Annotated in this window: 56 protein-coding genes and 1 pseudogene (2 of these 57 running past the window's edge); 29 read left to right on the forward strand and 28 right to left on the reverse strand. The window is 65.1% G+C overall.

What is annotated here, in order from left to right:
* The 3 genes in view from AC1RPL_RS19330 to pdeM are tightly spaced (at most 42 nt apart) and all read left to right on the forward strand, a layout consistent with a single transcriptional unit that may run on beyond the window.
* Positions 1-553, forward strand: partial view of a M20/M25/M40 family metallo-hydrolase gene (locus tag AC1RPL_RS19330; protein ID WP_493071682.1) — the 3' end only. The gene continues 845 nt to the left of window position 1, outside the view; 553 of the gene's 1,398 nt are visible here — the last part of the coding sequence; its start codon lies off the left edge, out of view; the stop codon is at positions 551-553.
* A gap of 42 nt (positions 554-595) precedes the next feature.
* Entirely contained in the window at positions 596-1,027 is a 432-nt protein-coding gene (locus AC1RPL_RS19335) for a hypothetical protein (RefSeq protein WP_493071683.1), read from the forward strand.
* 31 nt (positions 1,028-1,058) lie between these two features.
* The gene (gene pdeM / locus AC1RPL_RS19340) at positions 1,059-1,721 is read left to right on the forward strand and encodes a ligase-associated DNA damage response endonuclease PdeM (RefSeq protein WP_493071685.1); all 663 of its coding nucleotides are present in this window, start codon (positions 1,059-1,061) and stop codon (positions 1,719-1,721) included.
* Here the strand turns inward: pdeM and AC1RPL_RS19345 are convergent.
* From AC1RPL_RS19345 to AC1RPL_RS19370, 6 genes are all read right to left on the reverse strand, one after another.
* A complete protein-coding gene (locus tag AC1RPL_RS19345; protein ID WP_493071687.1) occupies positions 1,718-2,425 on the reverse strand; it encodes a GIN domain-containing protein in 708 nt (235 codons plus the stop codon). The genes pdeM and AC1RPL_RS19345 overlap by 4 nt on opposite strands.
* A gap of 52 nt (positions 2,426-2,477) precedes the next feature.
* Positions 2,478-3,209: a head GIN domain-containing protein gene (locus AC1RPL_RS19350; protein ID WP_493071689.1), complete on the reverse strand. Its 732-nt coding sequence runs from the start codon at positions 3,207-3,209 to the stop codon at positions 2,478-2,480.
* 133 nt (positions 3,210-3,342) lie between these two features.
* Positions 3,343-3,876 (reverse strand): CarD family transcriptional regulator, encoded by a 534-nt coding sequence (locus AC1RPL_RS19355; RefSeq protein WP_348974039.1) that lies wholly within the window; start codon positions 3,874-3,876, stop codon positions 3,343-3,345.
* 246 nt (positions 3,877-4,122) lie between these two features.
* Entirely contained in the window at positions 4,123-4,461 is a 339-nt protein-coding gene (fdxA, locus tag AC1RPL_RS19360) for a ferredoxin FdxA (protein WP_493071691.1), read from the reverse strand.
* A gap of 60 nt (positions 4,462-4,521) precedes the next feature.
* On the reverse strand, positions 4,522-4,824 hold the full coding sequence (locus AC1RPL_RS19365) for a S4 domain-containing protein (RefSeq protein ID WP_493071693.1): 303 nt from the start codon (positions 4,822-4,824) through the stop codon (positions 4,522-4,524).
* The gene (locus tag AC1RPL_RS19370) at positions 4,817-7,294 is read right to left on the reverse strand and encodes a helicase-related protein (RefSeq protein WP_493071694.1); all 2,478 of its coding nucleotides are present in this window, start codon (positions 7,292-7,294) and stop codon (positions 4,817-4,819) included. Before AC1RPL_RS19370 ends, AC1RPL_RS19365 begins: the two co-directional genes overlap by 8 nt.
* A gap of 253 nt (positions 7,295-7,547) precedes the next feature.
* Between AC1RPL_RS19370 and AC1RPL_RS19375 the strand changes: the two genes are divergently transcribed.
* The 4 genes from AC1RPL_RS19375 to AC1RPL_RS19390 all read left to right on the forward strand — a co-directional run bounded on the left by AC1RPL_RS19375 (position 7,548) and on the right by AC1RPL_RS19390 (position 12,818).
* Entirely contained in the window at positions 7,548-9,029 is a 1,482-nt protein-coding gene (locus AC1RPL_RS19375; RefSeq protein WP_493071696.1) for a M23 family metallopeptidase, read from the forward strand.
* Positions 9,030-9,350: 321 nt separating this feature from the next.
* The gene (locus AC1RPL_RS19380) at positions 9,351-10,265 is read left to right on the forward strand and encodes a sulfite exporter TauE/SafE family protein (protein ID WP_493071698.1); all 915 of its coding nucleotides are present in this window, start codon (positions 9,351-9,353) and stop codon (positions 10,263-10,265) included.
* Positions 10,266-10,357: 92 nt separating this feature from the next.
* Entirely contained in the window at positions 10,358-11,080 is a 723-nt protein-coding gene (locus AC1RPL_RS19385; protein WP_493071820.1) for a TIGR02186 family protein, read from the forward strand.
* A 67-nt stretch (positions 11,081-11,147) separates the two neighbouring features.
* Entirely contained in the window at positions 11,148-12,818 is a 1,671-nt protein-coding gene (locus AC1RPL_RS19390; RefSeq protein ID WP_493071699.1) for an ATP-binding protein, read from the forward strand.
* A gap of 60 nt (positions 12,819-12,878) precedes the next feature.
* Here AC1RPL_RS19390 and AC1RPL_RS19395 read toward each other — a convergent pair whose 3' ends face one another.
* Both AC1RPL_RS19395 and AC1RPL_RS19400 read right to left on the reverse strand, forming a co-directional pair.
* On the reverse strand, positions 12,879-13,868 hold the full coding sequence (locus AC1RPL_RS19395; RefSeq protein ID WP_493071701.1) for a hypothetical protein: 990 nt from the start codon (positions 13,866-13,868) through the stop codon (positions 12,879-12,881).
* Positions 13,865-14,881: a glycosyltransferase family 2 protein gene (locus AC1RPL_RS19400; RefSeq protein WP_493071702.1), complete on the reverse strand. Its 1,017-nt coding sequence runs from the start codon at positions 14,879-14,881 to the stop codon at positions 13,865-13,867. The genes AC1RPL_RS19395 and AC1RPL_RS19400 overlap by 4 nt, the downstream gene beginning before the upstream one ends.
* Before the next feature lie 62 nt (positions 14,882-14,943).
* On the opposite strand from AC1RPL_RS19400, the gene AC1RPL_RS19405 reads away from it, so the two are divergent.
* Positions 14,944-15,438 (forward strand): hypothetical protein, encoded by a 495-nt coding sequence (locus tag AC1RPL_RS19405; RefSeq protein ID WP_493071703.1) that lies wholly within the window; start codon positions 14,944-14,946, stop codon positions 15,436-15,438.
* On the opposite strand, the gene AC1RPL_RS19410 is transcribed toward AC1RPL_RS19405, so the two are convergent.
* Positions 15,439-15,867 (reverse strand): hypothetical protein, encoded by a 429-nt coding sequence (locus AC1RPL_RS19410; RefSeq protein WP_493071705.1) that lies wholly within the window; start codon positions 15,865-15,867, stop codon positions 15,439-15,441.
* Between the two features lie 388 nt (positions 15,868-16,255).
* On the opposite strand from AC1RPL_RS19410, the gene AC1RPL_RS19415 reads away from it, so the two are divergent.
* Genes AC1RPL_RS19415 through AC1RPL_RS19425 form a run of 3 tightly spaced genes read left to right on the forward strand, consistent with a single transcriptional unit; the run spans position 16,256 to position 17,092 of the window.
* The gene (locus AC1RPL_RS19415) at positions 16,256-16,534 is read left to right on the forward strand and encodes a DUF3892 domain-containing protein (protein WP_493071706.1); all 279 of its coding nucleotides are present in this window, start codon (positions 16,256-16,258) and stop codon (positions 16,532-16,534) included.
* 57 nt (positions 16,535-16,591) lie between these two features.
* A complete protein-coding gene (locus AC1RPL_RS19420) occupies positions 16,592-16,873 on the forward strand; it encodes a hypothetical protein (RefSeq protein ID WP_493071708.1) in 282 nt (93 codons plus the stop codon).
* Between the two features lie 12 nt (positions 16,874-16,885).
* Entirely contained in the window at positions 16,886-17,092 is a 207-nt protein-coding gene (locus AC1RPL_RS19425; protein ID WP_493071710.1) for a hypothetical protein, read from the forward strand.
* A gap of 44 nt (positions 17,093-17,136) precedes the next feature.
* Here AC1RPL_RS19425 and AC1RPL_RS19430 read toward each other — a convergent pair whose 3' ends face one another.
* Positions 17,137-17,337, reverse strand: a complete 201-nt coding sequence (locus AC1RPL_RS19430) for a hypothetical protein (protein WP_493071711.1) — start codon at positions 17,335-17,337, stop codon at positions 17,137-17,139.
* Positions 17,337-18,296: an IS1595 family transposase gene (locus AC1RPL_RS19435; protein ID WP_493071822.1), complete on the reverse strand. Its 960-nt coding sequence runs from the start codon at positions 18,294-18,296 to the stop codon at positions 17,337-17,339. Before AC1RPL_RS19435 ends, AC1RPL_RS19430 begins: the two co-directional genes overlap by 1 nt.
* A gap of 106 nt (positions 18,297-18,402) precedes the next feature.
* Between AC1RPL_RS19435 and AC1RPL_RS19440 the strand changes: the two genes are divergently transcribed.
* Positions 18,403-18,633, forward strand: coding sequence for a DUF6471 domain-containing protein (locus tag AC1RPL_RS19440; protein WP_493071712.1), 231 nt, complete (start codon positions 18,403-18,405; stop codon positions 18,631-18,633).
* 6 nt (positions 18,634-18,639) lie between these two features.
* Here AC1RPL_RS19440 and AC1RPL_RS19445 read toward each other — a convergent pair whose 3' ends face one another.
* Together AC1RPL_RS19445 and AC1RPL_RS19450 are read right to left on the reverse strand one after the other, a co-directional pair.
* Positions 18,640-19,071 carry a hypothetical protein gene (locus AC1RPL_RS19445; RefSeq protein ID WP_493071714.1) on the reverse strand — a complete coding sequence of 144 codons (432 nt, stop codon included), beginning with the start codon at positions 19,069-19,071 and terminating at the stop codon, positions 18,640-18,642.
* The gene (locus tag AC1RPL_RS19450) at positions 19,071-19,409 is read right to left on the reverse strand and encodes a hypothetical protein (RefSeq protein WP_493071715.1); all 339 of its coding nucleotides are present in this window, start codon (positions 19,407-19,409) and stop codon (positions 19,071-19,073) included. Before AC1RPL_RS19450 ends, AC1RPL_RS19445 begins: the two co-directional genes overlap by 1 nt.
* An 80-nt stretch (positions 19,410-19,489) precedes the next feature.
* Between AC1RPL_RS19450 and AC1RPL_RS19455 the strand changes: the two genes are divergently transcribed.
* Positions 19,490-19,747, forward strand: coding sequence for a helix-turn-helix domain-containing protein (locus AC1RPL_RS19455; RefSeq protein WP_493071717.1), 258 nt, complete (start codon positions 19,490-19,492; stop codon positions 19,745-19,747).
* 482 nt (positions 19,748-20,229) lie between these two features.
* Here the strand turns inward: AC1RPL_RS19455 and AC1RPL_RS19460 are convergent, their stop codons facing one another.
* Complete coding sequence (locus AC1RPL_RS19460; RefSeq protein ID WP_493071719.1) at positions 20,230-20,436, reverse strand: hypothetical protein; 207 nt, start codon at positions 20,434-20,436, stop codon at positions 20,230-20,232.
* A gap of 149 nt (positions 20,437-20,585) precedes the next feature.
* Here AC1RPL_RS19460 and AC1RPL_RS19465 point away from each other — a divergent pair, with 149 nt between their 5' ends.
* Both AC1RPL_RS19465 and AC1RPL_RS19470 read left to right on the forward strand, forming a co-directional pair.
* Positions 20,586-20,825: an ECs_2282 family putative zinc-binding protein gene (locus AC1RPL_RS19465; protein WP_493071721.1), complete on the forward strand. Its 240-nt coding sequence runs from the start codon at positions 20,586-20,588 to the stop codon at positions 20,823-20,825.
* Positions 20,816-21,262, forward strand: coding sequence for a DUF8453 domain-containing protein (locus tag AC1RPL_RS19470; RefSeq protein ID WP_493071723.1), 447 nt, complete (start codon positions 20,816-20,818; stop codon positions 21,260-21,262). Before AC1RPL_RS19465 ends, AC1RPL_RS19470 begins: the two co-directional genes overlap by 10 nt.
* Before the next feature lie 20 nt (positions 21,263-21,282).
* Here the strand turns inward: AC1RPL_RS19470 and AC1RPL_RS19475 are convergent, their stop codons facing one another.
* Positions 21,283-22,029 (reverse strand): hypothetical protein, encoded by a 747-nt coding sequence (locus tag AC1RPL_RS19475; RefSeq protein ID WP_493071725.1) that lies wholly within the window; start codon positions 22,027-22,029, stop codon positions 21,283-21,285.
* Positions 22,030-22,223: 194 nt separating this feature from the next.
* On the opposite strand from AC1RPL_RS19475, the gene AC1RPL_RS19480 reads away from it, so the two are divergent.
* From AC1RPL_RS19480 to AC1RPL_RS19490, 3 genes and pseudogenes are all read left to right on the forward strand, one after another.
* On the forward strand, positions 22,224-23,147 hold the full coding sequence (locus tag AC1RPL_RS19480) for a hypothetical protein (protein ID WP_493071727.1): 924 nt from the start codon (positions 22,224-22,226) through the stop codon (positions 23,145-23,147).
* Between the two features lie 46 nt (positions 23,148-23,193).
* Positions 23,194-24,054 carry a hypothetical protein gene (locus AC1RPL_RS19485; protein WP_493071728.1) on the forward strand — a complete coding sequence of 287 codons (861 nt, stop codon included), beginning with the start codon at positions 23,194-23,196 and terminating at the stop codon, positions 24,052-24,054.
* A gap of 403 nt (positions 24,055-24,457) precedes the next feature.
* A pseudogene (locus tag AC1RPL_RS19490) lies at positions 24,458-24,814 on the forward strand (toll/interleukin-1 receptor domain-containing protein); the annotation flags it as partial.
* Positions 24,815-24,915: 101 nt separating this feature from the next.
* Here AC1RPL_RS19490 and AC1RPL_RS19495 read toward each other — a convergent pair.
* The gene (locus AC1RPL_RS19495) at positions 24,916-25,308 is read right to left on the reverse strand and encodes a glycosyltransferase (protein WP_493071730.1); all 393 of its coding nucleotides are present in this window, start codon (positions 25,306-25,308) and stop codon (positions 24,916-24,918) included.
* A 161-nt stretch (positions 25,309-25,469) separates the two neighbouring features.
* On the opposite strand from AC1RPL_RS19495, the gene AC1RPL_RS19500 reads away from it, so the two are divergent.
* Entirely contained in the window at positions 25,470-31,229 is a 5,760-nt protein-coding gene (locus AC1RPL_RS19500) for an alpha-2-macroglobulin family protein (RefSeq protein WP_493071731.1), read from the forward strand.
* Positions 31,230-31,381: 152 nt separating this feature from the next.
* Positions 31,382-33,478 (forward strand): penicillin-binding protein 1C, encoded by a 2,097-nt coding sequence (pbpC, locus tag AC1RPL_RS19505; protein ID WP_493071823.1) that lies wholly within the window; start codon positions 31,382-31,384, stop codon positions 33,476-33,478.
* Positions 33,479-33,643: 165 nt separating this feature from the next.
* Here the strand turns inward: pbpC and AC1RPL_RS19510 are convergent, their stop codons facing one another.
* Positions 33,644-34,120: an outer membrane protein assembly factor BamE gene (locus AC1RPL_RS19510; protein WP_493071732.1), complete on the reverse strand. Its 477-nt coding sequence runs from the start codon at positions 34,118-34,120 to the stop codon at positions 33,644-33,646.
* A 121-nt stretch (positions 34,121-34,241) separates the two neighbouring features.
* Here AC1RPL_RS19510 and AC1RPL_RS19515 point away from each other — a divergent pair, with 121 nt between their 5' ends.
* Positions 34,242-34,751 (forward strand): ubiquinol-cytochrome C chaperone family protein, encoded by a 510-nt coding sequence (locus AC1RPL_RS19515; RefSeq protein ID WP_493071734.1) that lies wholly within the window; start codon positions 34,242-34,244, stop codon positions 34,749-34,751.
* Positions 34,748-35,299 carry a YceD family protein gene (locus tag AC1RPL_RS19520; protein ID WP_493071736.1) on the forward strand — a complete coding sequence of 184 codons (552 nt, stop codon included), beginning with the start codon at positions 34,748-34,750 and terminating at the stop codon, positions 35,297-35,299. Before AC1RPL_RS19515 ends, AC1RPL_RS19520 begins: the two co-directional genes overlap by 4 nt.
* Positions 35,300-35,309: 10 nt before the next feature.
* Here the strand turns inward: AC1RPL_RS19520 and AC1RPL_RS19525 are convergent, their stop codons facing one another.
* Positions 35,310-35,777 carry a hypothetical protein gene (locus AC1RPL_RS19525; protein ID WP_493071737.1) on the reverse strand — a complete coding sequence of 156 codons (468 nt, stop codon included), beginning with the start codon at positions 35,775-35,777 and terminating at the stop codon, positions 35,310-35,312.
* Between the two features lie 44 nt (positions 35,778-35,821).
* On the reverse strand, positions 35,822-36,460 hold the full coding sequence (locus tag AC1RPL_RS19530; protein WP_493071739.1) for a TetR/AcrR family transcriptional regulator: 639 nt from the start codon (positions 36,458-36,460) through the stop codon (positions 35,822-35,824).
* A gap of 130 nt (positions 36,461-36,590) precedes the next feature.
* Between AC1RPL_RS19530 and AC1RPL_RS19535 the strand changes: the two genes are divergently transcribed.
* From AC1RPL_RS19535 to AC1RPL_RS19550, 4 genes are all read left to right on the forward strand, one after another.
* On the forward strand, positions 36,591-38,951 hold the full coding sequence (locus AC1RPL_RS19535; protein WP_493071741.1) for a TonB-dependent receptor: 2,361 nt from the start codon (positions 36,591-36,593) through the stop codon (positions 38,949-38,951).
* Positions 38,952-39,026: 75 nt separating this feature from the next.
* Positions 39,027-40,289, forward strand: a complete 1,263-nt coding sequence (locus AC1RPL_RS19540) for a spinster family MFS transporter (protein WP_493071742.1) — start codon at positions 39,027-39,029, stop codon at positions 40,287-40,289.
* 175 nt (positions 40,290-40,464) lie between these two features.
* Positions 40,465-40,644 (forward strand): hypothetical protein, encoded by a 180-nt coding sequence (locus AC1RPL_RS19545; protein ID WP_493071743.1) that lies wholly within the window; start codon positions 40,465-40,467, stop codon positions 40,642-40,644.
* The gene (locus AC1RPL_RS19550; protein ID WP_493071745.1) at positions 40,635-41,033 is read left to right on the forward strand and encodes a septation protein IspZ; all 399 of its coding nucleotides are present in this window, start codon (positions 40,635-40,637) and stop codon (positions 41,031-41,033) included. Before AC1RPL_RS19545 ends, AC1RPL_RS19550 begins: the two co-directional genes overlap by 10 nt.
* On the opposite strand, the gene AC1RPL_RS19555 is transcribed toward AC1RPL_RS19550, so the two are convergent.
* Positions 41,030-42,601: a peptide chain release factor 3 gene (locus tag AC1RPL_RS19555; protein WP_493071747.1), complete on the reverse strand. Its 1,572-nt coding sequence runs from the start codon at positions 42,599-42,601 to the stop codon at positions 41,030-41,032. The genes AC1RPL_RS19550 and AC1RPL_RS19555 overlap by 4 nt on opposite strands.
* A 17-nt stretch (positions 42,602-42,618) precedes the next feature.
* On the reverse strand, positions 42,619-43,485 hold the full coding sequence (locus AC1RPL_RS19560; protein WP_493071749.1) for an aldose 1-epimerase family protein: 867 nt from the start codon (positions 43,483-43,485) through the stop codon (positions 42,619-42,621).
* Positions 43,486-43,583: 98 nt separating this feature from the next.
* Here AC1RPL_RS19560 and AC1RPL_RS19565 point away from each other — a divergent pair, with 98 nt between their 5' ends.
* The gene (locus AC1RPL_RS19565) at positions 43,584-44,876 is read left to right on the forward strand and encodes an acetamidase/formamidase family protein (protein WP_493071751.1); all 1,293 of its coding nucleotides are present in this window, start codon (positions 43,584-43,586) and stop codon (positions 44,874-44,876) included.
* 3 nt (positions 44,877-44,879) lie between these two features.
* On the opposite strand, the gene AC1RPL_RS19570 is transcribed toward AC1RPL_RS19565, so the two are convergent.
* The 6 genes from AC1RPL_RS19570 to rpmI all read right to left on the reverse strand — a co-directional run bounded on the left by AC1RPL_RS19570 (position 44,880) and on the right by rpmI (position 50,229).
* On the reverse strand, positions 44,880-45,614 hold the full coding sequence (locus tag AC1RPL_RS19570; RefSeq protein WP_493071753.1) for an SDR family NAD(P)-dependent oxidoreductase: 735 nt from the start codon (positions 45,612-45,614) through the stop codon (positions 44,880-44,882).
* 136 nt (positions 45,615-45,750) lie between these two features.
* A complete protein-coding gene (locus tag AC1RPL_RS19575; RefSeq protein ID WP_493071754.1) occupies positions 45,751-45,906 on the reverse strand; it encodes a hypothetical protein in 156 nt (51 codons plus the stop codon).
* A 128-nt stretch (positions 45,907-46,034) separates the two neighbouring features.
* Entirely contained in the window at positions 46,035-48,443 is a 2,409-nt protein-coding gene (gene pheT / locus AC1RPL_RS19580) for a phenylalanine--tRNA ligase subunit beta (RefSeq protein WP_493071755.1), read from the reverse strand.
* Positions 48,440-49,540 carry a phenylalanine--tRNA ligase subunit alpha gene (pheS, locus tag AC1RPL_RS19585; protein ID WP_493071757.1) on the reverse strand — a complete coding sequence of 367 codons (1,101 nt, stop codon included), beginning with the start codon at positions 49,538-49,540 and terminating at the stop codon, positions 48,440-48,442. The genes pheT and pheS overlap by 4 nt, the downstream gene beginning before the upstream one ends.
* 104 nt (positions 49,541-49,644) lie before the next feature.
* The gene (gene rplT / locus AC1RPL_RS19590; protein WP_180146221.1) at positions 49,645-50,010 is read right to left on the reverse strand and encodes a 50S ribosomal protein L20; all 366 of its coding nucleotides are present in this window, start codon (positions 50,008-50,010) and stop codon (positions 49,645-49,647) included.
* 15 nt (positions 50,011-50,025) lie between these two features.
* Positions 50,026-50,229, reverse strand: a complete 204-nt coding sequence (rpmI, locus tag AC1RPL_RS19595; RefSeq protein WP_056616276.1) for a 50S ribosomal protein L35 — start codon at positions 50,227-50,229, stop codon at positions 50,026-50,028.
* A gap of 166 nt (positions 50,230-50,395) precedes the next feature.
* On the opposite strand from rpmI, the gene AC1RPL_RS19600 reads away from it, so the two are divergent.
* Positions 50,396-52,543 carry an AsmA family protein gene (locus AC1RPL_RS19600; protein ID WP_493071759.1) on the forward strand — a complete coding sequence of 716 codons (2,148 nt, stop codon included), beginning with the start codon at positions 50,396-50,398 and terminating at the stop codon, positions 52,541-52,543.
* Positions 52,544-52,710: 167 nt separating this feature from the next.
* Here the strand turns inward: AC1RPL_RS19600 and hisN are convergent, their stop codons facing one another.
* A complete protein-coding gene (gene hisN, locus AC1RPL_RS19605; protein ID WP_493071761.1) occupies positions 52,711-53,517 on the reverse strand; it encodes a histidinol-phosphatase in 807 nt (268 codons plus the stop codon).
* Positions 53,518-53,582: 65 nt separating this feature from the next.
* On the opposite strand from hisN, the gene AC1RPL_RS19610 reads away from it, so the two are divergent.
* Positions 53,583-54,530 carry the 5' portion of a phospholipase A gene (locus AC1RPL_RS19610; protein WP_493071763.1) on the forward strand. It continues 120 nt past the right edge of the window, so only the first 948 of its 1,068 coding nucleotides appear in the window; its start codon is at positions 53,583-53,585; its stop codon lies off the right edge, out of view.

The raw sequence follows: 54,530 nt of genomic DNA on the forward strand, positions 1-54,530 counted from the left end.
CCTGAGCGTGCCAGCCGGCGAGAAGGGCCATGACGTGCTCGAGCAGGTCTGGTCGCGGCCGACCGCCGAGATCAACGGCATCTGGGGCGGCTATACCGGCGAGGGCTTCAAGACGGTGATCCCCGCAGAAGCCCACGCAAAAGTGAGCTTCCGCCTGGTCGGCACGCAGAACCCTGATCAGGTCTGGACGGCGTTCGAAGAGCATGTCCGCTCGCGCCTGCCCAGCGATTGTTCGGTCGAATTCACCGGCCGCGGCCCCGGCAGCCCGGCGGTGACCGTCTCCAGCGACAGTCCGCCGCTCGAAGCCACCCGCGCGGCGCTCGACGCCGAATGGGGCAAGGCGGCGCTGATCGGCTGTGGCGGCGGCATTCCCGTCGTCACCTCGATCTCGAGGATCCTGGGCATGGACACGGTGCTGGTCGGCTTCGCGCTGACTGACGACAATATCCATTCGCCCAATGAGAAGTACGACCTCAAGAGCTTCCACAAGGGCATCCGCTCCTGGGTGCGAATCCTGGCGAAGCTCGGTGAGATGGCGAAGGTGCCCGCCTGATCCCACTGGCCCGGATCGCCGGCTTGCGGTAGGTTCGGGGCCATGGGGAACGGGGCGCGATATCTTGCACTGATGCTGGCCGGCGTCGCGCTCGCGGCGTGCAAGCCGGATGCTGCAAAGCCTGTGCAGAAGGCCGAGGCGAGCGAGCCTACCGCCTCCGCGCCGGTCGCGGCCAACGCGCCGCTTCACGATTGGCTGGTCGGCAACTGGTCGTTCGAGGCAAGCTGTGCGAGCGACTTCATCGCCCATTACGGCGCCGATGGCAGCCTGGACAACAGCGGCGAGATGGGCGGCTGGGCGCTGGCCGGCAACACCATCACCGAGACGATCCGCGAGCGCTATGACAGCGCGGCGAGCGACGGCGCCGAGAAGGTCGAACCGGCCGAGACGCGCAACTACACGGTCGAGCGCATCGACCAGGATCACGGCACGATCACCTATCAGGGTCGCGAGGTGCCGATGCTGCGCTGTTGACGGCACCGGCCGAAGGATCGATAGCGACACCATGGTTCCCCTTTCGTTCGCCGGCCACGAGTTGATGGCGCTGCCCGAGGGGGCGCTCTACTGGCCGGCGCGCCGGGCGCTGCTCGTCGCCGACCTGCATTTCGAGAAGGGCAGCTGGTTTGCCCAGCGCGGCCAGATGCTGCCGCCCTATGATTCGATCGCGACGCTGCACGCGGTGGAAGCGTTGGCAACGCGGACCCAGGCCCGCGAGCTCTGGTGCCTGGGCGACAGCTTCCACGATTCGAAAGGCTGCGAGCGGCTGCCGGCGGACGCCCGCGCGCTGCTCACCGACCTCACCACCCGGCTCGACTGGCGCTGGATCACCGGCAACCATGACAGCCTGCTGGTCGATCATTGCGGCGGCACGATCCTGGAGGAAGCCGAAGTCGATGGCCTGATCCTGCGCCACGAAGCCGAGCCCGGCGATCCGCGCCCCGAGTTGTCGGGCCATTTCCATCCCAAGCTGCGCCTGCGCATCCGCGGGCGGCAAGTGGCGCGGCGCTGCTTCGTCGCCTCGCCGACCAAGCTGATCCTGCCCGCCTTCGGTGCGCTCACCGGAGGGCTCGATGCGCATCACCCGGAGATCGTCCGCGCCGTCGGCCGCAGCGCCCAGGCATTGGTCGCACTTGAGGACCGGCTGCTGCGCTTCCCGCTCGCTGCCTAGTCGTCGGCCTTGCGGTCCTCGATATTGGCGCACTCGACCGGACCCTGTCCGATCACCTTGCACTTGCCGTTGCCGATCACCCGCACAGCGCCGCTTGAAGTGGCGCTGACCTGTGCATTGTAGCGCACGCCGACGGTCAGCGCGCCGCTGCTTCCCGATACGAGCACAGCATCGGCGCTGGTGAGCCCGCCCGCGTCGAGGCTGCTCGCCCCGTAGAGCCGAACGCGCAGATGGAGCGCGCTGCCGGCCAACGCGACCACCCCCGCCCCCGCCATGGTCACGCTCAGATCCTGCGTATCGACCTTGCCGACGTCGATCCGACCCTCGCCATTGAGTGCGATGTCGATCCGACTGTCCTTGAGCTCGGCGATCCTGAGCAGCGTGCCGCCGTTGGTCTGCACCACGCGCAGCCCCGGCACCGAGACGCGGATGCGCGCGCCGCTCGCGGCCTTGCCCCCGGCCGATTGCCAGCCTTCGGTGCCGGTGTTGAGGACTAGCGTCCCCGCCTCGACGCGGACCCCCACCCGATCGATCACGGCGCGGTCGCCGCCGATCCTCACGCCGGGCGATCCCGGCACGACTTCGACCGCGAACGGCCCGTCGACGCGGAGCCGATCGAAGCCGGTGACCATCACAACGCGCTCGTCGCCCGGCGCCGCGGCACCGACGAGAAGCAGGAACGGGGCGAGAGTGAGCCGGTGCATGGCCCACCCTCGCCCGGCTTCAGCCCCTATGCAAGATCAGGGGCACGCGAGATCAGGAGCAGCGCGCCTCGCCCGAGCCTAGCGAATGGACGCTGCACTTGGCGCCGCCGGTGAGCTCGACATCGCCCGAACCGATCAGCGAAACCGAGGCCTCGCCCTTCACCACGCCCTTCAGGCTGCCCGAGCCAGCGATCGAGACATCCGCACCGGTCGCGCTGTACTTGCTCGCATCGACATCACCCGAGCCGGCGATCGACACCGAGAGCTTGCCGCCGCTGCCCGCGACGTCGAGATCGCCCGAGCCGGCGATAGACAGGTCGGCATCGGTGGCGGTGAGCGAGGCGATGCTGAGATTGCCCGAACCCGCGATGGCGCCGCTGAAGTCGCCCTGCGCCTTGTCGACGGTCATGTTGCCCGAGCCGCTGACGCTGGCGGCGGTGAGGCTGGGCAGCGTGACATGGATCTTCATGCCGTGATCGCTCGACATCGAAAAGCCCTTCTCGTCCTTGCGACCGACGCGCAGCGTGCCGTCGACCACCTGGATCTCGAGCTTGTCGAGCGTCGCCGCATCGCCTTCGGCGGTGACTGCGAACTGGGCGCCATTCTTCACCTCCACATCGTCCGGGCCGCGCAGATCCACCTTGGTGAAGCCGCTGGCGGCGAAATTGCGGGTGGTGCCGGCACCGCTCGGCGGAACGGTGTTGCCGTCCTTTTCCCAGCTGGCGTGGCAGCCGGAGATGGCCAGGGCCGGCACAAGGACCAGGCCGATCAGGGCAACGCGCATCAAACTTCTCCCGAGACTATGTGTGTTGCTAAACCAATACACTATCGATCAGACAAGGAAAAGGGGCGGTTTTCAAGGCCGCCCCTATCCTTGGAAAGTCACAAAAGTCGCAACGCTCACGCGCGTGCGCGCGTCAGGCCGGAACCTTGTCCTTGTTCCAGGTCACCGCTGCCTTGCGCAGGATGTCGAGGATCTTCTCGAGCGCGGCCGGCTCGTCGATCTCTTCCATCGCCGCGAGCTCGCGGGCGAGGCGGCTTGCGGCCGCTTCGAAGATCTGGCGCTCCGAATAGCTCTGCTCGGGCTGATCGTCGGCACGGAACAGGTCGCGGACCACTTCGGCGATCGACACCAGGTCGCCCGAATTGATCTTCGCCTCATATTCCTGGGCGCGGCGCGACCACATGGTGCGCTTCACCTTGGGCTTGCCCTTGAGCGTGTCGAGCGCTTCCCTGAGCGTCTTGTCGCTCGAGAGCTTGCGCATGCCCACGCTTTCCGCCTTGTTGGTGGGAACGCGGAGAGTCATCTTCTCTTTTTCGAAACGCAGCACGTAAAGCTCGAGCTGCATCCCCGCGATTTCAGATTTCTGGAGCTCGATGACACGGCCAACGCCGTGCTTGGGGTAAACGACATAATCGCCGACGTCGAAGGACAGCGCCTTTGCAGCCATGTGCGAGGAACCTTTCGTGTAACCGGCCCCGACGGGGCGGTGTCCACCCTGGCGGAATGCAGGGCGGGCTGGTCGGGGCGACTTCTTTTTGTTTCTCCGGGCGGAGGGCAGTCTTCCTCCGTCGGCGCCCATTTAACACGCTTGCAATAAAATTACCAGCCAAACGTCACCATTTGGCTGTGCAAAAATGCAGTTTTCCGCAGGTTCATGCGGATTACGCGGTCTTAACCGCCAAATCGGGTAAGCCTAGCTGCCCGATCCCGGCTCGGCGGAGAAGAATTTGTCGAACTTGCCTTCAACGTCCTTCATCGCATCGGCATCGGCGGGCACATCGCCCTTCTGCGTGATGTTCGGCCAGGATTCCGAATAATTGCGGTTGAGCTCCAGCCACTTCTCGAGGCCGTTCTCGGTATCCGGCAGGATCGCCTCGGCCGGGCATTCCGGCTCGCATACGCCGCAATCGATGCACTCGCTCGGATTGATGACGAGCATGTTCTCGCCCTCGTAGAAGCAGTCGACCGGACAGACTTCGACGCAGTCCATGTACTTGCACCGGATGCAGGCGTCGGTGACGACATAGGTCATGGAAACTGGCCTCTTGGATCGGAAACGTGACCGTCCTGCTATGCCCGTCGATTCCAGACGTCAATCAAATGGCGCTTCCTGCGAGACGTTCTCAGCGATGCTGAGGTCCTGATAACAGGCCCTTCCCTCGGCCGGCGGACCCCGCCGCGCCGGTAGCTGCTCGACCCGTACGACACGCACCTTGCCATAGAGCGGGAAGGCGATGACGCAGCCCACGCGCACCGAAGCGGAGCTGCGCTCGACGCGGCGGCCGTCGATGCGCAGCGTGCCCTTCTCCGCAATCCCCTGCGCGGCCGAGCGGGTGGCGGCGAGGCGCGACCACCAGAGGAACCGATCGACCCGCATCGTCGCGCCCTCAGCCATGCTTCAGCTCCGCGAGCACCGCGAACGCATTGTCGCGCGGCGGCGCCTTGGGCTTGGGCGGTGCCACTAGGCCCTGCCAGATCCAGCGCTGTGGCTGGCCTTCCGCGCCGCGCGCGGTGCGGAAACCCAGCTGCGCCATCAATCGTGCCAGGGTCTCGGCGGTGAGCCCTATCGAGGTGGCGAGCGCGGGATCGGGGGCGAAGGGCTTTCTTCCTTGGCGTGCATCATGCGCGGCACGGGCGATCCGCTCGACCAAGTCGAGGCGCACGGCCTGGGCACCGAGCGGGCGATAGCCATAGGGCAGGTCGGCGCCGGGAGCGGCGCGCGGCAGCACGGTGGCACCTTCTGCCGGGGCATCGGGCAGACCCATCAACTCGCGCCGCCAGCGCGCGGCGGTCGGTTTGAGCAAAGCGGGGGCGAAGAGATCGAGCGTGCCGATGGTGACGCCGATCTGGCGCAGCCGGTGACGGGCCTGCCCATCGAGCGCTTCGATCAGGGCGGCAGCCGCACGGCGCGGCAACAGGCCACCCGCTTCGAGCAGCGCATTGGCGAGCGCGCGCAGCGGTGAGCCAGCCTGCGGATCGCGCGCCACTTCATCGAGCTTGCCGAGCACGGTGAGGCGCGTGCCGATCTGATCCGCGAACCAGCGTTCGAGGCGGCTTTGAATGGCGGCTTTCGCTTGGGGATCGAGAACGTCCAGCGAGCGATCCATAGCGATGCGGGGACGAGCAATGTTCGGTCCCGGCTTGAGATCGGCAATGGCGGAACCGCGCCATTCCATCTTCCCCGCAGAAAGCCGGAGTTCCCCATCCGCGGCTTCGATCAATGCCTGGCCGCGCTTCCGGTACTCGCTCCCAAGCCTTTTCTCCGCCGCCGCGAGCAGCATACGCTTGTCTCCCGCACGCGCCTCGGGCGCGACGGTGAAGTGGAACCCCTGAAGCGTGCCCAGCGGATATTCCTCGACGCTGACTTCGCCTTCCGGCCCGATCGTCACCGGCAGGTTCGAGGCATCGGCGCCGATCTGGCGGAGCAGCACGGTGGTGCGCTTGTCGACGAAGCGCTGGGTCAGGCTGGCGTGGAGCGCGTCGGACAGCTTCTCCTCGATGGCCCGCGTACGCTCGGCCCAGTGGATCGGGTCCTCCAGCCAATCGGCGCGGTGGGCGATATAGGCCCAGCTGCGCGCGGCGGCGATGCGTCCGGCCAGCGTCTCGACATCGCCGCCCATATTGTCGAGCCGCGCGATCTCGTCGGCGAACCAGGTGTGCGGCACATGCCCGCGTGCTTCGGAGAGATGGCCGAACAGCCTGCCGACGAAGCGGCTGTGCGGCTCGGCGCCGAGCTTGCGGAAATCGGGCAGGCCGCACGCCCCCCATAGCCGCTGGACCATCGCTGGCGAGCGGACGCGGTCGCGCACCCAATCCTCTTCGGACAGCCGCTTGAGCACGGCCAGGTCCACCGCTTCGAGCGCGGCGCGCAGGGCTTCGTGGTGCGGCTTGGCTTCCAGGCTGGCGATCAGCGCCTCGACGCTGTCGAAATCGGGTTCGCCTTCGCGCCAATAGAGCTTTTCGAGCGGCGGCACCCGGTGCGCCTCGATCGCAAGCACTTCCTCGGGCGTGAAGGCATTGGGGCCCTGCTCGTGCAGCGCGCCGAAGCTGCCGTCCTTCTGATGGCGTCCGGCGCGGCCGGCGATCTGCGCCATCTCGGCGACGGTCAGCCGGCGCTGGCGGCGGCCGTCGAACTTGTTGAGCGAGGCGAAGGCGACATGGTGCACGTCCATGTTCAGCCCCATGCCGATCGCATCGGTGGCAACGAGATAATCGACTTCGCCAGCCTGGAACATCTCGACCTGGGCGTTGCGGGTGCGCGGGGATAGCGCGCCCATCACCACCGCCGCGCCACCGCGCAGCCGGCGCAGCGCCTCGGCCACGGCATAGACTTCCTCGGCACTGAACGCGACGATCGCGCTTCGCCTGGGCAGGCGGGAGAGCTTCTTGGCGCCGGCATAGCTGAGCGTCGAGAAGCGCGGCCGGCCGATAACCTCGGCTTCGGGCACCAGCGCCTTGAGCATGGGTTTGAGCGAATCCGAGCCGAGGATCATCGTCTCCGCAAAGCCCCGCGCGCGCAGCAGCCGATCGGTGAAGACATGCCCGCGCTCGGGATCCGCCCCCAGCTGCGCCTCGTCGAGCCCGACGAACGCCACTTCACGCTCGAGCGGCATCGATTCGGTAGTGCACAAGAACCAGCGCGCCTTCGGCGGCAGGATCTTCTCCTCGCCGGTGATCAGCGCGACTTCGTCGGCCCTGCCCTTCATCCGGACGACGCGATCATAGACTTCGCGCGCCAGCAGGCGCAGCGGGAAGCCGATCATGCCGCTGGCATGACCCGCCATCCGCTCCACTGCCAGGTGCGTCTTGCCGGTGTTGGTGGGCCCCAGCACCGCGGTGATCTCTGAACGCGCGAAACGACTCATTGCACTGTCCAAGATCGTTCCGAGTCGCCCCTTAAGCAACTCCCCTGCATTGGCGATTCGCCTTAACCATGTTGGAATTACTACCGAATATGCTGAAAGCCTCGCTTCATCGGCGAGGTGGCACAACTCGCCGCACGATTCGGCCCCAGACAGGGTACTTAATTTGACTTTAAGTCCTGCCTTCCACAGTGATCTAGTCGGTAGCCGGGGGTTTACGGCACGACATCGACGACCTTTTGGGGGGCGTTGCGCCTTGTATTTGCGTAGTGACCATGGAGAGAGCCTTGGCGGCGGCGCAGCACCTGCGCGCGTCACTGCGCCTGCGCAGGGTCTTTCCGCCCGCCTGAGCGAGCGTTTCGCCGATTTCGAATTCGCACCAGACCTGGGATCGCGCATCGGCTCGCTGACCTGGTATCGCGGTGCCGCGACCTGTGTCGGCCTCATCGCCGCTGCGCTGCTGCTCGCACCGGGCTTCGAGAATCCGATCTATGGCTCGGTCCCCGCACCGCTCTCCGGCGCCGAATGGGACGCGACCCAGGCGCAGGCGATCAAGCCGCTCGGCATGGGCGGCGGCACCGGCGTCCGCGTCGCCGCGACCGGCCTCGTCACACCGCTGACCGACACGCCGGAGCGGCCGATCCTCGAAGGCACCACCAAGCTGGCCTCGGGCGGCTCCTTGCTCTCGACGCTGCTGCGCTCGGGCATCGGCAAGACCGACGCCACCGCTGTAAGCAGCATGATCACCAAGGCCGTGGCGCTGGACGAGATCCAGTCGAACACGATGGCCGAATATACGCTGGGCCGCCGCGTCGACAAGTCGCAGCCGCGCCCGCTCGAGAAGCTCGATATACGCACCCGGTTCGACCAGCGCGTCGAATTCGTCCGCACCGGCAGCGTGCTGTCGATGCGCGCGATCCCGATCGCGATCGACAAGACGCCGCTGCGCATCCAGGGCACGATCGGCTCGTCGCTCTACCGCTCGGCCCGCGCCGCCGGCGCGCCGGCCAAGGCGGTGGAATCCTATATCCGCACGCTCGCCAGCCGCATGCCCGTCTCGCGGCTCAGCTCGCACTGCCAGTTCGACATCATCCTGGGCCAGGCGCGTGCCGAGACCGGCGAAGTGCAGCTCGGCAATCTGATGCTGGCGCGCGTCACCGGTTGCTCGAACGATGTGACGCTCGCGCCGTTCGAGCAGGGCGGCAAGACCACCTGGTTCGACGGCGCCGGCAAGGGCAGCAGCACCGGCTCGATGGCGATGCCGGCAAATGGCCGCTTCTCGTCGGGCTTCGGCATGCGCCGCCACCCGATCCTCGGCTATGTCCGCATGCACAAGGGCGTGGACATAGCCGCGCCCTGGGGCTCGCCGGTGTTCGCCGCGAGCGACGGCGTGGTCCAGTTCGCCGGGCGCAGCAGCGGCTATGGCAATCTGATCCGCATCAACCATGGCGGCCCCTATGGCACCGGCTATGGCCATCTCAGCCGCATCTATGTGCGCAGTGGCGAGCGCGTGCGCCGCGGCCAGCGGATCGGCGCGATCGGCAATGAAGGCCTGTCGACCGGCCCGCACCTCCACTATGAGCTCTACAAGAACGGCGTCGCGGTGAACCCGCGCTCGGTGTCGTTCACCAGCACCCAACAGCTGACCGGCGGCGACCTTGGCGAGTTCAAGGCGCAGGTCAACCGGCTGCTCTCGGTGCCGGTCGGGCACGGCGCAGTGAAGGACGCCGAGGACTGAGACGGTCGGCATTCCGCGAATGCCGGCCACCAACCCCCGTCCTACGGCGCTTCGCCGAGCGACTCGCCAAAGTTCACGAAGTACATGCCCAAAGCGGTTTTTCGACGCGCTTGAATTGACACAATTCCCGCTGACGCGGCGCATCTCGCAACTTCCTTGCGCGCGAGATCTCCTATCTTTCCAACAAGGCAAAGAGCGGCCGGACCAGAAGTCCGGCGAAGTGAGCCAAGCAGGCGAAATCCTACATTGCAAGCGGGCGGAGCCTCGCGGGCGGAGATCGGCTTTTGCACTGCACCGCAAACGCGGTATCGCTGCAGCAAGATGGATCTCTACCTCCCGATCGCCAATTTGTCCGTCAACGCGCTCGTCATCGTCGCCCTGGGCTTCGGTGTCGGGCTGCTTTCCGGCATGTTCGGCGTCGGCGGCGGCTTCCTCACCACGCCGCTCCTGATCTTCTACGGCATCCCGCCGACCGTCGCCGCCGCATCGGCCGCCAGCCAGGTGACCGGTGCCAGCGTCTCGGGCGTGCTCGCCCATTTCCGCCGCGGCGGAGTCGACATCCATATGGGCGTGGTGCTCGTCTTTGGCGGCATCATCGGCAGCCTGATCGGCGCAGTGTTGTTCACGCTGCTCCAGAAGAGCGGCCAGATCGACGTAGTGATCGGCGTGCTCTATGTGCTGATGCTCGGATCGATCGGCGGACTGATGCTGCACGAATCGGTGCAGGCGATCCGGGTGACCCGCGGTGCCAGGCCGCCGCGCCCGCGCAAGCGCCGCCACCATCCGCTGGTCGCGATGCTGCCGCTCAGGTGGCGCTTCTATTCCTCAGGGCTCTACATCTCGCCGCTCGCGCCTTTGCTGCTCGGCGTGTTCACCGGCATCCTGACCGTGCTGCTCGGCGTCGGCGGCGGGTTCATCCTGGTGCCGGCGATGCTCTACCTGCTCGGCATGGGCACGCAGGTGGTCGTGGGCACGTCGCTGTTCCAGATCCTGTTCGTCACCGCCGCGGCGACGATGGTCCACGCCACTACCACTAAGGCCGTCGACATCGTCCTGGCCGCGCTGCTGCTGTTGGGCTCGGTCGTCGGCGCGCAGATGGGCGCGCGCTTCGCGATGAAGGTGAAGGCGGAATATCTGCGGCTGATCCTGGCGGTGATCGTGCTGCTCGTCGCCGTCCGCATGCTGCTCGGCCTCGCCTGGCAGCCAGACGAGATCTATTCGGTCGAATTGCTGTGAAGCGGCTGATTCTTTGGGCTTCCGCTGCGCGGAAGGGCGGCACCGGCACCGCAAGCAGAAACGCTCTGCTCATCCTGCTGGCGCCTCTGCTGATGGGCCAGGCCAAGCCGACGCTCGTTCCCGACGTCTCGCAGCGCGACATCGAGATCGCCTATTCGTTCACCGGCGCCGAGCTCCTGCTGTTCGGCGCGATCATCTATCCCGGTGGCCGCACCCCCGAGCAGGGCGAGAAGCCGACCGATATCGTGGTGGTGGTCAAGGGGCCGACCCAATCGGTGCAAGTGCGCGAGAAGGAGAAGGTCGCCGGCATCTGGGTGAATGCCGAGAAGATGCGCTATCGCTCGGCGCCCAGCTTCTATGCGATCGCGTCGTCGCGCCCGATCGAGAAGATCGTCGATGAGCGCACCCGCGCCATCTACGAACTAGGCGTGGAAAGCCTCCAGCTTTCGCCGGCGTCCAGCGCCGCCCCCGAAGTGCAGACGCGCTTCGACAAGGGGATGGAGGATTTGCGCGCCCGCGCCGGCCTCTATTACGAAGCGCCGGGCGCCGTGGAGATCACCGATGGCGTGCTCTATCGCGCCCGGCTCGCCATTCCGGCGCGCGTGCCGATCGGCCGCTTCACTGCGGAAACCTTCCTGATTCGCGACGGCCGGGTGCTTGCCGCCGCGGTCCGCACCATCGAAATCCGCAAATCGGGCTTCGAGCGCTTCGTCGCCCACTCGGCCGAACACTATTCGGTGATCTACGGTATCCTTGCCGTCGCCCTCTCGATTCTGTTCGGCTGGGGCGCCGGATTCATCTGGAAACGGTTCTAAAGGCACCGAAACTCACCCAATATTTACCTCCCATCGGCAAATTGGGAGCGTTAACGGGGAGCAGCCGATGGACGGCCAATTTGGTGCGCGCGGGTTTGAAGGCGCAGCACCGTCAGTTTCATCTTCCGAGGGCCTGCCCTCACGCGCGGCGGTCGAACCGATTGGCGCGGTGCTGGAGATCGCCGGCTCGACGAGCCAGGTGCTGATCGATCCGGCGGCACTGCACGCACTCGCCGGCAGCGCCGATCCCACCGTCGCCAATGCCGGCCAGGTCGGCAGCCAGGTGAAGGTGCGCGTCGGCGCGACCTGGCTGATCGCCAATGTGCGCTCGCTGAAGCTCCAGGGCGAACATATCGCCGCCTATATCGACTTCCTGGGCGAAGGCGATGAGGAGCGGCTGACCGGCAAGCTCTACAAGTTCCGGCGCGGCGTGACGCGCTATCCGACCCCGGGCGCGCCGGTGTTCCCGGTGTCGACCGCGGACCTCAAGCAGATCTACGCCGCCGAGGACCGCGCGCATATCGAGATCGGCAATGTCTATCCGACCAAGGATATCCGCGCCGCGCTCTATGTCGACGCGATGCTCGGCAAGCATTTCGCGCTGCTCGGCTCGACCGGCACCGGCAAGTCGACCGCGGCCGCGCTGATCCTCCACCGGATCTGCGAACTGGCGCCGCAGGGCCATGTCGTGATGATCGATCCGCACGGCGAATATGCCAGCGCGTTCAAGACGATCGGCGCGCTGTACGACGTCTCCAATCTGCAGATGCCGTACTGGCTGATGAACTTCGAGGAGCATTGCGAAGTGTTCCTCACCACTTCCGGCTCGGACCGGCAGGTGGATGCGGACATCCTCGCCAAGTGCATCCTGCTCGCCAAGGGCAAGAACCGGCTGGCGCAGGAGATCGGCAAGCTCACCGTCGATGCGCCCGTCCCCTATCTGCTTTCGGACCTGACCCAGATCCTGCAGCTCGAAATGGGCAAGATGGACAAGGCGACCGACACGGCGCCTTACCTGCGGCTCCGCTCCAAGATCGACGAGATCAAGTCGGATCCGCGCTACGCGTTCATGTTCTCGGGCATGCTGGTGGCGGACACGATGGCGGGCTTCCTGTCGCGCGTCTTCCGCCTGCCGGGCGACGGCAAGCCGATCTCGATCATCGACGTGTCGGGCGTGCCCAGCGAAATCACTTCGGTGGTGGTCGCGGTGCTCAGCCGCATGGTATTCGACTTCGCGATCTGGTCGCGCGGCGAGAGCAAGCGGCCGATCCTGCTCGTCTGCGAAGAAGCGCACCGCTATGTGCCCAACGAGCGCAATGCCGATAATTCGTCGGTCGGTCGGATCCTCAGCCGGATCGCCAAGGAAGGCCGTAAATACGGCGTGTCGCTCGGCCTGATCACGCAGCGCCCGTCCGATCTGGCCGAAGGCGTGCTTTCCCAGTGCGGCACCATCCTGTCGATGCGCCTCAATAACGAGCGCGACCAGGCATTCGTGAAGGCGGCAATGCCCGAGGGCGCGCGCGGCTTCCTCGATTCGATCCCGGCGCTGCGGAATCGGGAATGCATCGCAGTGGGCGAAGGCGTCGCCACGCCGATCCGCCTGCTGTTCGACAGCCTCGAGGACAATAAGCGCCCGGCATCCGACGATCCGCTCTTCTCGGTACTGTGGCGCGACACCGGCGGCGAGGAGCAAATCCTCGAGCGCACGATCAAGCGCTGGCGCGCACAAGGTAAATGATCTGCGCGCGAACGCGCGCGGGGCAAATGATCTGCACGCCAACGCGCGCGGGGCAAATGATCAGAAATCGGCACCAAGAGTGAGCGCGGGGCCCGAGCCGGGCCTCGCCGCGCCCGCCACGCGCTGGCGCCAGTCGAGCGCGATGCGCAGATTGCGCACCGCCAGCGTCGCCGACGGGCCGATGTCCAGCCGTTGCGCCTCACGCTGCGCCGCGCCCCAGGCGCCGGCACCAACGCCCAGCAGCACCGGGCCGCGCACCTCCACCACCCGCACGCCACGCGCCGCACCATCGGCATAGGGGTCGGCACGCTGCCGCAACACCACGCCGGCTTGGCCATAAGCTTCGAGCCGGAAGCCGCGCCATTCGGTGTCGAGTCCGGCGATCACGCCAAGCCCGGTACCGTCCGGCGTGCCGTCCAGCCCGAAGCGGCGTTCGGCGATCACGCGCACCGGTGCGCGCGTCGGCTGCCATTCGAGCCCGAACGCCACCTCGCGTCCACGGCCTTGGAGCGGTGCGGCAAGGCGCCCATAGGCGACGACGCGCTGATGCGGCGCGAGCAGCCATGCGGCGCGCACGCCGGCCTGGCCCCCGCCGATCTGCCCGCCGGGCGCCGCCGCCGCCCCACCGCTCCCGCGCGCAACCACCCATGTACTCAGCGACCAGCGATCGGGCAGCGGATCGAGCCGTTCGGGCAGCGGCGCTGCACGTGCCGGCAAGGGAGCGCGCGGTGCGGCCGGCAAGGATTTCCAGCCAGGCTCGCCATATTGAACCAGTCCCATCAGCGCGAGCTGGACGCGCGGATCCTCATCCCCCAGCGGCGCGCGGTAGACGGGCAAAGCTACCCGCGTCGGCAGTACCCGTCTGGGCGCCGCAGCCACTTCATGGCGCACTGCCGCCGGCATCCGCGGTTCGGCGCGGGCCAGCGGCAGCACCGCCTCGATCGCGGCGGGCAACGAACCGGTTCTGGGCCAGAGCATCGCCACGCGCACGCCGACCCAGGCGAGGACGACCATCGCGAAGAAACGCAGCGGCCGCCCGCGACCGGTCATCCGCTTTCGGTCGCCAGGTCGGGGAAGCGGTGCGCGGTCTTGTCCCATTGCGTCGGCGCCCCGGCGAGCATCCGGACATAGCGGAACAAGGCACGCCGGGCGGCGAGCAGCGCGACCACGTTGCTCGAAACCACCCGCGGCACAGACCAAAGCGCCTCGCGCCAGCCATAGGCGCGCCCGACGAATGCCGCCCGCACCGCAAGCCGCCAGGCGAGCAATGCGAAATTGGCCCGGAGCACCGCCTGCATCAGTGCGGATTGTTCGGGCACGCGGCTCCCTGCGAGGAAATGCGTGGCGAACGAAAGGCCCCAGAACAGGATCGAAAGATAGGCGAGCGCGAGCACCGGGATCTCCAGCGTCGCCCGCCTGTCGCGCATCCGCATCCAGTTGTCGCCGAGCTGCCGCCACCCACGCCAGCCGGTGCGATCCCAGCCGGCCAGCGCGATGCCGATCATCCAGCGCGCCTTCTGCGTCACCGCCGCATCGAGCGTATCGGGGAAATAGGCTCGCACCGCGATCGGAGCGCCGCCCGGGGCCTCCGCGATGCGCAGCAGCCGCGCGGGGGCGTCCATCGCCGCGATCGCGAGCCCCAGCTCATAATCCTCGGTCAGGCTGTCGGCGTCGAACGGCGCACCGTCGCGCAGCGTCGCCAGTCGGCCCAGCACCTCGCGCCGAATCGCGCAACCGACCCCGGCGAACGGTAGGCCGGCGCCCACTGCCTGGCGCACGACCAGCGAGCGCGCATGGGCTTCGGCAAACTCATCCAGATAATGCCCGGCAAGGAAGCGCGAATGATCGTGGCGCAGCGGCAACACCGGCAGCTGCACAGCGGCATGCGCGACCAGCCCATGCGCATAGACTCGCAATTCGAGGGGGTGGACCACGTCCTCGGCATCGTGCAGCGCCACCGCACTGGCGGTGAAACCCTCCACCGCCTCGTCGCGCAACAGCGCCCGCCACAAGGTGTTGAGGCAGTCCGCCTTGGTGGTCCCGCCCGGGCGCGGGCCCGGCATTATGTAGCAGATGCACCAAGGCGATTGCAGACATCATCGCATGTGATGCCTAATGTAATCGTATGACGGATGGCTATGATTTGACGTTGAGCGGCTTGATCCGCAAGCGAGCGCAGGTTGCGGGTGAGATTGACGCTTTGAGGGATCGGCTATCGGAGATGATGGCTGACTTGGATAACCTCGATGCAGCGATCCGCATTTTCAAACCCGACATCGACTTTGAGGATTTGCCAATGCGTCGGGTTCCGCCGCCGCATGTCGCCTTTCGTGGCGAGTTGGCGCGCTTCCTTTTGGAGTATCTAAGGAAAGCGAAGCGTCCGCTTACGACCAAGGAGCTTGGTGAGGCAGTTATGGATGCTCGGCGGCTGAACGTAGCCGACAAGATACTCTTTAAGACGATCACGGCTAGGACGGGCCATTCCTTGGCGCGCCTGCGCGAGAAGGGGCACGTCAAGTCGGAACGGCATGTCTCAGGGGGCATGATGTCGTGGTGGATTGCGTCTGCGGACGCGGAAATCGAATATCGTTGGCGGAATGCGTCTAGTCAGGGATCGTGACTAGCGAGAGGACTCGCCGGGCAATTCCACATCTATGGGCCAATACCCTTGGCCTTCGATCATTCGGAATTTTCCAGAACGCCAAAGGTTCGTCCCAAAGACCTTGTTGGGGTCTTTTCCTATCGTCGGAAATCCCATGGCTTCGACGCGCTCCCGAAGTTCACCACGCCGCATAGGGCGGTTTGCCGAAATAATGACTCGCCGTGCTGTGTCGATCATTTCGGCAATCCGCTCAGCATGGGCGGCTCGGGGGGACGGTGGCTGGAAAAGGCGTGGTTCGTCGGTTCGCGCCGACTCAGCCGTTTGGCGTCTGGAAATAAGCTTGCTGTAAGTCTGGATAAACCCGTCGAGTGCCTCAAGCTCAAGAAGCAACTCATCCCGCCTTTTCAATGCGTTATCGTAAATTTCGTCGGAAGTTGGGGCTGGCATGGGCTGCGACTCCGAGACTTTTCGAGCATTCTATGCCCATTTTCCACAATAGCGAGGCTCGTCAGCACTCACTATTAGATGAAATTTGGTTGCTCGTGTGTTAGGACGACAGTTCGATGTTCATTTGCTGAGTCGCCTACAGCGGCTGGGAGGAAGGTTATCGACCGTTGGGGGGCAAGCTCGTCTTGCCCTGAGAAAACGCAAAAGGGCCGAACCTTTCGGCCCGGCCCTTCGGGTGAAAGTCCGACGTTGGAACGTGCGAACCATCTCCATCTGCAAAATGAGAATCGCACGTTCCTCCGATCGAATCAATCTGAGTGATGCGAGTCATGTCGATTTCGCATCGCTTGACGGCGGTCTTTAGGCCGCTTGATCGAGGAACACGAACATGGCGCAGTCAGCGCAGATCAAATGCATCAACAAGAACCCGCGCGAGGATCGCCACCATGCGATCACGCACGTTGGCGGTTACACAGACCGTCAGTGGAAGCTCACGCTGGACGACGCGATCGGTAAGATCGAACGTAGCGAGTGGAGTTTCTACACGCTCGTTAACGGGCATCGCCGGGACGTGATCGTCGCGACCCGCAATGGCCGCAAGTATCTCAAGACGACCGCTGATCAGGACACTCCGGACAACTTGCTGAGTCTGCCCGAGTGCCCGTGATCTGAGTCCCGAAGGGGTGCAGCGAGTCTGCGCCCCTTCTACTTTATGAGGTATATCATGCCGTCTTTTGATGTGGCCCATATTCAGGAGCAGGGCCAGAACATGCTCCTTTTCCCGCTGGACAGCAGCTTCCACTACAAGACTTCCGACGAGCAAAATTCCGCTCGGGCGGAACTTCAGGCTCGGGCCAGTAACGCCGGGCTGGCAGGCACGGCGGTCGTTCTCTGGAACAATGGCGGGCGGACCAACTTCATTGGTCCGAAGCCGTGGCACCCGTTCCTGCAAAGCATCGATATGAGCTTCGTGTTCGCGAACGTGAATCGCACGATCTCTTGGTAATTGGAGGTGACTATGAAGAAGCCCACGAACCACGGGAAGCCGTGGACGGCTGCGGCCGATAAGCAGTTGAAGGAGCTTGCTGCGGGCAACACGCCGACGCGCGTGATTGGTCTCAAGATGGGCCGCACTCCCGGTTCTGTTGCTGGCCACGCTAGCGATCTTGGTGTCTCGCTGAAGCCGACGAACCAGAGCCCCTATGGCAGCAAGAAGCCGAAGTAAGCTGTGCCCAGACCGGCCCATCGATTGATGGGCCGGTCATGCACCTAAGCTTCCATCACAAACTGCACCCGCGAAATGGGGACCAGAACGCCGGGGAATATCCCATCGGCGTCAGCTTCAGCCATATGGCCCGCAATGAAGCGATCCCGTGACATATGCCCGTGAAGCTCGGCCAGATCGACTGCTTCGACATCAAGCACGGGCGCATCCGTAGAGCCGATCAGGAAGAATTTGAACCGGGCCATTATGCAGCCCTCCGCTGCCAATATCCCGCCCATTGCCGTGACACTGCCGAGGCCATCGCGCTTTCACCGACCAGCATGGCCTGCGATCCGTTGGAGATGCGCCGGTTGTCTTCGCGCCACGAGGCCTCGCCAGCATAGGCATGGAGATACAGACCGGCGATGTGATGGTGTGTGCCAACTTCCATGCGGCGAAGGCGCGAGAAGAAGCTCTCGGCTTGGTTGGTGCAAGCGATATCGCTGGAATAGCGAACCGAGTGATTGATTCGCTTGGTGTCCCAGATGCCGTGCATGACATCCCAGCCCGTGCCCTCATCGGCATGGATTGTGGCGTCGGCGCTGACACGCTCGCGCGCGATCGGCACCGCTTCACCCTCGTTGCGGACAACGAACGGGAGCGACTTGCCGCCGCGCTCGCGCATGACCACCACGCATTGCCGCTTGCCATTCCGGTTCTCGGCTAGGCGACGGTCCTTGCGCTCCGCTTTGACGTTGGCGGGTTTAACGTGCCCACCGAAATACGCGCCATCGATCTCCACCACGCCATCGAGGCGTCGGTTCTGCTGTTCCAGCGCCATGGCTTCGCGCAGCTTGTGGGAGAGGACGAACGCGGTCTTGTATTGCACGTCCAGATCGCGGCTAACCTGTAGTGCCGAGACGCCCTTTGCGCCGTTCACGAAGATCACGATAGCGGCGAGCAGATCGACGAACGAGAGCTTGCGGCTAGCGAAAATGGTGCCGCTGGTGACGCTGAACTGGTGGTGGCAAGCGACGCATTTGAAGCGTCGGCGAGAGGTGATGTTGTAGGTCTCTGCACATCCGCATTTCGGGCAAACCGCTTCACCATCGGTTTCCGGCCAACGAAGCTGGCAGAAGTGCTGGTAGGCATCGTCTTCCGACATTCGGAAGACGGTCTTTAGACTGAGCGAACGGGCCTGAGCGGAGAGTAGGAAGTGTTGCATTGCCATCATTTCGAGTTCTAATGCATCGCATATGATGACATTGGGTCATCGTTGTCAATGGCTTTAGTATCGCATATGATGGCATTTCGCATTATTGGAGCGATGAATGCCTGCGGATAGGGATTGGGAAAATCGGGTAAAGCTCCTGCTCAAGGGCGAACTCGCGCGGCGCGGCGTGACCTACGCGGAGTTGGCCGAGAAGCTGGCGGCGATTGGCGTGAAGGAGAACGAGCCCAACATCCGTAACAAGATCAGCCGGGGGAAGTTCACCGCCGTCTTCCTGCTTCAGTGCATGGACGCCATTGGCGCGTCATCGCTGCGCCTGTCGGACGATTAAGGCCGATTATTCCGGCAAGCTGCTATCATCGAAATCGATGACGCCAAACTCGGTGGCCTCATCCTCGAAGACGTTCTTGGAGCCCTCGACGACCGCCATGCGGAGAACATATCCGGCTTCGCTATTCGCCTGTGCGGTGATGCGAAATGGTGCCTTGAGGGAAAGCTCTAGCGTGTTCGAATTTTCGCGCGCGAGATCATAGTCGGTATACTGCTTCACACTTCCGGCGCTGGAAGTTTTGAGACTCCCGGCTGTGGTCTGGCCCCCGCCAATCAGACATCCAGATACGCCGATGGGGGTGCCGTGCACGGTGCATGAAAGCGCTGCGGTGACGTGCCGTGGCGCTCTATTGGCCGGGCGCTCGGCATGATTGTTGGCGGGGGCTTGGGTGCATCCCGTAATGGCGGCGAGCGCAATCACTGCGAGGATCGCGCGCATCAGCGAACCGAATTGACGATGCTGAAGGCGCGCCAGATGCCGATGCCGCCGAAGAATATGAAAACGTAAAGCGCGGGCTCAAGGGCCTTCGAGAAGCCATTCTCCCCGACTGATCCGGCAAAGCCGAAGACGGCCAGAGCGGCACCGGCAATGCTCCATTTCCGGAGTGTCCTGCGGAACGCGCCGTCTCGGCCATGGGCTGCGACGTAACGCTCTCGGTCTTCAATCGACGCGCGATGGTTGCGCCGGGCTCGCTCTTGATCGTTGGCGTAGTCGTCGCGGGCCTTGGCGCGAAGGCGCTCCTCATATTGGATGCGCATACGTTCCATGTAGTCCATTGCTCGACACCTCCCCGCCGCGCCACGTGCGCTCATATGCGAAAACTGCATATGAGATTTCTGCATGTAGTTCAACTTACATGTCGAAATCGGCGTTCAGCGATGCGCACCAGTTGCTGATTTCGGCGCTGGCCGACGCACGCCGCGACGCGGGTATTCACCAAGCCGATCTCGCCAAAATCATCGGCAAGGATCAGAGCTTCATCAGCAATATCGAGCGCGGGCAAAGGCGGGTCGATGTCATCGAATTCTACGCGATAGCCCGCGCGTTGAAGGTCGATCCCGTCCACCTGTTCGCGAAGGTGGTTGCGACGCTTCCAGCTACGGTCGAGATTTAGCTCTCGTCCCCACGCATCATCGGTGGATGCGCTTCGGCGGGACCGGAGTCATCGACGGTAGCGGCTGATGTGGCCGTGGGAGCTTTGGCGTGCTGGTAGGCAATGAGCCGGGCGATACGCGGGGGATTTTCTGTTCCATGAAGCTATTTAGCTTCGCGGTTTTATCACCCTTCGAACGCCCCGCTTTTGTGGCATTTTTAGCGGAGCTATAGGTTCGGATAGGCCGTGGACTGAATCTTCAGTATCTATGGCCGTTATTGGTTCGAGGGCCTTGCGGCGTTTAGGCAGATCGTTCTGGTCGGGCATCGTCCATATTTATCACGCTACCGTAACAAGACTTTAGTTCGCTAAATAGTGGATGAAAGTTTTAGATTGGCTTGAGAGCTTAGGCGGGCATCTGCCCGAAGACCTGCGCGGTTGGCACTATTATGGCATCCCGCCTATCAAATCGCGGCTTCGTCGATTTTACGATTCTATTGGCTTTAGAAGGTGGCAATATCCGCCGCAAGTTGGCCGACCCAAGCCTTGAAATTCTCCTTGGCAACATCGTCCCGATCGATCGCCGGAACGGTATCCGGCACGATTACCGGCACTGACCAAACGCGCTCGCTAAATTTGAAGGAAAAATCATACCGCCAACCTTGCTCGGATGGTTCATACCCTATGAAAGTTTGATCGAATTCAAACACATCTACCTCCTGAAACGTTGAACAGCGTAGGTCACGGATGGCACATTTGCCAACCCCAGCGCGTCCATTGCGGTTCGATATTCCTCTCCTCCAAAATTACATTACCGTAGTGGCAACCGTCCGCTACGCTTTGGAAGAGGATGACTGTCATGCCCGATGGCAAATATGATCGATCGATCGCAATGGAATGCCCCACCTGCGGCAGCACCGACTTCGAACAAGACGATTCCCCCATCGTCAAATGCACCACCTGCGGACGCGAACTCACCAAAGACGATCTCCGCGAAGCCAACGGTGCCCGCATCGAAGCCGAACTCGAAGACGTGAAAAAACAAGTCTTCAAAGACATCAAAGCCGACTTCGCCAAGGCGTTCAAAAAATGGAAGTGAGCCTCGGCGATGCCGCCGGAGCCGCCGCTCTCGGCTTCTCAATTTTCACGTTCTGGCGACAGCGCAAGCTCAACACACAGGTCGAATGGCTCAACACCCTCCTCATCGAAAAAGAGGAGGGTGAAGCCATATCGACCAAGCGCGCCGACGTGTCCGCATCGGTCACGCACCCGAGCAAAAACTCATATCAACTGAAGGTCTATAACCGGGGCAAAGGCACCGCCCGCAACATCCGCATCGATGTCCTCGAAGGCGAAGAACTCTTCCGCACTGGCGACATGGCGCGAAAGCTCCCCTACCCGGCGCTCGATACTCACCAGTCCTTCAGCCTCCTGCTTGCCGTGCACATGCAATCACCCCGCAGAACCACAATCCGTGTCGATTGGGATGATGATGTCGGCGGCGGCTCCAAGGAATTGACGCTCGATGTCTTCTAAAACTGCGATGCGCAGCGCGCTCATTTGACCTCGGTCAGCACCTTCTGACTACCATTGCAGACAGCCTCCGCTTGTTTCGACGAAACATGACGCCGCTGAGACTGATCTGTAGATCGCCTAGACACCGCCCGCCTTCCCTCGGCGACTTCAGATGGAGCGTTTATCTGGCAAACCATCTGGTTGGTCGGCCCAGCGGCTGTTTGAGCAGAGGCGGTCTCAACAGCCTTTTGTTCTGCCCTTTGCCTCCAAAGGACAGCAAATATGATAGCCATCACTGCAATCAAGGCAATCACAATATACTTTGTTATATAGTATGTCTTCTCACCTCGCTTCACGCGCTTCCATTCAAACTTGAGAAGCTCCTTAGAAGCTAATAGGAATTTATTCTCCGCCGCCCGAATATTATCCACGGTTAACGTGGAATTCTTTGAAGCCACTTCTTCAAACTCTTCCATGGCTGATATAAGAGCTTTTGACGGCTTCTCTTTGCTATTTACCCGAAGAATTATGCCATGATTTGCTTGGTTCAGGCTCTTGTATTCACCTGATAAATCTACGATCGCAGTCTTTTTCGCAGTTGCGACGCGAACCGCATCGGTGATCGCATTTATACTGACAAGATACGATATTAGACACTTGCGAAGCTCATCGATCCAAGCTTGTCGGAACTCGGATACCTTTTGCTCTTTGCCAATTATTAAGCCCAAGAGCGAAACGAGGCCCGCGATGATTGCCGCGCCGACAGCGCCAATGCTGATATCGTTCATACTGAAGCCCGCATTCTCGCCCGTGCGGGCTCCCTTTCGCCAAGCCCTGCCCTACGGGCTTGGAACGATCCCGTTATGATGCAATGTAGGAGCAAACTTATCAAGGCGATCAGCGCGTTAAACGGGGGCGACAATCAAGTATGGCGGAGAGGCTGACATTTCACTTCGAGGGCGCGCTCGCCGACGAGCATAAGATGAACTTCTACGAGTCGGCTAGATTTCAATATGCTGCTGCGCGCTTAATGGTTAAGCTTGCTCAATTTCGCAGAAGTGGCAAATTCGTTAAGAAAATTTCGACACGATCAAACGTTAATGTTCAGCTTGTCAGTCAGGCAGATGGGTCGTTCAACATCAACATCGAGGACGCAGATCAGCCAAATGATAAAGATTTTGTCAAAATTCCTATCTCCGACCTGATCGCTTACGTCTCGGAGCGCATCATTGAGAAGCTTGATACTGACGTAATTGGGGAAGCTCTGGCTGAAGCCGGAATTCTGCACTCCTCGTCAGACTTCGATGAGAGTGTTGAAGATATCGACGAGGCTATCAGCGAATACCTCGACGGAAGCGACCTCCTCGCGTCCTTGGATCAGGAGACTAAGGAACTGGTCAAACGTCGTGTTGCTGAGGCACAGCGCGAAAGGGTGATGGTCGAAAATCAGGCTACGATAGCTAAAATCGACTCGGAAAGCGGCCAGAGGCTCATCGCGATGGCTGCGCCGTTGCTGAGCGAAATGGCCATGACCGCCCTTCGCCGAAGCGCTGACACATTTGAAATTAGCTCATCCTCTGATGGGGCCACCAAATCCATTCTCTTTCTTGACCGCAAAATGGCCCACGAGATCGAGACTGCTGTGGTAGACGAAGAGATCACTCCACTCTTGGGAGATGTGATTCAGTTCAACAAGGATAATGGATGGGGTAAGGTCAAGATCGAAGAAGGAACCAAAATACTTAGCTTCAGCATCCCATACGACAAGCTGTCGTCAATGAAGCAAAACCTGATTGACCAGATGAAAAAGGATTTAGTTTATTTGCAAACCTATTACGTGAGGGATCAGGCAAGAGAGGTTAAGAGGCTAATCGTGGTAGGGATTTTGCCGACACCAACAGTCTGATCTTTATGGGACCGGAATCTTCCACGTTAGTCCGGGAAACTGGCTCATGCCTATGCGAAATTTCGGCCTCTTCGCGATTTGTTGGCTCCTGTTCTGCGGCGCTCAGTCACCTGCGCAGCCTCCCACACCTCCGCCAACGCCGACAGCGACGTTTACGGCATTCTCCGGCTACTCCGCTGATGCCTGCTACAAGGCCAAGGATCACGATGTTGCCGACCTTTGCGCGCAATGGCGCGCCGCAATCGCGGGAGAGAGTGCGGCCCATGAAGCTCGACGCGCGACGAACTGGTCGATTGTCGCGACCTTCCTGAGCTTTCTAAGTCTATGCGCCGTGGGCTTCGCCCTTTGGCTGACCATTCAATCCAATCGGATTGCGCGAAAGGCTCTGATCGCGGACCAGCGGGCATGGATAGCCGTCACTGCCAAACCTAAGTGGCTACGCTGCATTAATAGTGAGGTCCAACTCGGGCTCTCAGTCACCATGCGAAACATCGGAAAAAGCCCGGCCACCAATATCCGCATTAGATGCGGACTCTTCATTCCAGATGGTCAGGGCAATCAGCCAATAGCCCTTGATGGTTTTCACGCCCTGAGACCAACCGAGCTTCGAGGCTACACCCTGCTCCCCGGCGAGGAGCATTCCCAAGACAACAGTGGCGCATGTCCAATCAGCGAATTCAATAACTCATCGCTTTCCTCAACGGGAGCGGCACAAATTGGCGTGATGATCACGATCCATTATCAAACCAGCGGGATAACCCCCGAACCACGCACTACCGTTGGATATTACCTGATTCACGTCGGGTATCCCAACGAGTTCAAACGATATCTCTTCCACCATGCGAATCTCGCGATCCAAGGCGATGATCTGGGCCTTGAGAAATTTGAAGGCGGCCACGCCGCCTGACAACCGCCATTGCTCCCATTCCCTCGTCCCTGTTACCCAAATCAGAAAGGGGGGGAACATGAAGGCTACAGAGAGGCTAAATCTACTTCAGCAAATTGGAAGCGAGCTTCAGAGCCGCTACACCTTCGCTGAACTTGACGCGTTCTTCGCCGCAGTGGGAATTAGCACCGCCGATTACGAACACGGCAGTAGCAAGCGGATTTATGCCGTCGATGTGCTAAAGCACCGGTCAGAAGCCGAAATCCTAAAGATTGCCGCTGAATTAGAGCTTGTCAGCAACGGTGCAGTCCTGCGCACCAATGATCCCCCAGCGAACTGGAAGGACACGAAGGCATTCCGGCTCTTCATCTCCCATATCAGCGTGGACAAGGCCATCGCCACTCGGCTGAAGGAAGCGCTTGCCCCGCACGAGATCGCGGGATTCGTCGCGCACGAAGACATTCACCCAACGCTGGCGTGGCAAGACGAGATTGAGCGCGCGCTCTACACCATGGGCGCCATGGTTGCAGTGCACACCAAAGGGTTCTCCGCCTCTTTCTGGACCCAACAAGAAATCGGCTTCGCCCTTGGTAGAGGCGTAAAAATCATCTCGTTCAAATACGGGGAAGACCCAACAGGGTTCATCGGGAAACATCAGGCACTGCCTCGCCTTCGGCGAAACGCTGACCAGATAGCCGAAGAGATTAACCGCTTGCTCGCAAACGATCAAAGAACCGCAGAGCGCCTCAAAGACGCTCAAGACGTGTGGCCAGCGTTCTAACGGGCGCTAAGCCATCGCCAACTGCTCTGACATCGCGGCATCTGAAATGGTGGCAAAGAGTATCGCCTACGATTACATCCGCCATCGGCTTGGTGCATTTGCTACATAATGCCGCGCGGGCCGACCACCAGCCGCACCCGGCCATCCTCCAGCGCCACATCGGCCACTGCCTCGATCGTCGCGGGATCATTGGGATAGGTGCCGACATAGATACGGTAATCGGGATGATCGAAGCGGGCGAGCGCAGCGCGCAGCATCGGGCCGATCACCGCCGACTCATCCCAGGCCGGCACGAACACCGCGATCCGCCCCGGTGGCACCGCCCCCCCCAGCGCAGGCATGGGCGCACGACGCCCACCCATCCGCCGCACGATGTAGATCAGGTCCACCAGCAGGTCGTCGAGCCCGCCGACGACGAACCAGAGCGCGGCGAACAGCGTCGCCTCGCGCGCAACCGCGTCGAGCGCGGCGATCAGCGCCTCCCCTGCCGGCACCGCATTCCCTCCGATTCGGACAGGCAATTAAGCCGTGCCGCCGACGGAACGATCAAGCAGGATCGTGCATTTCGCTCCGAAACGGAGGCGGTTAATTCGTCGCTGGCACTCCTACCGGGCCCCAGCTATCGTGCGCGCCGCTGCCCAGGGGAGGTTGCTCAATGAAGCTCGTTGCACGGCTAGGCGTTTTGGCTCTCGTCCTGGCGCCCATCGGGGCAGTCACGGCATTCGGCGACAATAGTCCTCAGGTCGAGATGGCGACGCCCGGCGTCGGGGACGGCGCAATCGAGCGCTTCACTGCCCGCTTCAACGTGGCGATGGTCCCGCTGGGCGATCCGCGCGCCGAATCGCCGTTCAAGGTCGAATGCCCGGTCGGCGGCCAGGGCCGCTGGGTCGACCAACAGACCTTCGTCCATGAATTCGCCAGCCCGCTCCCCGGCGGCGTCACCTGCAAGTTCGTGCTGCGCGACGGGCTGAAGAGCCTGTCGGGCTATGCGCTGCAGGGCCAGAAGGAATTCAGCGTCGATTCGGGCGGGCCGATCGCCCGCGCCGTGCTTCCCAACCGCTATGGCAGCGAGATCGAGGAGGACCAGGTCTTCGTCGTCGCGGCGAACCTCGCGCCCGATCCCGCCTCGGTCGGCGCCAATGCCTATTGCGCAGTCGATGGCCTGGGCGAGAAGATCCCGGTCGATGTGCTGCCGGCCGACACCGCGCCCAAGCTGCTCGCCGATCTCGGCACCGATCGCTGGGAAGTGCAGAGCTTCCTCACCGAGGCCGGGCTCCCCCAGGCGCTGCCCGCCAAGCCCGAGGATCGCGCCAAGTCGCTCGCCAGCGTCGTCGCGGTGAAGTGCCGCCGTCCGCTGCCCGCCGGGCGCGACATGGCTTTGGTGTGGGGCAAGGACATCAAGAGCGCCTCGGGCCGCGCCGCCGGCACCGACCAGCGCTTCGACTTCACCGTCCGCAAGGAATTCACCGCCCGCTTCGAATGCTCGCGCGTCAATCCGACGGCGGGCTGCAGCCCCGTTCAGGACGCCTGGGTGCGCTTCTCGGCACCGATCCCCAAGGCCCAGGCCCAGGCCGTGCGCATCAAGACGGCGGACGGCAAGGAACTGGCGCCGATCTTCGGCGACGACGACAAGAACAAGGCGACCGTATCCGACCTGAAGTTCAAGGCGCCGCTCCCGGCCGAGACCACCGCCAAGGTCGTCTTCCCCGCCGATGTGAAGGACGAGAGCGGCCGCGCACTTTCCAATGCCACGCACTTCCCGCTCGACGTGAAGTTCGACGCGCCCCCGCCGCTGGTGAAGTTCGCCGGCAATTTCGGCATTCTCGAAGCCAAGGAAGGCGGCGTCCTTCCGGTCTCGGTCCGCAATGTCGAACCCGATCTCCAGGGCAGCCAGATGGCGGTGAACGGCCAGAGCCTGAAGGTCGAGGGCGGTGACGGCGAGATCGCCAAATGGTTCCGCGCGCTCGCCGACGCGGCCGAGGACAAGTCCGACGAAGTGACGCGCGGCAAGGAAACCGTGCGGATCAACCAGACCGGCGCCAAGCCCTTGCTCACCCCCGCCACCGGCAAGCCGTTCAAGGTCGGCCTCTCCGGCAAGGGCAAGGATTTCGAGGTGGTCGGCATCCCGCTCAGCCAGCCCGGCTTCTACATCGTCGAGCTCGCCAGCCCGCGGCTCGGCGAGGCGCTGCTTGGCCGCAAGGCGCCGCGCTATGTCGCCACCGGCGCGCTCGTCACCAACATGAGCGTCCATTTCAAATGGGGCCGCGACCAGTCGCTGGTCTGGGTGACGGCGCTCGACAGCGGCCAGGGCGTGGGCGATGCCGAAGTGCGCGTCACCGACAGCTGCACCGGCCAGTTGCTCGCCAAGGGCAAGACCGACGCCTCAGGCCGCCTCGGCGTCCCCGCCGGCCTTCCCGCGCCCGAGACCTATACGAGCTGCGACAATGATTCGAGCCCGCTGATGATCTCGGCACGCAAGGCCGACGACTTCAGCTTCACGCTCACCCAATGGGGCGAGGGCATCCGTCCGTACGACTTCGACTTGAACTATGGCTGGTCGGCGCCGGAGCAGAAATTCCACACCGTGTTCGACCGCTCGCTCGTCCGCCAGGGCGAGACGATCCACATGAAGCACATCGTGCGTACGCCGGTGGCGACCGGCTTCGGCGCGTCGCCGGCCTTCAACGGCACGCTGCGCCTCAGCCATCGCGGCTCGGACACGCAATATGACCTGCCGCTCGCGATCGACGCCAATGGTGTCGGCGAAACCGAATGGACCGCGCCGCAGGGCGCCAAGATGGGCGACTACGACCTGACCGTCCTCGCCAAGGATGCCGAGGGCAAGGACAAGACGATCTGGACCGGCCAGTCGTTCAAGGTCGACGAGTACAAGCTGCCGACGATGAAGGCATCGGTCGCCGGGCCCAAGGACGCAGCGGTGCGCCCGAGCGCGCTGCCGCTCGACCTGTTCGTCGGCTATCTCTCGGGCGGTGGCGCCGCGAACCTGCCGGTCGAGACGCGCATCGGCTATTTCGGCGACTTCCCGACGCCCGACGGCTATGACGGCTACAGCTTCGGCGGCAAGGCGATGACCGAAGGCACCAAGCCGATGGACGGCGAGGGCGAGGACGAGAAGGTCGACCTGCCGCCGACCCAGACGCTCCCCGCCAATCTCGGCGCGGACGGCACCACCCGGCTCAACGCCGAAGTGCCGCAGACGCTCGAGCAGAACACGACGATGCTGGTCGAGATGGACTATCAGGACGCCAACGGCCAGATCCTGACTTCGTCGCGGCGCATCCCGATCTACACCTCCGCGGTGCAGCTCGGCATCAAGAGCGACGGCTGGCTGATGAAGCAGGACGATCTGCGCCTGCGCTTCGTCGCGCTCGACACCGCGGGCAAGCCGCTCGCCAACCAGGCGGTCTCGGTCGAGCTCTACAGCCGCGAGATCCTGACGGCGCGGCGGCGGCTGATCGGCGGCTTCTACGCCTATGACAACCAGATGAAGACGACCAAGCTAGGCGCGACCTGCTCGGCGACCACCGATGCCCAGGGCATGGCGAGCTGCCAGCTGAACCCGGGCGTGTCGGGCGAAGTCTATGCGGTGGCGACGACCAAGGACGCCAACGGCAATGTCGCGCGCGCGACCAAGTCGGTCTGGCTGGTCGGCGATGACGACTGGTGGTTCGGCGGCGACAATGGCGACCGCATGGACGTCATCCCCGAGAAGATGGAATACAAGGCGGGCGAAACCGCCAAGTTCCAGGTCCGCATGCCCTTCCGCGACGCGACCGCGCTGGTCACCGTCGAGCGCGAAGGCGTGCTCTCGAGCTTCGTCGTCGGCCTGAGCGGCAAGGATCCGGTGATCGAAGTGCCGATGCCCGCCGATTACGCGCCGGACGTGTTCGTATCGGTGATGGCGGTACGCGGACGCGTGTCGGGCTGGCAGAACTGGCGATCGAACATGGCGCGCGACTGGGGTGCGCCCTGGTCGAAGGACGGCGGCGAGCCTACCGCGACCGTCGATCTCGCCAAGCCCGCCTATCGCCTGGGCATCGCCAAGGTGAAGGTCGGCTGGGAAGGCCATAAGCTCGACGTGGCGGTGAAGGCCGACAAGGCGAGCTATGCCGCGCGCGACAATGCGAATGTCGATGTCACGGTGAAGACGCCCGACGGCAAGCCGGCGGCCAGCGCCGACGTCGCCTTCGTCGCGGTGGACGAGGCGCTGCTCCAGCTTGCCCCGAACGAGAGCTGGGACCTGCTCACCGCGATGATGGGCGACCGCCCGATCTCGGTGCTCACTTCGACCGCGCAGACCCAAGTGGTCGGCAAGCGCCACTACGGCAAGAAGGCCGTCGAGGCCGGCGGCGGTGGCGGCGGCGGGGATCTCTCCGGGCTCAATCGCGAGAATTTCCAGCCGGTGCTGCTGTGGAAGGGCAAGGTCGCACTCGATGCGAACGGGCACGCGAAAGTGCAGGTGCCGCTCAACGACGCGCTGACTTCGTTCAAGCTCGTCGCGGTCGCCACGTCGGGCCCGCAGCTGTTCGGCACCGGCATGGCGAGCATCCGCTCGTCGCAGGACCTGACCATCTATGCGGGCGTGCCGCAGCTGGTGCGCACCGGCGACCAATATGGCGCGATGTTCACGCTCAGGAACGGCTCGAACAAGCCGATGAAGGTGACGGCGACCGTCACGCTGAGCCCGGCCTACGCCACCGGCAAGCCGCTCACCGTTGACATCCCGGCGGGCGGCGCCGCGCCGGTGGTGTGGAACCTCACTGCCCCGCCGCGTGACGGACGCCTGAGCTGGACGGTCAGCGCCAAGACCGCCGACGGCAAGTCGGTGGACAAGGTCACCGTCGCCCAGTCGGTCATCCCCGCCGTGCCGGTCGAGACCTGGGCGGCGACGCTCGGCCGGGTCGGTACCGGCACGCAGTTCGCGATCGCTCCGCCGGCAGGCGCGCTGCCCGGCTTCGGCGCAGTCGAAGTGAGCCTGACCGACAGCCTCGCCCCGCCGCTTTCCGGCGTACGCGATTACATGTCCGCCTATCCGTATAACTGCCTCGAACAGCGCACCTCGCGCGCGATCGCGCTGGGTGACACGGGGATGTGGAACCTGATCGCCAGCGACATCCCCGCCTATCAGGATGGCGAGGGCCTGCTGCGCTACTGGCCGGGCGACTGGCCCGGCTCGGAAGCGCTGACGGCCTATATCCTCTCGGCCAGTGCGGAAGCCGGGCTTCCGCTGCCGGAGGGCCCCAAGGCCAAGATGCTCGATGCGATGAAGGCCGTGCTCGACGGCCGCCTGCGCCACGAGGATTATGGCGATGTCCGCCTGCAGCGCGTCGCCGCCTTCACTGCGCTGGCGCGGCAGGGCGCGGCGAATTCGGCGATGCTCGGCCAGATCGGCATGACTCCGGCCGAGATGCCCACCGCGACCCTCTCCGACTATGCGATCGCGCTGGGCAAGGTGCAGGGACTCGCCAATGGCGCGCAGCTGCGCATCGATGCCGAGAAGGTACTGCGCACTCGCCTGGTCTATGAAGGCACCCGCGTCGATCTGTCGGACAAGGGCAGCATGGCCTGGTGGCTGATGTCGTCGGATGACGAAGCCGCGATCAAGGCGCTGCTCGCCACGCTCGGGCGGCCCGGCTGGGAGAATGACTCGGCCAAGCTGATGGTCGGCATCGCGTCGCGCCAGCAGCGCGGCCATTGGGACACGACCACGGCCAATGCCTGGGGCTCGATCCTCGCGCGGCGCTTCACCAGCCTCTATCCGGCCGAGGCGATCGCGGGGGTGACCACCGCCAGCTTCGGCAGCGCCAGCCCGCTGAGCCTCAACTGGCCGCTCGCCGAGCCGCAGCGCCAGTTCAGCTTCCCGCTGCCGGCACAGACCACGCCGCTGGTGATGAGCCAGGCAGGCGGTGCCGGGCCTTGGGCGTTCGTGCGGGTCAAGGCGGCGGTGCCGCTCACCCAGCCGCTGATGGCCGGCTACAAGGCAACCAAGAAGGTCGAGGCGGTCAAGCAGGCCGTGCCCGGCAGCTGGTCGCGCGGCGACGTCGTCAAGGTGACGATCAGCGTCGAGGCTTCGGCCGAGCGCAACTGGGTGGTGGTCAACGATCCGGTGCCCGCGGGCGCGACGATCGTCGGCAATCTCGGCGGCCAGTCCGAAATGCTCGCTGCCAAGGCGGACAGCAGCGAAGGCGTTACCCCCAGCTATATCGAGCGCGGCAATGACAGCTGGCGCGCGTTCTATGGCTGGGTGCCGCGCGGCAGCTTCACCATATCCTACGTGATGCGGCTCGATGCGGCGGGCAAGTTCAACCTGCCGGCGACGCGAGTCGAGGCCATGTACTCGCCCGAGATCCGCGCGCAGCTGCCCAATGCCGTGATGACCGTGGCGCAGCGGTGACGGCGAAGGAGGCGCTTACAAGCTTCCTCGCCTTCGCCCGCCGCTGGACGAAGCGCATCGACGATGCGCCCGACGCGGTGCGTACCTGGGCAGGGGGCGAGCGTGCGAAATGGCGGGAGAAGGGCTGGCGCGGCGTTATCACGCCGGCGCGGATGGCCGGCACGATCCTCACCCTTGCGTTTGCCTTCACGGCCAGCTTCTGGTGGGTGACGCGTCCGCCGGCGCTGCCGGATTACGCGTCGGTCCGCGCCGGCTGGCATCCATCCGAGGCTTGGCTCTACGACCGCCACGGCGTGCTGATCGATTCCAGCCGCGTCGATTACCAGGCGCGCCGCCTCGCCTGGACGAAGCTCGAGGACGTGTCCCCGGTCGCGCGCGACATATTGGTCGCCGCCGAGGACCGGCGCTTCCGCGACCATGGGGGCGTCGACTGGATGGCGCTGACCGGTGCTGCGCGCGACCGGTTCGAGGGCAAGCGCGGACGCGGCGCCTCGACGCTGTCGATGCAGGTCGCCGCCTATCTCGCGCCCGATCTCTCCGCGCCGGGCAGCCGCGGGTTCCGCGACAAGCTGCGCCAGATGCGCGCCGCCTGGGGCCTGGAGGCGCGCTGGAGCAAGGACCAGATCCTCGAAGCCTATCTCAACCTCGCCGGTTTCCGCGGCGAGGCGCAGGGGATCGGTGCCGCCGCGCTCGGCCTGTTCGGCAAGACCCCCGCGACGCTGACCCGCGACGATGCGCTGCTGCTCGCCGCGCTGCTGCCCAATCCGCAAGCCAATAGTTTCGAAGTCGCGCGCCGTGCCTGTGCGCTTGCCCGTGAGCAGGACTGCACCCGCTTCGCCGGCGCGGCCGCCTCGATGCTTGGCCCCGCCCGCAGCCTCGCGCTCGATCCCGGTCTGGCGCCGCATCTCTCTGCCGCGCTGCTCACCAAGCCCGGTGCGAAGATCGCCACCACGCTCGATGCGAGCATCCAGCGCGTCGCGATCACCGCGCTCAAGCGCCAGCTCCAGGGGCTGGGCGGTAGCCGCGCCCGCGACGGGGCCGTGGTGGTGGTGGACAATGAAAGCGGCGACGTACTCGCCTATGTCGGCGGGATCGGCGGCGAGAGCACTGCGCCTGCGGTCGACGGCGCCTCTGCCTATCGCCAGGCGGGATCGACGCTGAAGCCCTTCCTCTACGCGATGGGCATCGAAAAGGGCTATCTCACCGCCGCCTCGATCCTCGACGATTCGCCCGTCCAGCTCGACACCGCCTCGGGCCTCTATGTGCCGCAGAATTACGACAAGGCGTTCAAGGGTCCGGTCTCCGCACGCATCGCGCTGGCCGGCTCGCTCAACGTGCCGGCGGTGCGCACCTTGCTGCTCACCGGCGTCGACGCGTTCCGCGACCGGCTATGGGACACCGGCTATCGCGGGCTGGTCGAGGACGGCCAATATTATGGCTATTCGCTCGCGCTCGGCTCGGCCGAAGTGACGCTGATGGAGCAGGTCGCCGCCTATCGCAGCCTGGCGCTGGAGGGGCGCTGGTCGCCGCTGCGCGTGACGGTGGACGCGAAGGCCGATGCCCCGCGCCGAACCGCCAGTCCTCAGGCCGCCTGGATCGTCGCCGACATGCTGGCCGATCCCAACGCCCGCGCCGGCACCTTTGGCGTCGATTCGGCGCTGCGCCTGCCCTTCTGGGCCGCAGTGAAGACCGGCACGTCCAAGGCGATGCGCGACAATTGGTGCGTCGGGTTCACCGATCGCTTCACCGTGGGCGTGTGGGTCGGCAATCTCGAGGGCGATCCGATGCGCGCGGTATCGGGCACCAGCGGTGCAGCGCCGGTGTGGCGCGACGTGATGCTCGCGCTGGGCGAGGCCAATCCCGGCAAGGCACCGCCGCGTCCCGAAGGCGTGGAGGAGCGCCGGATTCGCTTCGCCGCCGGCATGGAGCAGCCGCGCCGCGAATATTTCCTGAAAGGCACCGGTTTCGACAACGTCACCTTCGCCCCCGCCGAATCGCGCCGCCCGCGCATCCTCAATCCCGTCGGCGGCAGCGTCTATGCGCTCGATCCGGACATCCCGGTGGACAATCAGCGCCTCGCCATTTCGGTGTCCGGCCGCACGCTCGGCCACCGGCTGATCCTCGACAAGCGCGACCTCGGCACTCCCGATTCGCGGCCCTTGATCCTCGCCCCGCCGGGCAAGCATCGCCTCGCCTTGGTCGATCTCGACGGCAAGGTCATCGACCAGGTGCTGTTCACCATAAGATAGCTGCAAAATAGGTGAATGTTGAGGGACCGAAACGCTACGTCACGCGTTGTTCACACGGTCCCTTCTACCCCTTTCGGGACCGTGCCAAACGGCACCGGCCGCGCTGCCTCAGAACAGCGCGGCCGAAGCCCTTACACTCTCGATGAAAAAGCCCTCAGGCCGCGACTAGGGGCCGTTGCCGCCAGCGCCGCCCGGGCTCGCGCCCGGCGCACCCACGGTGCCGATATTGCCAAACAGGTCCTCGAAGAAGCTGCGCTTGTGGCCCAGCGTCGGCGTCGTCTTGCCATAGGGATCGACCGAAGCGATCAGCTCCTTGCCCATCCGATCGACCGCGACGACGTTGCCGGTCGCGTCGAAGCGGACGCGCAGCGTGGTCTGGTCCTTGGGCTTGAGCCCCTGATAGCCAAGGTTCGAGCTCTGGCGCGAGATATAATACCACTCGCCTTCGTTGAATTGGCTGGTGAAGGTCGGGCGGCCCAGCGTCTGCAGCACCGATTCGCGCGTATCGATGCCGGGCTGCACCGAATCGACCAGTTCCTTGTCGACGATATAGCCCTGGTGCGTGCGCACGGGCACGCAGGCAGTGGTGCCAAGCGCGGCTGCCAGCAGGGCGGCGCCAAGCGCGCGGGCGGGAATCGGCATTAGGATCTCCAGGCAAACGCATACCGGTCCCGCGCATTGCATCGCGGGCCGTTCGCCTCAATATGCGGCAAAATGCGGCCAAACAAGGTCGCGCCCCCAGATTGCAGGACCGAACCGGCACATGCGCTTGCTTCAGCGTTTCTTTAAGGCTCCCGACCGCGGCACCGCGCCGCTCCTCTACGCCGCGATCGTCGCGCGCGGGCGGGAGCCGCACTGGTATGAGGCGGGCGCCGTGCCCGACACGATCGACGGGCGGTTCGACATGATCGCCGCGGTGATCAGCCTGGTCCTGCTCCGCCTCGAACAAGAGCCGGATGCGATCCCGTTCAGCACCCAGCTCACCGAAGTGTTCATCGACGACATGGACGGGCAGCTGCGCCAGATCGGCATCGGCGACATCGTCGTCGGCAAGCATGTCGGCAAGATGATGGGGATGCTCGGCGGCCGGCTGGGCGCCTATCGCGAGGGGCTGGCCACGGACAAGCTCGGCGAGGCGCTGGTCCGCAACCTCTACCGCGGCGCCCCGCCCGCACCGGAGGCGCTGGCCCATGTCGAGGGCGAGCTGCGCAAGCTCCATGCCGGCCTGGCCACGACACCCATCGCCACGCTGGTCGGGGGGACGCTCGCATGATCCAGGTCGAATTCTCCCGCCCCCAGCGGCTCGACTCGATCGGCGCCGGGGACAACAACATCCATATCGAGGCCGAGCCGAACGAGCGCACCGCCCTCGCCTTGCGCTTCGGGCTCAAGGCGATCGACACGCTCAAGGCCAATTACGCGATCCGCCGCGACACGCGCAGCATCATCGCCACCGGACATCTCTCGGCCAAGGTCATTCAGGCCTGCGTGATCACCGACGATCCGGTTCCGGCGGTGATCGAAGAGGATTTCGCGATCCGCTTCCTCCCCGATAGCGAAGGCGATGGCGGCGACGACGAGACCGAGTTGAGCGAGGACGAATGCGACATCGTCTTCTATTCGGGCAGCGCGATCGATCTGGGCGAGGCCGCGGCGGAATCGCTCGCATTGGCGCTCGATCCCTATCCGCGCAGCCCCCGCGCCGAGGCCGCGCTCAAGGATGCCGGGGTGATCAGCGAAGAGGAGGCCAAGCGCCTGGCCGAGGAAAGCGGCCCGTTCGGTGGCTTGGCGGGACTGAGGGACAAGCTCGGCAAGGGCTGAGGCAAGCGCCTCAGGCGTGCCCCACCACCTGCAGGTGCGGCGCGCGGCTGTTCACGAACACTTCCTCGCGCGCGATCGGCGACCAGGGCAGCCAGCGGAACCAGGTGTAGATCGTGCGCCATTCCTCGCCCGCCGGGCGCTGGAGCAGGGTCTTGTAGGGGCGCCTGGCGCGCGGCCAGTAGAACAGGTGCAGCCGCACCGTCCCGTCGACCAGTCCATCCAGCGTGTCGATGAACTTGCTCTCCGCCTCGGCATCGGCATCGAGATGGAATTCCGCGGTGAACCATTCGTTGCGGATCAGCAGCAGGTCGCGCGACCAGACCAGCTTCAGCGCGATGCGCAGGCCATATTGCACCGGCAGCTCCGCCTCCAGGTAATCGGGCCCGGCGTCGGCGCCACGCACCCGCAGGCCGTGGCGCTCGGCAAGCACCGTGAACAGCGCCCTTGCCCGCGCCGCATGCCAGTCACTGAAATCCATGATCCCTTGATGGGGCTGCATGCGCTCCGCCGCAATGGCGGGCGCTATTTGCCCGTCCCGATCCCGCGCGCCAGCATCGCGGCGACTGTCTCGGCGATCGTCTCGGGGTCCACATCTTCCTGCCACACGCTGTAGCGCAGCCCCAGGAACACGTTCATCCCCATGATCGCCCAGGCGTGGATCTCGTTCACGTCGTCGCGCACCTCGCCCCGCTCGGCCGCCGCCTGCAGGCGCCTGGTGATGCGCTCCGCGGTGGTCGCATAATGCATGCGGAAGCTCTCGGGATCGACGAACTCTGCCTCGTCGATGATCCGGTAGATCTCCTTGTGCGAGCGGGCGAAGCGGATGAAGGCGAGCAGCGCCGCCTGCTCCGCCGCGATCTGGCCGCCGGTGGCGCCCTTGATCGCCGGGGCGACATGCTCGCGCACCTGCTCGCTCATGTCGCGCACCAGCGCGCGGAACACGTCGTCCTTCGAATCGAAATAGGTATAGAAGCTGCCCAGCGCGACGCCGGCCCGCCTGGTGATCCCGCTGATCGAACCCTCATGGAAACCCTTGGCGCCGAATTCCTCGGCCGCCGCATCCAGGATCAGGCGCAGCGTCCGCCGGCCGCGGGCCGTGCGCGGCTCCTTGCCCGCGCTGGCCGCTTCGCTGCCCTGCAGGTCCGATGCTGTGGCGTTCATGCCACGGACCCTAGCCATTGCATCTCCCCCTGTCGATCCAAGTTGAAACTTGGTTCATGTTTCAGTATAGCGTCGGGCAACGACGTGCAACCCGCGATCAAAGACGGGTTCGATGAGAGGGGAGTCCTGAATGTCACGCCTGAATTCTGCCCGCGCGATCCTGTTCGCCGGCGCCGCCTTTGCCGCACTCACCGCCGCACCCGCCCTTGCGCAGGATGCCGCCGCTCCGGATACCCAGGCCGCTTCGGCCGGGGACAATGGCGAGATCGTCGTCACGGCGCGCCGCCGCGAGGAAAAGCTGCTCGACGTGCCGACCGCCGTCACCGCGCTCACCTCCGCCCAGCTCGACCAGGCGGGCGCGGTCGACCTGACCGATATCCAGATCGCCTCGCCCAACACCACGCTCAAGGACGCGCGCGGCACCAATTCGACGCTTGCCGCCTTCATCCGCGGCGTCGGCCAGCAAGACCCGGTCCCAGGCTTCGAAGCGGGCATCGGCATCTATCTCGACGACGTCTATCTGAACCGTCCCCAGGCTTCGGTGCTCGATATCTATGATGTCGAGCGGATCGAAGTGCTGCGCGGTCCGCAGGGCACGCTCTACGGCCGCAACACGATCGGCGGCGCGGTCAAGTACGTCACCAAGAAGCTCGGGGATCAGCCGACCCTGTCGGTGAAGGGCAATTACGGTTCGTACAACCAGGCCGATGTGATCGTCAGCGCCTCCACGCCGATCGGCTCGATGTTCAAGTTCGGCATCTCGGGCGCGCGCCTGACGCGCGACGGCTTCGGCGAGAACAAGAATCTCGGCCTCGAGAACTACAACAAGAATGTCTGGGCCGGCCGCGCGACGCTGGAGTTCGAGACGCCCGACGAGAAGATGTCGGTGCGCATCACCGGCGACTATACGCACGACAAGTCGAACGCGCGAAACGGCCACCGCCTGATCCCCGGCCTGCTCACCGGCTCGCCGGTGCTGTCCAATGTCTATGACACCAATGCCGGGCTCAACAGCCCGAAGAACGATGTCGAGGCGGGCGGCATCTCGATGACGATCAACGCCGAGGTCAGCGACCTGATCACGCTGCGCAGCATCAGCGCGTATCGCGAGGACACCTCCTACACACCGATCGATTTCGATGCGACGCCTTCGGTCGATGTCGATGTGCCGGCCTATTACAAGAACAACCAGACCAGCCAGGAATTCCAGGCGCTGATCCACAGCGACAAGCTGAACGGCATCATCGGCTATTATTATCTGGGCGCCAAGGCGACCACCGGCTTCGGCGTGCTGTTGTCGACCACGCTCGCCGGCTTCAACGCCTACACCGCTGGCGATGTGCGCACCGAGACCAGCTCGGTCTATGGCGACTTCACTTATGATTTCACGCCGCAGCTCAGCCTGACGCTCGGCGGCCGCTACACCTGGGATCAGCGCAAGAGCTATGTCTTCAAGGCCAGCTATCTCGGCCTGACCCCGGATTTCGGCGGCACGCCGATCCCGGTCGGCGCGCCTTCAACCAATTTCCGCGGCACCGCCAATTTCAAGCGCTTCACGCCGCGCGCAACGCTCAGCTTCAAGCCGAGCGCGGACCACATGGTCTATGCGTCCTATTCGGAAGGCTTCAAGGGCGGCGGCTTCGATCCGCGCGGCTCGGGCACGTCGGCGCCGAACACCGATGGCGTGCCGGGCATCGGCTATCAGGACATCTACAATTACCTCTCCTTCGATCCGGAGACGGTGAAGAGCTATGAGATCGGCTGGAAGGGCGCCGCGTTCGACCGCCGCCTGACCTGGGCGCTCGACGGCTTCTATTCGGACTATTCCAACGTCCAGATCCCGGGCTCGGTCGGCTGCCTGATCGGCAATGTGCAGAGCTTCTGCGGCATCACGACCAACGCGGCCAAGGCGGATATCAAGGGCGTCGAGCTCGAGACAACCGCCACGCTGGCACGCGGCTTCGCAGGCCCGGGCTCGACTTTCTACTTCCAGGGCGCGCTCGGCTATATCGACGCCAAGTACAAGCGCTTCATCGGGCCGACCGGCGTCGATGTCTCGGCCGTTCGCGTGTTCCAGAACACGCCCGACTGGACGCTGGCGGGCACGCTCGGCGGCGCGCTGCCGCTGGCCGGTGGCGACCTGACCGCTTCGACGACGCTGTCGTATCGCGGCCTGACCCACCAGTTCGAGACGGCCAGCCCGTTCCTCGACCAGCCCAGCTACACGCTGCTCGATGCCCACCTTGTCTACACCTTTGGCGACGGGCGTTACTCGATCGGCGTCCACGGCAAGAACCTGACCAACGAGCAGTACAAGACCGCCGGCTACCAGTATATCAAGACGGACATCGCCGGCACGCCGCTCACCGCGGCCAATGTGCCGATCACCAACGGTACCGGCTATGTGCCCACACTGGGCAAGGAAGGCGTCGCAACTGCCTTTTACGGCAACCCGCGCCAGATCTTCGCGTCGTTCAGTCTCAAATTCTGAGTACGCTGCACTGCACCTAACTCCCGGAGCCGGGCGTCCCTTGACGTCCGGCTCTTTTGATGTCGAGGTATGGCCATGAACGCTCCCGCTGCATCCCCCGCGAGCCGCCCCGGCTACCCTGGCATTGTGCTGGCCATGCTGCTGCTGGTCTACACGTTCAACTTCCTCGACCGGCAGATCCTGGGCATCCTGGCGAAGCCGATCATGGAAGAGCTGAAGCTCAGCGATGCCCAGTTCGGCTTGCTGGCCGGCCCGGCGTTCGCGCTGCTCTATTCGGTGCTCGGCGTGCCGCTCGCGCTGCTGGCCGACCGCACCAGCCGCAGCGCGGTGATCGCCGCGTCGCTGGCGGTGTGGAGCGGTTTCACCGCATTGTGCGGCACGGTGTCGGGCTTCGGCCAGCTGTTCGTCTACCGCGTCGGCGTCGGTGTCGGCGAGGCGGGAGGCGTCGCGCCTTCCTATGCGCTGATCTCCGATTACTTCCCGCCCGAGCGCCGCGCCCGCGCGCTCGCCATCTATTCGCTCGGCATCCCCATCGGGCTCGCCGGCGGCACGCTGATCGGCGCCTATATCGCCGCCTGGATCGATTGGCGGATGGCCTTCGTCGTCATCGGCGTCGCCGGCATCCTCCTCGCGCCAGTGTTCAAGCTCGTCGTGCGCGATGCGCCGCGGCCCGCGCAGACCACGCGGACGCGGGCACCGCTCTCGGCCGTGTTCCCGCTTCTCGCGCGCAAGCCGGGCTTCTGGCTGATGGCCTTCGGTGCCGGGTGCAGTTCGCTGTGCGGCTATGGCCTGGCCGCCTGGGTGCCGACGGTGCTGATCCGCAGCTTCGGCTTCGATCTCGTAACCATGGCCAATTTCATGGCCTCGCTGCTGCTGATCGGCGGCACCGCCGGTGTTTTCGCCGGCGGCTGGTTCGCGGATCGGCTCGGCAAGGGCGATCGTGCCTGGTATGCGCGGCTGCCGGCGATCGCCTGGTTTATCACGGCGCCGCTCTTCGCACTCGGCCTGCTCAGTTCCGATCCTCGCATGGCTTGGGCGCTGCTGCTCATCCCCAACGGCCTCAACATCCTCTGGCTCGGACCGGTGACCACCGCCGTGCAGCACATGGTGCCGCCGCATATGCGCGCCACGGCATCCGCCAGCTTCCTGCTGATCAACAACCTTATCGGGCTGGGCGTAGGCCCCTATCTGATCGGCTTCCTCTCGGTGCAGCTCAAGGCCAGCCATGGCATCGATGCGCTACGCTATGGCGCAGTGTTCTGTCTGGGCTTCTATGTGCTCGCCGGCATCCTCGCGCTGCTCGCCGCGCGGCACGTGCGCAAGGGCTGGATCGACTAGGTAATTTGCCGACTCGGCGCTCTCCTGAATCGCGCGCCGGCCGGATTTGCGCGATTAGATAAGGGTTCCGAGGGGATTCTCCTGCGGGTATCGGGGGCCGGGCGGAGACGCCCGGCCTCTTCCATTTCCGGCGCACGCCCGCCGTGGCATAAGGTCGGTGAAAAGGGGCCGGCGCATGCGATATCTCCTGGCATCGGCACGGCCCATCCTCGAGGATCTGGCCGGCACGCTGGCCTTCTATATCCTCTACCTGGTCACCGGATCGGCGCAGCTCGCCGCCGCCGTCGGCTGGCGATCGGCGCCCTCCAGATCGCCGCGCACGCGCTGCGCCGGCGACCGATCCCGATGCTGCTGATGATGGGCGTCGCGCTCACCGCGCTGCTCGGCACGATGACCTTCTTCACCCATGACGCGCGCTTCATCCTGCTCAAGCCGAGCATCGTCTATGCCTGTATCGGCGCCACGATGCTGCCGCGCGGCTGGGTGACCCGCTATGTGCCCGAGATCGCCCGCGAGCTGCTTCCGCAATCGACTTTCGACCGGGTCGGACGGGGGTGGGCGGCGCTGACCCTCGGGACCGCCTTGCTCAACCTTGCGCTGGTCGCCACGCTCGATCCGAAGCGCGCCGCGCTATGCTTCGCGATCTGGGCGGTTGCGTCCAAGCTCGCCCTGTTCGCCGGGCAATACGCGACCCTGCGCCTGCGCGCCGGCCGCGCCCATGCGGCGCGCACCGCCGCCTCCTAACGCTCGCGCGTCGCGGCGAACTTCACCTTGGAATAGCGGTCGGCGATATAGCCGACTTCCCAGTTCGACTTGGCCATGAACACCGGGTTGCCGTCCCGGTCCTTGGCCATCGCGCCGCGGTTGAGCGAAACGAACTCTTCCAGGTCCTTGGGATTGTCGGCGGAGATCCAGCGTGCGGTCTCGAACGGCGCCATCTCCAGGCCCGCCGCGACCTTGTACTCGGCATCGAGCCGCGAAAGCAGCACGTCGAGCTGCAGCTGCCCGACCACGCCGATCACCCAGTTCGACCCGATCTCCGGATAGAAGACCTGGGTCACGCCTTCCTCGGCCATATCGTCCAAGGCCTTGCGCAGTTGCTTGGTCTTGGTCGGGTCCTTGAGCACCACGCGGCGCAGGATTTCCGGCGCGAAATTGGGCAGGCCAGTGAAGCGGACATCGGCCTTCTCGCTCAGCGTATCGCCGACGCGCAGCACGCCGTGGTTCGGGATGCCGATGATGTCGCCCGGGAACGCCTCGTCCGCCAGCTCGCGTTCGCGCGCGAAGAACAGGATCGGCGAGTGGATCGCGATCGGCTTGCCATGCCCGGTCGGCGTCAGCTTCATGCCGCGCTTGAAGGTGCCCGAGACCAGCCGCATAAACGCGATGCGGTCGCGGTGATTGGGGTCCATGTTCGCCTGGACCTTGAACACGAAGCCGGTGACCTGCGGGTTGTCGGGCGAGACCGGCGCCGGCTCGGCGGGCAGCGCGTGCGGCGGCGGCGCGTGCGTCGCGATCGCCTCGATCAGCGAATCGACGCCGAATTCCTTGAGCGCCGATCCGAAATAGACCGGGGTCAGGTCGCCGTTGCGATACGCCTCGCCATCGAACGCGGGATAGCCGACCTGGGCCAGCTCGACATCCTCGCGCAGCTTGGCGAGGTTCTCCGGACTGATGATGTCGGCGAGCTGCGGATCGTCGATTCCCGAGGTCTGGATCACCTTGCCATGGAATTCGCGGCTGTCGCCCTCTGGCAGCAGCAGGCGGTTGGTGGCGAGGTCGAAGATCCCCTCGAAGGTGCCGCCCATGCCCACCGGCCAGGTCATCGGGCACACGTCGAGCGCGAGCAGATCGGCGATCTCGTCGAGCGTCTCGAACACATGCCGGCCTTCGCGGTCGACCTTGTTGACGAAGGTGATGATCGGCACGTTGCGCAGCCGGCAGACTTCGAACAGCTTGCGCGTCTGGCTCTCGATGCCCTTGGCGACGTCGATCACCATCACTGCAGAATCGACTGCGGTCAGCGTGCGATAGGTATCCTCGCTGAAGTCTTCGTGGCCCGGCGTATCGAGCAGGTTGAAGGTGATCCCGTTCCGCTCGAAGGTCATCACCGAGCTGGTCACCGAGATGCCGCGCTGCTGCTCGATCTTCATCCAGTCCGATCGCGCCCGCCGCGCCTGGCCCCGCGCCTTCACTTCGCCGGCAAGATGGATCGCGCCGCCGAACAGCAGCAGCTTTTCGGTCAGCGTGGTCTTGCCCGCGTCCGGGTGCGAGATGATGGCGAAGGTACGGCGGTCACTGGGGGTGGACATCGCGGCCCCCTAGCGGTTCAGCGCCGCAATGTCACTCGCATCGCGAAGCTGCGCGCTTCGCCGGGCTCGAAGCGGAGCATGCCGGGCTTGTCCCATATCGTGCCGGTGAAGCCGTGCGGATCGGCGATGCCGTGCCAGGGCTCGATGCAGAGAAAGCGTGCGCCCGGCTTGGTCCAGATGCCGAGCATCGGCGTGTCGGGAAACTCGACGAGCAATTGCGCGCCCTGTTCCGGCCCATAGACCAGCGACTGGCTGACCAGCTCGTCCCACACCAGCGCGTCGCGCTCGAACAAGGCATCGTCGAGATGGAGCGTCCGCCCGTCGAGCGGGCTCGGCCAACGCGCCTCGGCAATCGTGCCGCCGGGGATGATCGCGGCGAGCGGCGCGGGCTCGTCATGCGCGAATTCTATCCGGTGATCGGCGCGCGGCGCCCCATAAGGCAGCGGCCAGGCAAAGGCGGGGTGGAAGCCGAAACTCGCCGGCATGGCATGCGAATCGCGATTGGTGACGGTGATCGTCGTCACCAAGGTCGCGCCCTCCAGCACGAATTCCGCCTCGAGCGCGAAGGCGAAGGGATAGACGGCGCGCGTCTCGTCATTGTCGGTCAGCAGGAAGCGCGCGCGGTCCGCCAGCCTCTCGGTGAGCAGGAACATGTGCTTCCGGGCAAAGCCATGCTGGGGCAGGGAATAGCTCTGCCCGTCGAGCCTATATTCGTCGCCGCTCAGCTTGCCGACGATCGGGAAGAGCAGCGGCGCCCGTCCGGTCCAGAAGGCAGGATCCGCATCGGTCATAAGCTCGCGGCCGTCGCCGTCCTTGAGCGACGAAAGTTCGGCTCCGAACGGGTTGATGGCGGCGCGGAGCTGCCCGGATGCGATCTCGATCATGCTCGCCAATCTAAACCGCGGCGCGCCGGGCGGCAATGCGACGTTGATCTTGCCGGACAATCAAGGCTACAAATGTAGCGTCGAAAAAAGGGGAAAGAATGCGCCTGCTCAGCCTGCTCGCCTTGCTGCTCGCCATGCCCGCTATCGCGCAGGAGGCCACGCCACAGCACTGGATCGTCGCGACCGATATGTGGGGTAGCAATGCCTGGTCGACGCTCGACCTGGTCCGCACCGGCGACACGCTCAGCGGCACGCTCGACGGCGACCCGCTCACCGGCACGGCGCGCGGCAAGGCGATCCGCTTCACCGCCACGGACAGCAAGGGCACCGCCTACACCTACACCGGCACGCTGGCTGGCGCGACGATGTCCGGCGATGCCGACATGCCGGACTCGAACCACAAGAGCATCCGCATCGCGCACCGCTTCACCGCCCGTCGCCTGCCCGAACGCCCGGCCGGCGGCGCGAAGACCTGGGACCATGCGCCCACCAGCTTCTCCAACCTGTTCACCGCGGATCGCGCGCCGGTGCTGACGATCTGGCCGGGCGACAGCGTGCGCACCAGCACGATCGATTCGGGCGGCGTCGATGCGAAGGACGTCACCCGCGCGCTGTTCGGCAATCCGCAGACCGGCCCCTTCTTCATCGCAGGCGCCGAGCCGGGCGACACGCTGGCGGTCCATATCGTCCGCCTGACGCCCAACCGCGACTGGGCGGACAGCCTCGACACTATCGTCGGCCGCGCGCTGGGCGGCCCTTTCGTCGCCCAGGCCGGCGATCTCGGAAAGCCGGTCCGCTGGACGCTGGACCGCGCGGCAGGCATCGCACGGCCAGCAAATGCAACGGGTGCGCTCAAGGACTACAAGGTGCCGCTGCGTCCGATGCTCGGCGGGCTGGGCGTAGCGCCCGGCTTCGGCGCCGCCCCGCTGTCGAGCGGCGACACCGCGCGCACCGGCGGCAATATGGACTTCCCCGAAGTGATCGCCGGCAACATCGTCTATCTCCCCGTCCAACAGCCCGGTGCACTGCTCTATCTCGGCGACGCGCACGCGCTGCAGGGCGACGGCGAGACCTCGCAATATGCGCTGGAGACGTCGATGGACGTCGAATTCCGCGTCGAGCTGATCAAGCGCCGCCCGATCGGCAGCCCCCGCATCGAATCGCCGACCGAGCTGATGGTGCTCGGCCAGGCCGGCTCGCTCGACGAAGCGCTCAAGGCGGCAAGCGCCGGGCTGATCGCCTGGCTGCAGCGCGACTATGGCCTGACGCTATCCGAAGCCGCGCAGGTGATCGGCACGGCGATGCGCTACAGCGTGCCCAACCTCGCCGGGCGCAGCGTCGGCGTCGCCGCGCGGATCGACAAGCGCCTGCTCCCGCCGCGGAAAGACTGAGGGTCAGCTTTCGCGGTGCACCGCGAAGCCCTGCCAGCTCTGGTTCACCGGCATCAGTTCGATCGTGTTGATGTTGAGGTGCGGCGGCAGCGTCGCCACCCACAGGATCGTCTCGGCGATATCCTCGCCGGTCATCGGGTTCACGCCGCCATAGAGCTTGTCCGACGCTTCCTGGCTGCCGGTGCGCACCAGCGTGAACTCGGTCTCGACCATGCCCGGCTCGATCGAAGTGACGCGCACGCCGGTGCCGTGCAGGTCGGCGCGCAGGTCCAGGCTCAGCTGGCGGACGAACGCCTTGGTCGCCGCATACACATTGCCGCCCGGATAGGGATAGGTCGCCGCGACCGAGGACAGGTTGATGATCGCGCCCTTGCGTTCGATCAGCTGGGGCAACAGCTTGTGGGTGATCGAGACCAAGGCGGTGATGTTGGTGTCGATCATCGTCTTCCAGTTGGACAGCGACGCCTGCTGCGCCGGCTCCAGGCCGAGTGCCAGACCCGCATTGTTCACCAGCAGGTCGATGTCGCGGAAATCCGCGGGCAGCGAATCGAGCGCCGCATCGCGCGCCGCCTCATCGCGCACGTCGAAGGCGAGCGTGTGGACATTGTCGCGCTTGAGCCCAGCCAGCCGATCCTCGCGCCGTCCGGTGGCGACGACGTTCCACCCCGCATCGGCAAAGGCATGCACACAGGCCTCGCCGATCCCCGCGGTTGCGCCGGTGATGAGTGCGGTGGGCATGTCGATCCTCCAAGTCCGTCATCCCGGACTTGTTCCGGGATCCACTGTGCCGCAGGCGATGGCCTTCCGGCGCTCGCGCTGCCTTGCCTCTGCCTCCCGGTCGACCCTGGCACAAGGCCGGGATGACGAAATAGAGCTAGCGCTTGCCCCGCCAGGGCTCGGCATCGTCCTCATCGACCGAGCGCGCCTCGCCGAAATGCCCCGCCGCGCCGTCCCAGCGGTCCTCGCGCTCGTCATAGTCGCGGACCTGCCAGCCGCCGCCCGCGCGATCCCCGTCATGCGAAGCTCGCATCGATGTAGAGCGTGACGCGGTCGTGGCGTTCGTGCGGATCGAGATCGCCCGGGATCAGGATCGGCGTGGCGATGTCGCCCGGATACGCATGCAGGGCATTGAACCCTCGACGAACCGGGCGACCAGGCTCATCCCCGCAACACCGCGCCGAGCCTCGCCGCCGCGGCGACCACCTTGTCGGCCACGGCCTTCAGCGCCTCATCGGTGAAGCTCTTCTCGCCCGGCTGGAGCGTGACTTCGATGGCGAGGCTCTTCTGCCCCTCCGGCACGCCGGTGCCGGTGAAGACGTCGAACAGCCGCGCATCGACGATCGCCGCCTTGTCCGCGCCCTTCACGGTACGGACCAAGTCCCCTGCTGCCAGCTCGGCCGGTACCAGGAAGGCGAAGTCGCGCGTCACCGCCTGCAGCGCCGACGGGGTATAGGCCGTGCGCATGAAGCCGGACCCGCCACGCTTGGCGGGCAGCGCGTCGAGATAGAGCTCGACCGCGGCGACATCGCCGTCGAGGTCGAACGCCTTGAGTACGCTCGGATGCACCATGCCGAAGGCCGCGAGCACTGTCTTGGGCCCGAGCCGCAGCGTCGCGGACTGGCCGGGGTGCCAGACGTCGCCTGCCTCACCCATCACCTGCAGGTTCGCGACCGGTGCGCCAGCAGCCTCGAGCAGCGCGAGTGCCTCGGCCTTGGCGTCATAGGCAGTGAAGGACTGCGCCTTGCCACCCTGCCAGCCGCGCGGCGTGCGCGAGCCTGCAAGCAGCACGCCGAGCGTCGGCCGCTCGGCCTCGGCGAGGTAACGACGGCCGAGTTCGAACAGCCGCACCGAAGTCGCGCCGCGCTTGAGGTTGCGTTCCGCGGCGGCGATCAGGCCCGGCAGCAGCGACGGCCGCATGACCTTCATGTCCTCGCTGATCGGATTGGCCAGCGTCCAGGCGCCGCCACCAAATGGCGCGGCATCGGCCTCGGAGACGAAGCTCCAGGTCACTGCCTCGTTGAGGCCTCGTGCCGCGGCGGTGCGCCGCAGCTTGCGCTCGAGCTTCTGCTCGGGCGTCGCGGTCGGGCGGGCAACGCCCGGCTCGCGCGACAACGGGGTCGAGGGGACATTGTCGACGCCCTCGATGCGGATCACTTCCTCGACCAGGTCGGCCGGTCCGTCGACATCGCGGCGCCAGCTCGGCGCAGTGACGCGGAACGCCTCGAAGCTATCCACCCCTGTCGGGTCGCCATTGCCGTCGAGCGGCTCGACGGCGAAGCCCAGGCTCTCCAGGATCTCCTTCTGCCGCGCCGCCGGCACCGCAAGGCCGCCAAGCGTCTCGGCGAGCTTCGGATCATAGCCGACAGTGGCGCCAACCTGCGGCAGCGTGCCCACACGCGTCACTTCGCTCGCCTTGCCGCCGCACAGCTCGAGCACCAGCCGCGCCGCGATCGCGATGCCGTCCTCGAGGAACGCCGGATCGACGCCGCGCTCGAAGCGCGTGCGCGCGTCGCTGGTCAGGTTCAGCTTCTGCCCGGCCCGGGCGATGTGGTCCGGCTCGAAATAAGCGCATTCGATCACCACGTCGGTGGTCGTGTCGGACACGCCGGTGTCCTCGCCGCCCATGATCCCGCCGATATCATGCACGCCATTCGCGTCGGCGATCACGGTGATCGTCTCGTCGAGCGTGTAGGTCTTCTCGTTGAGCGCCAGCACCTGCTCGCCGGCCTTCGCCTTGCGCACCGTCAGCACGCCCGACAGCTTGGCCTTGTCGTACACGTGCAGCGGGCGACCGAGATCGATCATCACATAGTTGGTGATGTCGACCAAAGCCGAGATCGGCCGCTGCCCGATCGCCTTCAACCGGCGCTGCATCCATTCGGGCGAGGCGCCGTTGGCCACGCCGCTGACGGTCTGCCCGTAATAAGCCGGGCAACCCTCGGGCGCTTCGATCTTCACTTCGGGCCCGGCGCCTTCGCCGGCCACCGGATCGGCAGCGAGCGGCTTGAGGGTGCCGAGCCCGGCCGCGGCAAGATCGCGTGCGATGCCGCGCACGCCCATGCAGTCCTGGCGGTTCGGGGTGATCGAGACGTCGAACACCGGGTCGTTCAGATCGGCATAATCGGCGAACGCCGTGCCGACCGGCGCATCCGCCGGCAGCTCGATGATGCCGTCATGATCGTCGCCCAGCTCAAGCTCACGCGTCGAGCACATCATGCCGTTCGATTCGACTCCGCGCACCGCGGCGACCTTCAGCTGCATGCCATTGGCCGGCACCACCGCACCGGGCGTACCCAGCACGCCGACCAGCCCCGCGCGCGCATTGGGCGCGCCGCAGACCACGGTCAGCACCTGCTCGCCGGTATCGACGGTCAGCACCTGCAGCTTGTCCGCCTGGGGGTGGCGCTCGGCGGTGAGCACCTTGGCGACGCGGAAGCCGTTCAGCTTCTCGCCGGGATTCTCCACGCCCTCGACTTCGAGGCCGACGCGAGTCAGCGCCTCCTCGACGTCAGTGAGCGAGGCAGTCGTATCGAGATGCTGCTTGAGCCAGCTCAGGGTGAACTTCATGCGCCCACTCCCCCGCTCAGCGTGGGCACGTCGAGCGCCGAGAAGCCGTAATGCTTGAGCCAGCGCAGATCGCCGTCGAAGAACGCGCGCAGATCATCCATCCCATATTTGAGCATCGCCAGCCGGTCGACGCCGGTGCCGAAGGCGAAGCCCTGCCATTCGTTCGGATCGAGCCCGGCCGCCTCGATCACCTTGCGGTGGACCATCCCGGAGCCGAGCACTTCCATCCAGCCGCCATTGTCGCTCTTGCGCGGATCGCCGCCGATCACGCGCTTGCCGTTCTGCCAGGTGAAGCCGACATCGACTTCGGCACCCGGCTCGGTGAACGGGAAATAGCTCGGGCGCAGCCGCAGCACGATGTCGTCGCGCTCGAAGAACGCCTTGAGGAAGGTCTCCAGCGTCCATTTCAGGTGGCCGAGCGTGATCCCCTTGTCGATCACCAGCCCTTCGATCTGGTGGAACATCGGCGTGTGCGTCGCGTCGCTGTCCGAGCGGTAGACGCGGCCCGGCGCGATGATCCGGATCGGCGGCTTGCCCTGCATCATCGTGCGGATCTGTACCGGCGAGGTGTGGGTGCGCAGCAGGTATTTCTGGCTGCCATCCGCCTCCGGCGGGAAATAGAAGGTATCGTGCATCGCCCGCGCCGGATGCGTCTCGGGGATGTTGAGCGCGGTGAAATTGTGCCAGTCGTCCTCGATCTCGGGACCGGTGGCGACCGCGAAGCCCAGATCCGCGAAGATCTCCGCCAGCTCGTCCATCACCTGGCTCACCGGATGGACGCTGCCCGCCGCCACGCCGTCGACCGGCAGCGTCATGTCGAGCGTCTCGCTCGCCAGCCGCGCGTCGAGCGCCGACTTCTCCAGCGATGCCTTGCGCGCGCCCAGCGCCTCGGTCACCGCCTCGCGCAGGCTATGGATGCGCGGCCCTTCGACCTGGCGCGCTTCGGGGCTCATGCTCCCGAGCGTCTTCAAGAGGCTGGTGACGGCCCCCTGCTTGCCGAGCGCGTGCACGCGTACCGCTTCGACGGCATCGAGCCCCGCCGCCGCGTCGATCGCGCCGAGCAGGTCGGTGCGGAGCTGGTCCAGATCGGTCGTCATCAAATCCTCATTTCGTCGAGGGAGCCTCTAGCCGGGGAGGCCGGAAAGAAAAAGGGCGCCGGTGTTGCCACCGACGCCCCATTTTCTTCTACGCGTCAGGTCGCTCAGGCGGCCTGAGGCAGAGCCGCCTTCGCCTGAGCGATGATGGCGGTAAAGGCTTCGCCTTCATGCATCGCGATATCGGCCAGGACCTTGCGGTCCAGCTCGATGCCGGCGAGCTTCAGCCCGTGCATGAACTGCGAATAGGTCAGGCCCTCGGCGCGGACACCGGCGTTGATGCGCTGGATCCACAGACCACGGAAGGTCCGCTTCTTAACCTTGCGGTCGCGATACGCATACTGGCCGGCCTTTTCGACGGCCTGACGCGCGATGCGGATCGTGTTCTTGCGGCGGCCGCGATAGCCCTTTGCCTGCTCAAGAATATTCTTGTGCTTGGCCTTGGTGGTTACACCACGCTTAACTCGTGCCATTTTTCCAGGCCCTCCTTACTTCAGGCCGTACGGCGCCCACGCGATAACGCGGGCGGTATCGGCGTCGGCGAGCACGGAGGTGCCGCGGTTCTGGCGGATGTACTTCGCGTTATGCGAAATCAGGCGGTGGCGCTTGCCGGCGACTCCGTGCTTCACCTTGCCAGTGGCGGTGAGCTTGAAGCGCTTCTTGACGCCGCTCTTCGTCTTGAGCTTGGGCATTTTCGTCTCCTTATGGTTCGACGATTGCGAATGCGCGCGGCAGCCCATACAGCCGGCGTATTCCTCGATCGCGGAAAGCGGGGCCCCTAACCCAAAGCGTGGTGCGGTGCAACCGGAGTCTGCTCAGGGACGGAACTCATTCCGTCCGCGAGGCTTTTTCTACTCGATGGCCGATCGCGAGGTACCCATTTCCGCCGCCGACACGGCGCCCCCGCCGGGCGACGCTCCCGCCAGGCCCCTGCGCGCGCTCGGCACGCCGCTCGCCAGCGTCATCGCTGTGGTGGCCACGATCCTCGGCCTGCTGGTGCTCGCCTGGACGATATTGTTCGTCACCAAGGGCCGCTTCCTGCGCCACACCTTCGAGCGCGTCGTCGCCGGCCAGACTCACCGCGAAGTGAAGGTCGAGGGCGATTTCCAACTCTATTTCAATCCGATCAACGTCAAGTTCGTCGCCGAGAAGATCCACATCGCCAACCCCGAATGGGCTGGCAAGGGCAAGTTCTTCGAAGCGCGGCGCATCGATTCGCGTATCTCTACCTGGGGCCTGATCACCGGCAATCGCCGGATAAACTGGCTGAGCCTCGAGGACGGCCATGTCGACCTGCAATGGGACAAGGCCGGCAAGCGCAACACCTGGACCTTCAGCGAGGAAAAGGGCGAGCCGCTCGACCTGCCGGTCATCCGCCGCGCGCTCCTCCAGGGCACGATGATCCGCTACGTCGATCCGCGGATGCAGATCGAGGCCGGCATCCGCATCCACACCGTCGAGGCCAAGGACACTCAGTTCGCCTCGGCGATCCGCTTCGACGGCGGCGGCACCGCGCGCGGCACCCGCTTCACGCTGAACGGCGCGCTACTCACCCCCAATGCCACGGTGTCGGGTGGCAAGAACCAGCTCCAGCTCCACGCAGAGGGCGTGCGCACCCAAGTGGACGTGACGGGCACCCTCCCCGGCGCCACCGAGATCGAAGGCGCCGACCTGCACATGGACGTGCGCGGCCAGAACCTGGCGGACATCTTCATGCTCGCCGGCATCGCCGTGCCCGATACGCGCACCTACCGGATCCGCTCGGCGCTCACCAAGGCAGGCGACGAGTGGCGCTTCACGGGGCTGAAGGGCCGGTTCGGCGATTCGGACATCGCCGGCAAGATGACCGTGAAGATGACCCGGCCACGCCTGCTGCTTACCGCGCAGCTCGCCACCGACACGCTCGACATCGTCGATGCCGGTCCGTTCATCGGCTATAATCCCAATACGCTGGCGGCCAAGGGCGCGGCCGGCGCGGTGACCCAGGTCGCCGGGACGCCGCGCATCCTCCCCGATGCCAAGCTGCGCGTCGATGCGCTGCGCAACTTCGACGCCAAGGTGCACTGGACCGTCCGGGACGTGCGCGCGCCGAGCTTCCCGGTGTCTAACATCGAACTGGGCCTCGACCTCGACAACATGCTGCTCAAGCTGAGCCCGCTCAACTTCAGCATGGCGCGCGGCACGGTCAGCTCGGACATCACGATCAACGCGCGCAAGCAGCCGGTCTTCACCGATTATGACATCCGCCTCTCGCCCACCCCGATGGGCACGCTGCTGGCGGGCTTCGGCGTCGAGCAGAGCGGCACCAGCGGCACGGTCAAGGCACGCGTGCAGATGACCGGCGCCGGCGACAGCGTACGCGAATCGCTCGCCAATTCGAACGGCCGCATCGCGATCATCATGCCCCGCGGGAGCCTGTGGACGCGCAACGTCCAGCTGTCCGAGCTCGACATCGGCACCTTCGTCCAGAAGATGTTCGAGAAGAAGTTGAAGGAGCCGGTGCAGATCAATTGCGGGCTGATCGGCTTCACCGTGCGCCGGGGTGTCGCCGCGGCGGATCCGATCCTGATCGACACGCAGAAGAACGTCATCCTCGGCCGCGGCGGATTCAGCTTCCGCAACGAGAGCATCGACCTGGCGGTGCGCGCCGACAGCAAGAAGTTCAGCCTGTTCTCCGCCCAGTCGCCGGTCGGCCTGAACGGCTATTTCGCCCGGCCGGGCCTGAGCGTGATCTCGCCTGAGCTGGTCGCGCGCGCCGGCGTCGGCCTCGGCCTCGGCATCTTCGCCAGCCCGTTTGCGGCGATCATCGCGTTCGTCGATGTCGGCGATGCCAAGGCGGCCGCCTGCGGCCCGGTCCTCGAAGGTGCTCGCGCCACTGCCCAGCGCACCACCAAGGGCAAGCCGCGCGACGATGTCGGCAAGGGCACAACCGCCAAGTCGGAAAGCGGCAAGCGCTCGAAGGACGAGCGCCACGACCAGCGCAAGGTCTTCCGCAAGAAGGATTGAGGCCGGGAGAACCGGCGGCGCTTGCAATGTAGGATTTCGCCTGCTCCATACTGGTGGATGCAGGCAGTTTTCTTCTTCTCGCCCTTCGAACGCACCCTCGAAGGGCTTTGCGAGAGGGGGAACCGGGGCCCCCGTAGCATCAACTTCGTAAACTTCCGCGCCCCGACTCAGCCGCCGTGGTGCCCGTGATCATGCCCGCCGCGGCAGGCCAGCGCCTCGAGGATGTCGTCGATCCGCGCAGGATCGCCCGCGGCGATCACTTCGCCGTTGCTGCCGGCGTGCAGGGGATCGCCTTGCCAGTCGCACATCCGCCCGCCCGCGCCCTCGACGATCGGCACCAGGGCTGCAAAATCGTGCAGCTTGAGACCCGCCTCTACCACCACGTCCATCCAGCCGCTCGCGACGCAGCCATAATTGTAGCAGTCGCCGCCCAGCACCACGCTCATCACCGACGCGTCGAGGTGCTCGAAGGCGTGGAGCTGGTCGTCGCCGAACAAGGCCGGGCTGGTGGTGGCGAGGATCGCGTCCTTGAGGTCGCGGCAGCGGCGCGTCTCGGCGGGCTTGCCGTTGAACAGCGTGGGCCGGCCCATCACTCCCAGCCAACGCTCCTTCGTCACCGGCTGGTCGATCACGCCGAGCAGCGGCCAGCCCTGCTCGATCAGCGCGATCAGCGTGCCGAAGATCGGACGGCCGGCGATGAAGGCGCGGGTGCCGTCGATAGGGTCGAGCACCCAGACACGTCCGCTCGTCCCTTCGCGCACCCCGAACTCCTCGCCCTGGATGCCGTCCATCGGCCGCTCGGCGATGATCAGCTTGCGCATCGCCTCTTCGGCGGCGCGGTCGGCGAGGGTGACCGGGGACTGGTCCTCCTTGGCCTCCATGCCGTGGGCACCGCGGAAATAGGGCAGGATCGCCGCGCCCGCCGCATCGGCAAGGCGTTCGGCAAGGGCGATATCGGCGGAGGTCACTGGCATGACCCTGCCCTAGCGTTCCGATTTTGACTCGCCAAGGTCACAAACCTTTGTCACTCCACCCGCCCATGCCCATCCGCCGCCTGCTGATCTCTGCCGCGCTGCTCGCAGCCATGCCCGCCGCGGCGCAGAGCCTGCGCGCCGTTCCTGCCCAGCCTGCCTCCGAAACCGAGGCGCTGCGCGGCGTCGAGGTGTTCCTGATCAACGAAGGCGATGTCGCAGTCACCGATGCCGGCCCGCGCCAGATCGAGATCACTGCGATCGACGGCACCCGCCTCATCCTTGAGCGTGCGCCCGGTCCGCTGCCGACGGTCGCCCCGCACGGCTTCGCCAAGGCGCGCTATGTGCCGGTGAGCGTCGCCGGCCGCGCCGTGCCGCCGATCGATCAGCACGCCGCCGCCGAAATCCCCGAGGGCGAGACGGTGGTGCAGAGCGCGACCGGCAGCTCGGCGGCGTTCGTCGACCGGTTCGAGCCGCACGAGCCGATCTATGGCGCCTTCGGGCTCAAGGATTCGGGTGGCAAGCTGCAGGTCAGCTTCGCCTTCCGCCCCTTTGCCGAGGATGCACCGCTCAAGCTCGGCAACCTCCGCTTCGGCTATACCCAGACGATGTTCTGGGCACTGAACGCGCCGTCGGGGCCGTTCCGCTCGACCAATTACAGCCCCGAAATCTATGCCGACATCCCGTTCGACGACACCACCCGGGTGGCGCTTGGCTATCGGCACGATTCGAACGGGCGCGGCGCGCTCGATTCGGTCGATCTCAACCGCGTGTTCCTGCGCGCCGAGAAGCGCTTCGACCTGGGCGACGACTGGCATCTCGATGTCGCGCCCCAGGCCTGGTTCTATGTCGGGCAGCTCGGCACCGCGCCCGACGTGAAGGACTATTTCGGCTATACCAGCCTAACCGCGGCGATCGGCCAGCAGGATGGGCTGAAGCTCTCGCTCACCGGCCGCGGCAATTTCAACACGCGCAAGGGCGCGGCCGAATTGTTCGTCTCCTATCCGCTGGCACGC

The sequence above is a fragment of the Sphingomonas sp. GW821-FHT12D09 genome (assembly GCF_058807215.1).

Coding starts and splice junctions, on each gene's coding strand:
- AC1RPL_RS19335 (WP_493071683.1), top strand. CDS start 596: ATGGGGAACGGGGCGCGATATCTTGCACTGATGCTGGCCGGCGTCGCG.
- pdeM (WP_493071685.1), top strand. CDS start 1,059: ATGGTTCCCCTTTCGTTCGCCGGCCACGAGTTGATGGCGCTGCCCGAG.
- AC1RPL_RS19345 (WP_493071687.1), bottom strand. CDS start 2,425: ATGCACCGGCTCACTCTCGCCCCGTTCCTGCTTCTCGTCGGTGCCGCG.
- AC1RPL_RS19350 (WP_493071689.1), bottom strand. CDS start 3,209: ATGCGCGTTGCCCTGATCGGCCTGGTCCTTGTGCCGGCCCTGGCCATC.
- AC1RPL_RS19355 (WP_348974039.1), bottom strand. CDS start 3,876: ATGGCTGCAAAGGCGCTGTCCTTCGACGTCGGCGATTATGTCGTTTAC.
- fdxA (WP_493071691.1), bottom strand. CDS start 4,461: ATGACCTATGTCGTCACCGACGCCTGCATCCGGTGCAAGTACATGGAC.
- AC1RPL_RS19365 (WP_493071693.1), bottom strand. CDS start 4,824: ATGGCTGAGGGCGCGACGATGCGGGTCGATCGGTTCCTCTGGTGGTCG.
- AC1RPL_RS19370 (WP_493071694.1), bottom strand. CDS start 7,294: ATGAGTCGTTTCGCGCGTTCAGAGATCACCGCGGTGCTGGGGCCCACC.
- AC1RPL_RS19380 (WP_493071698.1), top strand. CDS start 9,351: ATGGATCTCTACCTCCCGATCGCCAATTTGTCCGTCAACGCGCTCGTC.
- AC1RPL_RS19385 (WP_493071820.1), top strand. CDS start 10,358: ATGGGCCAGGCCAAGCCGACGCTCGTTCCCGACGTCTCGCAGCGCGAC.
- AC1RPL_RS19390 (WP_493071699.1), top strand. CDS start 11,148: ATGGACGGCCAATTTGGTGCGCGCGGGTTTGAAGGCGCAGCACCGTCA.
- AC1RPL_RS19395 (WP_493071701.1), bottom strand. CDS start 13,868: ATGACCGGTCGCGGGCGGCCGCTGCGTTTCTTCGCGATGGTCGTCCTC.
- AC1RPL_RS19400 (WP_493071702.1), bottom strand. CDS start 14,881: ATGCCGGGCCCGCGCCCGGGCGGGACCACCAAGGCGGACTGCCTCAAC.
- AC1RPL_RS19405 (WP_493071703.1), top strand. CDS start 14,944: ATGACGGATGGCTATGATTTGACGTTGAGCGGCTTGATCCGCAAGCGA.
- AC1RPL_RS19410 (WP_493071705.1), bottom strand. CDS start 15,867: ATGCCAGCCCCAACTTCCGACGAAATTTACGATAACGCATTGAAAAGG.
- AC1RPL_RS19415 (WP_493071706.1), top strand. CDS start 16,256: ATGGCGCAGTCAGCGCAGATCAAATGCATCAACAAGAACCCGCGCGAG.
- AC1RPL_RS19420 (WP_493071708.1), top strand. CDS start 16,592: ATGCCGTCTTTTGATGTGGCCCATATTCAGGAGCAGGGCCAGAACATG.
- AC1RPL_RS19425 (WP_493071710.1), top strand. CDS start 16,886: ATGAAGAAGCCCACGAACCACGGGAAGCCGTGGACGGCTGCGGCCGAT.
- AC1RPL_RS19430 (WP_493071711.1), bottom strand. CDS start 17,337: ATGGCCCGGTTCAAATTCTTCCTGATCGGCTCTACGGATGCGCCCGTG.
- AC1RPL_RS19435 (WP_493071822.1), bottom strand. CDS start 18,296: ATGCAACACTTCCTACTCTCCGCTCAGGCCCGTTCGCTCAGTCTAAAG.
- AC1RPL_RS19440 (WP_493071712.1), top strand. CDS start 18,403: ATGCCTGCGGATAGGGATTGGGAAAATCGGGTAAAGCTCCTGCTCAAG.
- AC1RPL_RS19445 (WP_493071714.1), bottom strand. CDS start 19,071: ATGCGCGCGATCCTCGCAGTGATTGCGCTCGCCGCCATTACGGGATGC.
- AC1RPL_RS19450 (WP_493071715.1), bottom strand. CDS start 19,409: ATGGACTACATGGAACGTATGCGCATCCAATATGAGGAGCGCCTTCGC.
- AC1RPL_RS19455 (WP_493071717.1), top strand. CDS start 19,490: ATGTCGAAATCGGCGTTCAGCGATGCGCACCAGTTGCTGATTTCGGCG.
- AC1RPL_RS19465 (WP_493071721.1), top strand. CDS start 20,586: ATGCCCGATGGCAAATATGATCGATCGATCGCAATGGAATGCCCCACC.
- AC1RPL_RS19470 (WP_493071723.1), top strand. CDS start 20,816: ATGGAAGTGAGCCTCGGCGATGCCGCCGGAGCCGCCGCTCTCGGCTTC.
- AC1RPL_RS19475 (WP_493071725.1), bottom strand. CDS start 22,029: ATGAACGATATCAGCATTGGCGCTGTCGGCGCGGCAATCATCGCGGGC.
- AC1RPL_RS19480 (WP_493071727.1), top strand. CDS start 22,224: ATGAACTTCTACGAGTCGGCTAGATTTCAATATGCTGCTGCGCGCTTA.
- AC1RPL_RS19485 (WP_493071728.1), top strand. CDS start 23,194: ATGCCTATGCGAAATTTCGGCCTCTTCGCGATTTGTTGGCTCCTGTTC.
- AC1RPL_RS19500 (WP_493071731.1), top strand. CDS start 25,470: ATGAAGCTCGTTGCACGGCTAGGCGTTTTGGCTCTCGTCCTGGCGCCC.
- pbpC (WP_493071823.1), top strand. CDS start 31,382: ATGGCCGGCACGATCCTCACCCTTGCGTTTGCCTTCACGGCCAGCTTC.
- AC1RPL_RS19510 (WP_493071732.1), bottom strand. CDS start 34,120: ATGCCGATTCCCGCCCGCGCGCTTGGCGCCGCCCTGCTGGCAGCCGCG.
- AC1RPL_RS19515 (WP_493071734.1), top strand. CDS start 34,242: ATGCGCTTGCTTCAGCGTTTCTTTAAGGCTCCCGACCGCGGCACCGCG.
- AC1RPL_RS19520 (WP_493071736.1), top strand. CDS start 34,748: ATGATCCAGGTCGAATTCTCCCGCCCCCAGCGGCTCGACTCGATCGGC.
- AC1RPL_RS19525 (WP_493071737.1), bottom strand. CDS start 35,777: ATGGATTTCAGTGACTGGCATGCGGCGCGGGCAAGGGCGCTGTTCACG.
- AC1RPL_RS19530 (WP_493071739.1), bottom strand. CDS start 36,460: ATGAACGCCACAGCATCGGACCTGCAGGGCAGCGAAGCGGCCAGCGCG.
- AC1RPL_RS19535 (WP_493071741.1), top strand. CDS start 36,591: ATGTCACGCCTGAATTCTGCCCGCGCGATCCTGTTCGCCGGCGCCGCC.
- AC1RPL_RS19540 (WP_493071742.1), top strand. CDS start 39,027: ATGAACGCTCCCGCTGCATCCCCCGCGAGCCGCCCCGGCTACCCTGGC.
- AC1RPL_RS19545 (WP_493071743.1), top strand. CDS start 40,465: ATGCGATATCTCCTGGCATCGGCACGGCCCATCCTCGAGGATCTGGCC.
- AC1RPL_RS19550 (WP_493071745.1), top strand. CDS start 40,635: ATGCTGCTGATGATGGGCGTCGCGCTCACCGCGCTGCTCGGCACGATG.
- AC1RPL_RS19555 (WP_493071747.1), bottom strand. CDS start 42,601: ATGTCCACCCCCAGTGACCGCCGTACCTTCGCCATCATCTCGCACCCG.
- AC1RPL_RS19560 (WP_493071749.1), bottom strand. CDS start 43,485: ATGATCGAGATCGCATCCGGGCAGCTCCGCGCCGCCATCAACCCGTTC.
- AC1RPL_RS19565 (WP_493071751.1), top strand. CDS start 43,584: ATGCGCCTGCTCAGCCTGCTCGCCTTGCTGCTCGCCATGCCCGCTATC.
- AC1RPL_RS19570 (WP_493071753.1), bottom strand. CDS start 45,614: ATGCCCACCGCACTCATCACCGGCGCAACCGCGGGGATCGGCGAGGCC.
- AC1RPL_RS19575 (WP_493071754.1), bottom strand. CDS start 45,906: ATGCGAGCTTCGCATGACGGGGATCGCGCGGGCGGCGGCTGGCAGGTC.
- pheT (WP_493071755.1), bottom strand. CDS start 48,443: ATGAAGTTCACCCTGAGCTGGCTCAAGCAGCATCTCGATACGACTGCC.
- pheS (WP_493071757.1), bottom strand. CDS start 49,540: ATGACGACCGATCTGGACCAGCTCCGCACCGACCTGCTCGGCGCGATC.
- rplT (WP_180146221.1), bottom strand. CDS start 50,010: ATGGCACGAGTTAAGCGTGGTGTAACCACCAAGGCCAAGCACAAGAAT.
- rpmI (WP_056616276.1), bottom strand. CDS start 50,229: ATGCCCAAGCTCAAGACGAAGAGCGGCGTCAAGAAGCGCTTCAAGCTC.
- AC1RPL_RS19600 (WP_493071759.1), top strand. CDS start 50,396: ATGGCCGATCGCGAGGTACCCATTTCCGCCGCCGACACGGCGCCCCCG.
- hisN (WP_493071761.1), bottom strand. CDS start 53,517: ATGCCAGTGACCTCCGCCGATATCGCCCTTGCCGAACGCCTTGCCGAT.